Here is a 52,815-nt window from a genome sequence, read left to right on the forward strand (position 1 = left end):
GGAGCGGGCGCGGCGGCCGCCGGGGCCGGTGCGGCTGCTGCCGGCGTGGCGGCGGCCTGGCCGGCCGGTTCCAGCATGACCAGCACGGTGCCTTCGGCAACGTTGTCGCCGACCTTGATCTTGACTTCCTTGACGGTGCCGCCCTGCGGCGACGGCACGTCCATCGTGGCCTTGTCCGATTCCAGCGTCACCAGGGCGTCTTCCGCCTTGATGGTGTCGCCCGGTTTCACGTGCACTTCGATGACGGGAACGGCGTCGTAATCGCCGATATCCGGCACCTTGATTTCAATCGCTTGACTCATTCAGTGTCTCCTGGGCAGGACAACGGGCACGACAAGCACAAGCGGCGAGGTTACCCTCACCGCCCGAATCTGTCACGCCGCCACGCCGCAAGGCGCCGGATCGGGGTCCGGGCGCCGGCGGCGCGGTTGCCTTCCTGCGGGGGTTCGTGCGGTCAGCCGGCTTAGACCGACATCGGGTTCGGCTTGCTGGGGTCGAGGTTGTACTTCTTGATGGCTTCGGCCACCTTGTCGCGGCCGATCGCACCTTCGTCGGCCAGCGCCTTCAGTGCCGCCAGCGTCACCCAGTGACGGTCGACCTCGAAGAAGTGGCGCAGCTTTTCGCGGGTGTCCGAGCGGCCGAAGCCGTCGGTGCCCAGCACCACATAGCGGCGCTGCACGAACGGACGGATCTGTTCGGCGAACGCGCGGATGTAGTCGGTGGAGGCGATCACCGGGCCGCGCACGCCCTTGAGCTTCTGCGCGACGAACGACTCGCGCGGCGTCTCGGTCGGGTGCAGCAGGTTGAAGCGCTCGACGTCGTGGCCTTCGCGGGCCAGCTCGGTGAAGCTCGGGCAGCTCCACAGGTCCGATTCCACGCCCCAGTCCTTCTTGAGCAGATCGGCCGCGGCGATGACTTCGCGGAAGATCGTGCCCGAGCCCAGCAACTGCACGCGCGGCGCGTTGCTGTTTTCCACGCCCTTGCGGAACTGGTACATGCCCTTGACGATGTCCTTCTCCGAGCCGGCCGGCATTTCCGGGTGCTCGTAGTTCTCGTTCATCACCGTCAGGTAGTAGTACACGTCTTCCTGCTCGACGTACATGCGGCGCATGCCGTCCTGCATGACCACCGCCAGTTCGTACTGGAAGGTCGGGTCGTACGAGATGCAGTTCGGGATGACGGCGTGGAACACGTGCGAATGGCCGTCTTCGTGCTGCAGGCCTTCGCCGTTGAGCGTGGTGCGGCCCGAGGTGCCGCCCAGCAGGAAGCCGCGCGAGCGCATGTCCGCCGCCGCCCAGCACAGGTCGCCGATGCGCTGGATGCCGAACATCGAGTAGTAGATGTAGAACGGGATCATCTGCACGCCGTGCGTCGAGTACGACGTGGCGGCCGCGATCCAGTCGCACATGGCGCCGGCTTCGTTGATGCCTTCCTGCAGCACCTGGCCAGTCTGCGATTCCTTGTAGAACATCAGCTGGTCATGATCCTGCGGCACGTACTTCTGGCCTTCCTGGTTCCAGATGCCGACCTGGCGGAACAGCCCTTCCATGCCGAAGGTGCGCGACTCGTCGGGCACGATGGGCACCACGTGCTTGCCGATCTGCTTGTCCTTGAGCAGCGTGTTCAGGATCCGCACGAAGGCCATGGTGGTGGACACCTCGCGGCCCTCGCTGGTGGCCTTGAGCAGGGCATCGAAAGCCGACAGCTCGGGAATCTGCAAGGGCTCGGCCTTGAGGCGGCGGGCCGGCAGGTAGCCGCCGAGATCCATGCGGCGGGCGCGCATGTATTCCAGTTCCTTCGAGCCTTCTTCGAAGGTGAGGTAGGGCACGTCCTCGATCTTGTCGTCGGCGACCGGAATGTTGAACTGGTCGCGGAACGCGCGGATCGACTCCACCGGCATCTTCTTCTGCTGGTGAGCCACGTTCATGGCCTGGCCGGCATCGCCCATGCCATAGCCCTTGATGGTCTTGGCCAGGATCAGCGTCGGCTGGCCCTTGTGTTCGCTGGCTGCCTTGTAGGCGGCGTAGATCTTGTGCGGGTCATGGCCGCCGCGGTTCAGGCGCCAGATGTCGTCGTCGGACCAGTCGGCCACCATCGCCTTGAGTTCCGGCGTGTTGAAGAAGAACTCGCGCACGTAGGCGCCGTCCTTGGCCTTGAAGGTCTGGTACTCGCCGTCCACGCATTCCATCATGCGCTTCATCAGCAGGCCCTTGGTATCGCGCGCCAGCAGCGAATCCCAGCGGCTGCCCCACACCACCTTGATGACGTTCCAGCCCGAGCCGCGGAACTCGGATTCCAGTTCCTGGATGATCTTGCCGTTGCCGCGCACCGGGCCGTCCAGGCGCTGCAGGTTGCAGTTGATGACGAAGACCAGGTTGTCGAGCTTCTCGCGCCCGGCCATGCCGATCGCGCCGAGCGATTCCGGCTCGTCGGTCTCGCCGTCGCCCAGGAAGGCCCAGACCTTGCGGTCGCCGGCCTTGGCCAGGCCGCGGCTGTCCAGGTACTTCATGAATCGGGCCTGGTAGATGGCCATGATCGGGCCCAGACCCATCGACACGGTCGGGAACTGCCAGAAATCCGGCATCAGCCACGGGTGCGGGTAGGACGAGATGCCCTTGCCGTCGACTTCCTGGCGGAAATTATCGAGCTGGTCGGTGGTCAGGCGGCCGAGCAGGAAGGCGCGCGAATACACGCCCGGGGCCGAGTGGCCCTGCACGAAGACCAGGTCACCGCCGCTCTGCTCCGACGGCGCGCGCCAGAAATGGTTGTAGCCGACGTCATACAGCGTGGCCGCCGAGGCAAACGACGAGATGTGGCCGCCGACATTGGTGTGCTTGTTGGCGCGCAGCACCATCGCCATGGCGTTCCAGCGGGTGTACGAGCGGATGCGGTGCTCGACGTCCTGGTCGCCGGGAATGCGGGCCTGCTGCTCTACCGGGATGGTGTTGATGTACTGCGTTTCGGCGTGGAACGGCTGGGTAACGCCGTTCACGCGTGCGTATTCGATCTGCTTGTCGATCAGGAAGGCAGCGCGGTCGGTGCCTTCGGCGGCAATCACGCCTTGCAGGGCGTCGAGCCACTCATGGGTTTCCTGGGGGTCGGCGTCGTTGGCGCTGCTGGCGCCGAGGATCTGCTCTGGTACAGCTGACATGACTGTCTCCTGGTAAATGCGTGCCGCGGCGCTCCCGCATGGTTGTCGCGGAAACGCCGTCCTGACGGTATGACTACGGTACGGTGCCCGGGCTGCAAACACACCGCCTGGCGCTTTCGCCAGCGGCAGACACAGCCCCTCCGTCCGCACTTTTGGGTCGGTCCGATTTTATGGAAGCAGATTGGGCAAGACAAGCCAAATTTTCAAATTGCGATATTGTTTCTCATAATGCGGAATATTGCGGCGCCGCATCACAAATCGGCGCCGGCCCTTGCCGCTGAACGCTTCCGGCGCGGCTCCCCTTCGGCACCGATGACGCACTGCCGCATTGGCGCTTACCCCAAGCGACGCGGGGTAGCAATCCCGCTACACTGGCCGGTCAGTCGTCAATCCCGCCATGCCTTCCCTCAAAGATTTTCTGTCCCACCTGCGCGCCGCCGTCGTGCCGCCCTCCGCTTCCGGCACCGCCAAGCCAGGTGGCGGCGACCCGGCGCCGGCCGCCCCGCCGGCCCCGCTCACGCCCCTTGCACAGCTCGATTCGCTGGGCCACACGGACGAGTCGCCTGCCGTCAACGGGCCGCCGCGCGGCCTCTGGTGGCTGCGCTGGCGCAACCTGGTGGCAACCAGCTGGTTCATGTTCATTCCGCTGGTGGCCATCGTGCTGTTCACCGTGGCGATGGGCGTGATCCTGTGGTCGCTGCATGAAACCGAGCGCCAGCAACAGCGCGACGCGCTCTATCGCGATGCCGCCTGGGCCCAGCAGCGCGTGCGCCTGTCCTTGCTGAGCAACCAGGACCAGCTGGCGTCGCTGGCGCGCGACATTGCCGCCGCGCAGCTCGACCAGGGCGCCTATCGCACCGCCGCCCAGGAAATCCTGCGCGAGAACCCCGAGATCGTCTTCGTCAACTGGCTCGACGCCACCCACCGCGGACGCTGGTCGCTGCCCTCCACCTCGGAGTTCGCCAACCGGCTGCGCGAGACCCAGGACCAGCCGCTCGAACCCGAGGTGCTCGACACCTTCGACGCCGCCCGCGAAACCCAGCGCGTGGTGTACTCGCGCCCGCTGGTCAACGACCGCGGCGACAGCTTCATGTTGATGGAAGTGCCGATCGTGCGGGACAACGAGTTCCTCGGCACGCTGGGCGCGCTCTACTCGATCAACGGCATCCTGACCCACCTGCTGCCGCCGGAGTTGACCGAGCGCTACCGTTTTTCGCTGATCGACAAGAACAACCAGATCCGCGCCAGCACCTCGCTGCGGCCGGTGCCGGGCAATGCGCTGTCCTACGAGGTGCTGCTCGACCCGCCCGGGCATTCGCTGTCGCTGCGCGCCGACGCCTACCCGCCCGCCTCCAACCTGCCCAACAACATGCTGCTGTGGCTGGTGGTGGGACTGTCGTGCTTCCTGCTGTGGAGCCTGTGGAGCATGTGGCGGCACACCAGCCGCCGCTCCGAGGCGCAGCGTGCCCTGCTGGCCGAGACTTCGTTCCGGCGGGCGATGGAAAACTCCATGCTGATCGGGCTGCGCGCGCTCGACCTGAACGGCCGCATCACCTACGTCAACCCCGCCTTCTGCCGCATGACCGGCTGGCAGGATGCCGACCTGGTCGGCCGCGTGCCGCCCTTCCCCTACTGGCCGCCCAACGACCAGCCGGAGATGCAGAAGCAGATCGACCTGACACTGCAAGGCAAGTCGCCGGCGGGCGGCTACGAGATGCGTGTCATGCGCCGCGACGGCAGCAGCTTCTATGCGCGCATGTATGTCTCGCCGCTGGTGGACGGCCGCGGCCGCCATACCGGCTGGATGAGCTCGATGACGGATATCACCGAGCCCAAGCGCGCCCGCGAGGAACTCGCCGCCGCGCACGACCGTTTCACCACGGTGCTGGAAAGCCTGGATGCGGCCGTGTCGGTGCTGGCCACGGACAAGCCCGAGCTGCTGTTCGCCAACCGCTATTACCGCCAGCTGTTCGGCTGGGAAGCCGAAGGCCATCTCAAGCTGGCCGGCGGCGAGGTCGACAAGGAACAGGTGTCGAGCGACGCCACTGACTTCATCGACGCCTATGCCGGGCTGCCCGCGTCCGAGCTGATGCCCTACTCGTCGGACGCGCGCGAGGTCTTCGTGCCCGACATGCAGAAGTGGTTCGAGGTGCGCCGCCGCTATATCCAGTGGGTGGACGGCCACCTGGCGCAGATGCAGATCGCCACCGACATCACCGTGCGCAAGGCCGCCGAGGAAATGGCGCGCCAGCACGAAGAGCGGATCCAGTTCACCAGCCGCCTGACCACCATGGGCGAGATGGCGTCGTCGCTGGCGCACGAGCTCAACCAGCCGCTGGCGGCCATCAACAACTACTGCATGGGCGCCGTGGCCAGGCTGCGCTCGGGCCGCAGCACGCCCGAGGACCTCATCCCGATCCTGGAGAAGACCTCTGCGCAGGCAGTGCGCGCCGGTACCATCATCAGCCGCATCCGCGGCTTCGTGAAACGCAGCCAGCCCCAGCGGCGCGAGGCGGCCCTGCACGATATCGTGGCCGATGCGGTGGGCCTGGCCGACCTGGAAGCCACCCGGCGCCGCGTGACCATCCTCACGCGCCTGCCGGCGCCGCCGATGTTGCTGTTCGTCGATCCGGTGCTGATCGAGCAGGTGCTGGTCAACCTACTCAAGAACGCCGTCGAGGCCATGGCCGGCCTGCCCGCCATGCGCTCGACCGGCGTGGTGCGCCTGCATGCGCGCGTGGAACCCGGCGAGTTCGGCAACAATATGCGCATCGACGTGATCGACCAGGGCCCCGGCGTGGACGAGGCCACCAAGGAACGCCTGTTTGAACCATTCTTCAGCACCAAGTCCGACGGCATGGGCATGGGCCTGAATATCTGCCGCTCCATCATCGAATCCCACCAGGGAAGGCTATGGGTGGAGAACAATGTCGACGGCATCGGCTGCACCTTCAAGATCATGCTGCCGCTGCAACCGGCGCTGATCGACCAGTAGGCTGCGCGCGACACGACCCGAGCCAGGCGGCCCTCGCCGGGGGGTAACCCCCGCGGGCCCCTGTCGCTAGCCGGCCGGGGCGGTTACACTTGGCGACAAATGACTTTGTTGTCCCAGGAGACTTCATGAACGTGACGCCAAACCCTACCTCCCACCGCGGCGAGACCGTCTTTATCGTCGACGACGATGAAGCCATGCGCGACTCGCTGACCTGGCTGCTGGAGGGCAATGGCTACCAGGTTCGCAGCTTTACCAGCGCCGAGCAGTTTCTCTCCGCCTACGACGCCGGCCAGGTTTCGTGCCTGATCCTGGACGTGCGGATGCCGGGCATGAGCGGGCCCGAGCTGCAGGAGCGCATGATCGCGGAGAACATCAATATCCCGATCGTCTTCATCACCGGCCACGGCGACGTGCCGATGGCGGTCTCTACGATGAAGAAGGGCGCGATCGATTTCATCGAGAAGCCGTTCGACGAGTCCGAACTGCGCTCGCTGGTCGAACGCATGCTGCAGAAGGCGCGCACCGACCATTCCGCCGCGCGCGAGCAGCGCGCCGCCAAGGACCTGCTGGGCAAGCTCACCACGCGCGAGCAACAGGTGCTCGAGCGCATCGTCGCAGGCCGCCTGAACAAGCAGATCGCCGACGACCTGGGCATTTCCATCAAGACCGTGGAGGCGCACCGCGCCAACATCATGGAAAAGCTCAACGTCAACACCGTGGCCGACCTGCTGCGCCTGGCCCTGTCGAAGAACAGCTGAGCGCAAGCGGCATGCGCCCGTAGCGCGGTCCCGCCCGGGGGCCCGCTACATGGCCATATGGCCAGATGGCCATATGGCCATATGGCCATCTGGCCACCTTGCCTTCCCCGCGCGGGGAGGCGCACTGTGGCCCTGATACCCCTCCCGCTCACGCCTCCGGGTCCCGGAGATACTCCTCGTCGCGAAAGGTCACGACCCATTGCGGCTTGTAGACCACGAACACCGCGACCAGCATGCCGGTCAGGAAGGCCTCGCCAAACGCCAGGATCAGCACCGCCGTCAGCGTGTCCGACAGCGTCAGCACGCCGTCGCCCATGCTGAGGCTGCGCCATGCGGCCTGCGCCGCCCCGGCGCCCAGCGCGGCCAGCCCGGCCGCGAAGTAGCCATGACCGAGAATGAAGACAAAGGGGTGGCGTGGCAGCAGCTGGCGCATGGCGCCCTGCAGCGCCGCTGAAATCAGCGCCGGCAGCAAACCCATCCACGCATAGCGGGGCCACAAGGATGGCCAGTCGATGCCGCTCCAGGTCTCCCCTGCCAGGTAGCCGAGGCCCAGCAGCGATACCAGATCCGCCACCAACAGCGACAGCAGCGCCAGCGGCAGCCCGAACAGCGTCACCATCAGCGTGGCGCCAGACAGCTGGAATGCCAGCGCGCCCGGCAGCGCCACCCTGGCCGTCCACAGCAGCGTCACGAACAGCAGCGCACCCAGCCAGCCGTGCTGCAGTTCGTCGCGCCGGAGCAGTTGCCAGGGCCGGCGCCATAGCGCCCAGGCCAGCCCGGCAAGGCTGAGCGCCGCCAGCAAGGCTTGCGCGCCCTGCCCGCCGGGCGCGAGGAAATAGGTCAGTGCGTGCATGCAGGGATGCTACCAGTGCCCCTGGCGGCATCGCCCCCGGTTGCGTCAACCTTTATAATTCCGCTTTATCCCTTCTTCCCACCTTCCCCTCCGATCCCATGCCAGCCCAACTCATCGACGGCAACGCCCTTGCCAAGCAACTCCGCGCGGAAGCCGCCCAGCGCGCCGCCCGCCTTACCGAGCGCGGCCACCGGCCGGGCCTGGCCGTGGTCCTGGTCGGCGATGACCAGGCCAGCCAGGTCTACGTGCGCAACAAGGTGAAGGCCTGCGACGACAACGGCTTCCACTCCTCGCTGGACCGCTATCCGGCCGACCTGAGCGAAGCCGACCTGCTGGCGCGCATCGACGCCCTCAATCGCGACCCGAACATCCACGGCATCCTGGTGCAACTGCCCCTGCCCAAGCATATCGACAGCCACAAAGTGCTCGAAGCGATTGCCCCGGAGAAGGACGTGGATGGCTTCCACGTAGCCAATGCCGGCGCCCTGATGACGGGCGCCCCCCTGTTCCGCCCCTGCACGCCGTACGGCTGCATGAAGATGCTGGAATCGGTGCAGTTCCCGTTGCGCGGTGCCCGCGCCGTGGTGGTGGGCGCCTCCAATATCGTCGGCAAGCCGATGGCGATGCTGCTGCTCCAGGCCGGCGCCACGGTCACCATCTGCAACAGCAAGACGCGCGACCTGGCCGCCCATACCCGCGACGCCGACGTGATCGTGGCCGCGGTGGGACGCCGGAACATCATCACCGCCGACATGGTCAAGCCCGGCGCGGCCGTGATCGACGTGGGCATGAACCGCGACGACAATGGCAAGCTGTGCGGCGACGTGGACTTCGCCGGCGTCAAGGAAGTGGCCGGCTATATCACGCCGGTGCCCGGCGGCGTGGGCCCGATGACCATCACCATGCTGCTCATCAACACGCTGGAAGCCGCAGAGCGAGCCGCCGGCTGAGGCCGCCCGCCGCCATCGCGGCACTGGAAAACCTGCCACCCCGCCCCAATGTGCGGGGTATTGCCTTTATGGGCTCTGCCAAGAGAGACGTCATGGACCAAGCCGCCAACGCTAACGCCGCCAATCCGCTGCTGGATTTCACCGACCTGCCCCGTTTCTCCGATATCCGCCCCGAGCATATCGGGCCGGCGCTGGACGTGCTGCTGGCCACCGCGCAGGCCGCCGTCGAGCGTGCCGAGGCGCCCGCCACCGAAGCCACCTGGGCCAATGCCGTGGAAGCGCTCGAGACCGCCACCGAGCCGCTCGGCCGCGCGTGGGGCGTGGTCGGGCACCTGAGCGCGGTCGCGGACACGCCCGCGTTGCGCCAGGCGCACGCCGATAACCTGCCGCGCATGACCGAGTTCTGGTCCTCGCTGGGGCAGAGCCTGGCGCTGTACGAGAAATACAAGGCCCTCGCCGCCAGCCCCGAATTCGCCACCATGAGCGCGGCGCGCCGCCAGCTCATGGAGAATGAACTGCGCGGCTTCCGCCTGGGAGGCGCCGAACTGCCCGAAGACAAGAAACCGCGCTTCGCCGCCATCCAGGAACAGCAGGCCCAGCTGTCCAAGGCCTTCTCGGATCACGTGCTCGACGCGACCAACGGCTATGCGCTGGTGATCGAGGACGAAAGCCGGCTGGGCGGCCTGCCCGCGGACGCGCTGGAAGCCGCGCGCGGCGCGGCCGAGAAGGACGGCAAGGCGGGCTGGAAGTTCACCCTGCACTTCCCTTCCTATTTCCCGGTGCTGCAGTACGCCGACGACCGTACGCTGCGCCAGACCATGTACGAAGCCAGCGTCACGCGCGCGTCGGAGCTGGCCGGACAATACGGCCAGGGCAAGTCCGAATGGGACAACACCGCCAATATGCGCGAGCAGCTGGCGCTGCGCCGCGAGGAGGCCCTCCTGCTCGGCTATGGCTCCTACGGCGAAGTTTCGCTGGTGCCCAAGATGGCGGAATCGCCGGCGGAGGTGCTGCGCTTCCTGGACGAGCTGGCTGCCCGTGCCCGCCCGTTCGCCGAGCAGGACTGGGCCGAACTCAAGGCCTTTGCCGCCAGCGAGCTGGGCCTGGCCGAACTGGCGCCGTGGGACGTGGCCTACGCTTCGGAAAAGCTGCGCGAACAGCGCTACGCGTTCTCCGAGCAGGAGGTCAAGCAATACTTCCCGGAGCCCCAGGTGCTCAAGGGGCTGTTCGGCGTGGTGGAAAAGCTGTTCTCGGTCAGCATCGAAGCCGACCAGGCCCAGACCTGGCACCAGGACGTGCGCTTTTTCCGCGTGGTATCGCCCGGTGGCAACCTGCTGGCGCAGTTCTATATCGACCTCTATGCCCGCGAAGGCAAGCGCGGCGGCGCCTGGATGGACGACGCGCGCGGGCGCAAGCTGCTCGCTGACGGCCGCGTGCAGACGCCGGTGGCCTACCTGACCTGCAATTTCTCCGCGCCGGTGGGCGGCAAGCCCGCGCTGTTCACGCACGACGAAGTCATCACGCTGTTCCACGAGTTCGGCCACGGCCTGCACCACATGCTTACCCAGGTGGGCGAACTGGGCGTGTCGGGCATCAACGGCGTGGAATGGGATGCGGTGGAGCTGCCGTCGCAGTTCATGGAGAACTTCTGCTGGGAATACGAAGTGCTGGCCGGCATGACCGCGCATGCCGACAGCGGCGAGCCGCTGCCGCGCGCGCTGTTCGAGCGCATGCTGGCCGCCAAGAATTTCCAAAACGGCATGATGACGCTGCGCCAGATCGTGTTCTCCTCGTTCGACATGCATCTGCATACCGACTTCGACCCCGCCGGCGAGAAGTCCGTGCTGGCGCTGTCGCGCGAGATCAACGACCGCGCCCACGTGGTGCCGCAGCATCCGCTGTCGCGCTGGCCGAACACCTTCAGCCATATTTTCGCGGGCGGCTACGCGGCCGGCTACTACAGCTACAAGTGGGCGGAAGTGCTGTCGGCCGATGTGTACGCGGCCTTCGAGGATGCCGCCAAGCTGTCGGGCTCCGTGCTGGACGCCGAAACCGGCGAGCGCTACCGCCGCGAGATCCTGTCGGTGGGCGGCAGCCGCCCGGCGATGGAGTCCTTCACCGCGTTCCGCGGCCGCGCGCCGCAGATCGATGCGCTGCTGCGCCATGGCGGCATGGCACTGGCGTGAGCCCCGCGGCACTGGCCCGGGCCCGCGCATAGCGCAGCCGGCCAGGAACACGGGGGAGCGGACGGGCGGCTCGGTGCGCGCCGTCCCGCCGTTTCTCCTTGTCCGCCGTTTCTCCTTGCCCGGCGTCGCCCGCGCGCGGCTTTGCCGGCAGGGACCTTGTCCTCGCATGGAGAGGCATGTCCGGCACCCGCAATCAAAAAGCCGCAAGGTGACGGCCCAGACCACTCCGAATTGGCTAGACAGGCCCAGTCAAGTAAGATGCGGGCCATGAGCTACCTGCCGCCTGCCGCCGCCTACGCGCACATCAAGAACTACCTCAAGGAGGGCCTCAGCGCCGGACGCTGGCCGCCAGGCACCCTGATGCCGTCGGAGTCCGAGCTGGTGACCCAGTTCAGCGTCAGCCGCATGACCGCCAACCGCGCCGTGCGCGAGCTGCAGGCCGAGGGACTGGTCGAGCGCGTGCAGGGCGTCGGCACCTTTGCCACCCAGCCCTATCGCGCGTCCTCCACGCTGACGATCCGCGATCTCCATGACGAAATCACCGAGCGTGGCCACAAGCATCGCTCCGAGGTGCACCTGGCGCGGGCCGAAACGGTAAGCGACACCCTTGCCCCGCGCATGGGCCTGCCGGCCGGCAGCAAGGTCTTCCACACGCTCATCGTCCACAGCGAGAACGGCGTGCCGCTGCTGTGCGAAGACCGCTACGTCAACCCTGCCCGTGCGCCGGACTATCTCGGCGTGGACTTCACCAGGACCACGCCGACCAACTACCTGCTGACGGTGGCGCCGCTGTGGGAGGCGCAGTATTCCATCGAAGCGCAACTGCCCACCGCGGAAGAAGCGCAACTGCTCGGCATCAAGCCCGGCGAGCCCTGCCTGGTCGTGGTACGCCGCACCGAGAGCCAGGGCTCGCCGATCACGCTGGCGCGCCTGGTGCATCCGGGCTCGCGCTATACCATAGAGGGTTCGTTCAAGCCCTGAAGATGGCCACGCGCATTTGCCCTGGCCGCCTACGAACCTCCACCAAAGGGATACCCAGCTTTCATGAGAATCGCAACCTGCAATCTTCATTAGCGACTCCGGACGATTCTCAGTGGCTCAGCTTTCCGCCGAAAACTAGGGCTCATCAAGGGTTTTAGGCGCACACAGTCTCACTGCGCATCGTATTGGCGCGTCTTTTTTGGGTAGCTGGTTGGGTAGCTAGAATCGCTATAATGCGCTGGCTACCCAACGAGGATCCCATGCCCCGTATCACCTACGCCCTTGACGATATCCAACTCCGCCGCTGGGTCGCGGCCGGCGAACCCGTTGCCAAGGCGGATGGCGACGGGCTGACGTTCACCCTATCTGGCGCAGGGACTGCCGCCTGGGTTCTGCGGTACCGCATTCCCGGCGGCCGGCGCAAGGAACTCACCCTCGGCAACTACCCAGACCTATCGCTCGCGGCGGCGCGCAAAGCTGCTCGCGCGCACCGCGTTGCCATCGACAACGGGATGGACCCAGCAGCCGAGAAACGCCAGGAAAAGGCCAAGACCGCCGCCGCCTGGTCGGTCCGCACCCTCGTGCAGGACTTCCGAGAAAAGCGCCTCTCCCAGGATGTTGGGCACCCACTTGCGGAGGGCACCGTCTACTACCGGAACTGGGATCTCGACAACGTGGTGCTGCCAAAACTGGGCAGCATGGAGGTGCGGAAAGTAACCCCGACCGACATCGTCGCGGCCATTGAGGGTGCCAACCGATCTTGGACCGTCAGCAAGCGGATCTTGACCACACTGTCGCAGGTATTCGACCACGCTTGCGGGCGCCGCATCATCGTCGCGAACCCGTGTGCTGGCGTCAAGCTGACCGCCTTGATGGGTCCGCGGCCCCCGGTGCGCAAGCGGCTAATGCTCACGGCGGAGGAGCTGACGTCTATCCTGCCGGGGATCGACGAGACCATCGGGCGGGAGAATGGGCTGTCGCTGCGAATCCTGCTGGCCACCTGCGTGCGCACGAACGAACTGGTGAAGACGCTGAAGGACGATGTCGACCTGGACCGCCGCGCCTGGTTCGTGCGGGATGAAACGGTCAAGACGCGCCGCGGCTTCCTCGTCCCGCTGACACCCATCGTCACCGAATGGTTTGAAGAGCTGATCGCCCTCTCCGGTGGCTCGCAGTGGCTGCTGCCGGCACGCCGGGCCGACCGTGTCGCGCGGCATGGCGACACGCACATCGGCAATAGCACGCTATGGGCGGCCATCGACCGCGCGTTCGAGCGCGGGGGGCTGAAGATCCGCCGGTTCACGCCCCACGACACCCGCAGCACGGCCAAGGGCCACATGATGAACATGGGGATCGCGAAGGAGATCACCGAGCTGGCGCTCAACCACGCGCTGAAGGGGATGGAGGCCATCTACGACGTTCGCGAGGAGATCCCGGAGCGACGCGCAGCGCTGGAGAGGTGGTCGGAATTCATCGCGGCATGCGCGGAAGGGACAGTGGCAGACGTCGTGCAACTGCCCTCGGCACGAACGCGCGCGGCCTGATTCGGGCGCTGCGGGCCGGCCGCACCATACTGTATATCCATACAGTTAACTCAACTATCCGCGCTTGGCTTCGGACGACTTTTACACTGTATATCCATAAGGGGTATCCACTTAGCTCCAGCAACGCCAAGACAACTGGATGGATATACAGTGCCAGTATGCTACACCTACTGCCCGTTGCGCACTACTTCCTTGTAAGTCACAGGCCCGGTGGCGACGGCCTGTTGGAGCAATCGATAGAACAGCAAGCCGCGCGAGCCCGAAGTGCGCCGATTGAAACGGAACACGAATTCATCCAGGTAAGCATCAAGGTGTTCCGGCTGGACCGAGCCGTGGTGCGTGCCCAAGATCCACCGCTTGACCAATGAGGCAACCCGGTGCACGCCGGCCATCGAGAGATGGGCCGGCACTTCGGAGCCGAGCATGACATGGCGCTGGTGGTCATAGCCCAACTTGCTCAAGGAGCGGTAGGCCGCCGATCCATCGGTTCGGACTTGGGTGCCAGGTTCAATCGACGCCTGCACAAACGGCACGACACATTCTTCTGCGTCGTTGTGGACCCGCTGCAAGCGAATCCGACCGAATCCCTTGGGCTGGAGCACCTCCACCGCGAGCATCACCAGCACTTTACTGGTGCGGTTCTTGCGGCTTACCGACAAAATCGGCGCCTCACGATCCGTGATGGCCAGGTAGGTTTCGTCAACCTCAACGCACCCCCTCAAGCGCTCGCGATCAGGCCGCACCATCGCCCGGCGAAACCGGTGCAGCATAGTCCAGGCGGTCTGGTAGCTACCCAGGCCCAGCACGCGTTGCAATCCGAGGGCGCTGACACCTTGCTTTTGATTGGTTAGGTACCAGGCTCCGGCCAGCCACACACGCAGCGACGTGCGGGTTTTATCGAAGATCGTGCCTGCGGTCACCGTGCTTTGATAACCGCAACTCCGGCACATCAGGCGGGTGCGGCTCGATCGATAGGGTTCCTCTGCAGCACCACAGTCAGGACAAACAAATCCCTGCGGCCACCGCAGCCCCTCCAAGTACGACAGGCAGGATTCCTCAGTCGCGAAACGGTCCAGAAACTCGTTCCAATTGCGCGGGTAGTCCTTGCCTGCCTCTGGAGGTAACATCTGTATATCCATCCAGTGATTCTGGCACGACTGGAGCTAAGTGGATACCCCTTATATCCATACAGTGTTTTCGGAGTGCGCCCATGTTCACCTGCGATCCCGGTACCGTCTACCTATACAGCCACTCCCACGGAGCGGCGCGTTTGGCCGTTCGCTGCCTCCACCTGGCCATCGAGGATCCGCTGCTCACCGCTGACACCTGGAATCCTGAGGTTGAGGCCGCTGCCCAGGCCGCGAGCGCGACGATCACCCTGACGGGAGTCGATACCGCGGCGATCGTGACGCTGCCCTGGAGCCTTGACCGCCTGGCGGTCAACTACCAGGGCGCTTCACTGAGCTTCCAGCTCGCCAACAGCATCCAGTTCACCGGCCCCCGCTCGATCCGCCTGCGCACCCGCGGCGAGCGCCACTATGCCACCCCGCAGGAGATGGCATGTTCCCTGTGACCTACGACGCGGCATCGATCTTCCTGGAAACCCACTTCCTGCCCGGCGATACGGCCGAGTTGCGCCTCGACTGCGAAGGCGTCACCGTAACGGCCAGCGCGGTGACCGTGCACGGCATCGAAACGCGCCACATTGAGAAGATGTGGTGGACGGCCGACTACCTGTCGTTCGAGCAGGACGGCCAGCAACACCGGATCAAGGTGGGCCGGCCGGCAGTGAAGCCGCCGCTGCGCGCGTACTTTCCACGCACCTGAGGCTCGTCATGGGTAACAGCAAACTCTCCGCTGGCTGCCAGATCCACGAGCCCGACAGTGCCGAGCCTGCCGGGCCGTCGGAAAATGGCATCCTCGCCCGGGTTCCGGGCAACTACATCTCCGATGCTGGCAAGCAGCTGCCACCACCCAGCTATGACGGTCCCACCGAGGGCGAGACGGTAATCCTCGGCGGACAGGCGGGCCTCGTGCGCATCTTCTTCAGGCGCATGATCGCGCGCCGCGGCAAGCACTCGCACTGCTTCTGGGCTGCCTACCGGGCCGAGCCAGTCGACGGCGCCGAGTGAGATACTAGGAGCCCAAGCCCACGGGAGCCCACCCATGTGCAACAACTACGCCCCGGTGCAGCGCCAGCTGCTGCGTGACGTGTATGGCGTCGAGCCGCTTGCGCTCGACTATCCCGCGGAGACCTGGCCGGACTATGCCGCGCCGATCATCGTGGGCAACAGCGACGGCGCGCGCCAGGCGCTGATGGGCACGTTCGGCATGGTGCCAAAGTCGCGGATACCATCGGGCGTGGCCAAGTTCGACACAACCAATGCGCGATCGGAGACGGTCGGCGAGAAGCGCTCGTTCTCGGGGCCGTGGAAGAAAGGACAGGTCTGCCTGGTGCCGGCCACCAGCTTCTTCGAGCCGAACTACGAGTCAGGGCCCAAGTCCGTGCGCTGGCGCATCTGGCTGAAAGGCGAGCCCGAGTTTGCGATCGCCGGCCTGTGGCGCGACTGGGTCGAAGAAGGCGGCAGCCAGCTGTTCAGCTTCACCATGCTGACCATCAATTCGGAAAAGCACCCACTGATGAACCGCTTCCACGCCCCGGGCAAGGAAAAACGAATGATCGTGATCGTGCCGCGGGCGGAGTGGGATGACTGGCTGACCTGTCGGGATCCCGAACGCGCGCGCAGATTCATGCGCCCCTACCCGCCGGAGTTGATGGCAGCCGAGCCGGCGCCGCGCGAACCGCGGGCGAAAACCATCGCGTAGAGCGCCCCAAGTGTCACCACGGCGCGCATGTGCAGCGCGCGTTTTCGTCACCTCCCCGTATCCAGGCGGCTCTCAGCATCCTCCCCCTTTCGCGAAAGCGCCCCCGAGCATCCATTTGCTAACGCAATCCGCGAAGGTAGGCCGGTGCCCGACATCGGAGTCCGCATAGCACAACTAGAACGAACGCATGACCAAGGGCATGAGGTGACCAAATGTCAATCGCGACTGTCAGCGTAGTGCTAACCGAAGAGTCACATTGGGCGGTAGAGTCCAGTGATAACGATGGGGTCCGCATCAAATACGCCTCTCGCGGAGAGGCGATCTCCGCCGGCTTGCAGATGGCAATAGACAAGCGGGCCGTCCTGAAGATCCACGCGAGGAGGATTAGTCCTGAATCGGCTCTATGACAAAGCCCTCGCGCTCAAGCTGGGGGGCAAGCGCGCGGGCAGTGGTCAGCGTGTCCGTGTGATGGCTTCAAGGACAGCGCCGCCCTTGGGCGTGATGCAGGGTCGGCGCCCTGAAGCGATTTCCCCCAGGTAGATAAGCTGGTGCTCGCGGAGCGCTTCCAAATCCGCGCGATCCAGTCCAGTGTGATCCAGGGCGCCTTGGACTAGCATGAGTGTCGCTACTTCATGGGGGCTCAGCATGCTTGCCTCTTATATTTTTGAACGGCAGCGGGGAACGTAGATTGCAACCATTGATCGAGACCGGTCTCCCGCTCTGCCGCCTAGGTTGCAACTTATGAGATCGTTGACCGCCAGGCGCCAATGCATTCAACACACTCCATTCCGGATCTTCAAGCTCTTTCCTGCTTATTAAGGGAAACCCCTCGGCTTGACCGGTGGGCGCGGGCATTTTTTCGTATTGTCATGTAGTGGGACTACGCAGCTCCTCGTCATGACGGGCAGCGGTGTGCCGACTAACCCATTTGCCTGATGGACGCAATCCAATACTTCTGCCACAGTGCTTTCCCGACTCCCTTGAGGGCACCATCCATGACCGTTGACTGGTTCCTGATTGACGCGCCTCGCGTCGTGCCGGACGAATTTTCCGCCTGGGAGGTGGCCGAGAGCCATTGGACAGAGCTGTTTTACCGGCTGCTCGACGCGAAGGCGGGCAGCCTCGCAGAACGTGAGCTAGAACACCAGGTAATGGCGGCCAAGCGGGAAGCCGATCGCCTTGAGCGGGTCGCCCGCGCGATTTGGGCGCGCGAGCAATGTCAAGGGCGGATGAGTGGGAGCGCCTAGGAGGCGATCTCCATCCAGCAGGAATATGCTTGCGAGAGTTGAAAGTACGCGTCTTCAGGGCCATTTACGCTACAGGCTTATTTCCCCCAGCGCGCCGCTGGCGCCCGGAATCACTATGATCGAAGTTCTTGCAGCCCCCCAACCGCCTGCCAAGGCCGTCTTCCAGCGGCTATGCGGGGTGGTAGACCAAGCCTGTCAGCAGCACTGCGCCCGATCTGCCGTCCTCGCCGCGCAGGCGCAGGGATTGAGCGGTGGTCGGCTGCCCGATGCAGGGGCGGAGCAGTACGCGTACACCGATGCAGACGGCAACCGTGTTCGTCTCCAGCTCCACCCTATGGACAGGCCCGGAGGGGCCGGCCTGTTGACACAATTGATCCTGACCCTCACCCCCGCCGACGGACTCACTCGCACCCATCTCCGACAATGCGAAGATCAGCCGACGGCATGATGCCCCGGCCTTAAGGCGCGCGCAGACACGGAGCGGAGGCATTCAACCAAACGGCCAATAGCAACGCTTCGTACGCTCCACTACCCTCCTATCTGCATTACTTTGATGGACGGCCCCGCCGCTGCCATTCCCGCTCTTCCCGATTCAAGCAGCGGCGGTTTTTTTGTTCGAGTGAATCACCAACCACTTCATCGACGCTGAGCCCTCACCTCGTTCCCCCAGGTCTGTCAGCCGCGTCCGTGGACTTACGATGCCTGGCAGCCCATGCTCCCGGCGCCCACCAAGTCCCGCATAACCCCGTCCTGCCACGCGTCATAATCGGCCGTGGCCGGCGCGTGAGGCACCACACAAAACGCAGCCAGCGCACTATCAAGCGCAGGCAGCTTGCTTGGCTGCGTCGAAGGTGTCGGCGAGCTTTCGCACCCGGAATCATCAGGGCGGCAATCCTCAGGCAAAGGCTTCGCATTCTTCAGTACCTTCTGGATGGCGTCGGGCCGCCTGCGCTCCACTATCCCGCGGAGACCTGGCCGGACTATGCCGGGGACGCGCCTGCGCGGTAGGACGATTCCCGACGGCGCGTTCGGCCGCCCTGGCCTAGGATTAAGAAGTCTCTTCAGGAGAAACTGAGATGCATAAGGACTTTGTAGTCTGTGCCAACCGTGCCGGTTGGGTGCTAAAGGTATGTGGCGCAGTCACCGCCATCCTCGAATTTGAAAGTCGAGACGAAGCGATGAGCTTCGGAAACGCCATAGCAGTCAGGAAGGGGGTCGACTTAGTGCTCGAGGAACAGAGTTCGTCACTGCCGTTGGCGGCATAGCCGGAGTCCCATCCTGGGAGGTCGTCGTGACACATAGGGGAAATTTCCACGTCATCCCTCATGGCAAAGGTTGGGACGTTAGGCAGGAGGGTGCCGTGCGGGCACGATTCCACTATGAGACCCTGGAAGATGCGATCAAGGCTGGGAGCGCACTTGCCGAGCGCGAAAAGGTCGAGTTGCTGGTGCACGACAGTGAAGGCCAAATTCGCTCTCGTAGTGATCTTGGCAACTGATCACCCCCGTCGCTAGGCCACCAGGATTAAGTGCGGAGACAGACATCCGCAGTGCTGGTACCGCTCGTATGCTGAAATCCCCAAGGGCCAGTTCCTTTAACCCGCCCATCCCCGTCGATCCACCGGCATCGACAGGGCGCTTTTCTTTTCAAAGCTGATCAGGAGCCTGCGCCGATTTCCCGACCCTGCCGCCGGGGTTGAAAGTCCCTTCAATGCGGGTATAGAGTCCCTTCAACTCAAAGGCTACTACCAACCCTACGGGACCTCTCCTATGCTTGAGGCACGCGTGTGGCGAGGGGGCATCATCCCCCGATCACACGCAGTGCCGCGACTTTCCTCCCCTCGGTCGCGGCACTTTCTATTTATCGCGAAACGCAAGGTGGCACTGCAGAAACTGGTGACCGGGGGAGGCTCTATCACGACAATGGGCCTGTCACCTTGGCCGTAGCCTGTGGGCCGTCGTCGTATGGCGCCCGCCGCGCCGCAGGCCTACAACGAAGGCATGCGCCCACCGGGAGACCACCATGCAGTCGCGCCAGCCTGCCCCTACCCTAGCAGACCTATCACCGATGCTGCTCACCGACCGGCAGGCGGTACCGAGCACTGGCGAATGGCACTGGGAGATCAAGTACGAAGGCTACCGTCTTCTGGCCACCACCGGCACGCCGACGCTGCAGACGCGCGGTGGCTCGGACGCGACACGCTGGTTTCCGGAGATCGCCGAGGCGCTGTGCAAGTTGCCACCCGGCAACGTCGTGGACGGTGAGGTGTGCGTCCTGAACGACCTTGGCATCAGCGACTTCGACCGCCTGCACCGGCGCGCGGCACGCCGCCGCTGGCACGTGGGCGCCGACCTGGTGGCCTACTGCGTCTTCGATCTGCTCGTGGCCGGCGACCGGGACTTCCGCGCGCAGCCGATCGAGAAGCGTAAGATCGCGCTGCACCGACTTCTCGGCGACAAAGGGCGCCCTTAGGCGCCCCCGGCGGCGGTCAATGACTGTTCCGTCCGGGCCTTCACCCCAGCCACCTCCAGCGCGCGCTTACAGTGTATCAAGGGCGCCTCAGCGCGCCTTCCCTCATAGGCAGGGATTAATGCGTCGTCAGCGAGTCGTAGGCCCGCTCGCAGGCTTGGCCGGCAATGCCGGCGACGTCAGCGTACCCAGCCAGGATTCCCGCGCGCTGGTCAGCCCGGCTGAGCACGTCGGCAAGCGTTCCGATAGGGCCACCTAGCGCAGCTTCATGCGACCCGCCCGAGCTCATGGATGCCGATCCGGCGCCACGCGAGCTACGGGCGAAGGCTGCCGAGTAGAGGTCCCGCACGGAACCCGATGGCCGCCTAGCACCGTGCTATGGTTGCGCCATCACAATGACCAACAACGGAATGCGGATGAAGCGAATCCTCGCTGTAGCGCTGATGGCCATGTCCGGTATGGCCTGGGCCACCCTGCAGATGGCGGAGGTCGTGATTATCGACGGCGAGCCGACCGCGCTGCTCGCCGAGCCACTCGCTCCACTGCTCGATCGACCGGAGGTCGCGAGCGGCCTACGCAGTCAGGTGGGTACCAGCCTATGCACCGCTAGCTGGCGCGGCTATCAGGGAACCTGGGAGATCCGGGACGATGCCTTGTATCTGGTTAAGCTCAACACTTCGCCCTGTCACGACCCCAGGGAGGTGCCGATCGGCACCGTCATTCCTGATGCAGCGGCACCTTTGAAGGCTACCTGGTTCTCTGGCGACCTCACGATTCCCATGACCACGAGGCGCAGGAATTGGCATCTGGAAGAAGGGTTCCTGCTTGAGCGCTACGAATTGCTCACGATTGCCGAGGGTGTGGTGAAGGAACGCAGGACCATTGAGCGGACAAGAGGAGTGCAGGGCAGCGCTCAAAAAGCTGTTGACCGATCCGCCGGAAAGCCTGCTGTACCTATTCAGCGGTGAGGATTGGAAGTGGCTCTATGACAACGCCCTCGCGCTCAAGCTGGAGGGCATCGTAGGGAAGCGCGCGGGCAGCGGCTACGCCTGCGGCAAGCGGAACCCGGACCGGATCCAATGTAAAGCGGTCGGACCGGCACGGTACTGTACCGACAGACTGTAGGCGCCGCCTTATAGTTGCGGCAGACGTGGTCCCCCAGTTCGAAGGATGTGCCTTCCAAGCGAAGGCCGGCCGCACCGCATCCACTACCGAACTGCTGAGGGACCCGTCGCAAACAGCCTGTTTGGAGGGCGTATGCAAGCCCAGAATCAGAGTGTGGTCCTCTATTCCGACGCGGCGGATGGTTGGTACTTCGCAGAGATTGACGGGATAGCCGTCTATCGCTTCGGCCCCTTCGAGTCACGCAAGATTGTCGAAGACCTCGTGCCGGTTCTTTTCCCCGAAGCTCCGGTGTTGGCATTGCTGGATCCACTGACCTCAGCCGATGACAACGCCATAATGATCCTTGCCAATGGTGGTCGGGTATCAGAAATCTCCAGCGAACACGCCACGTTGGCGGCGCTCCGGGAATCCCTGGCCCGCGTGCTCTCAAAGGTCGGTGAACTCGTCAAGCCCGGGCTTCGAGCACCGTGGAACGTGGATCGCCGAGCGCGAACGACGTCCGGCGTTGCTGAAACAGGAGAGTATCGACAGCCATAGCATCGAGACTACCGGCAGGCCGCCACCGCCGCCTCCAGCCTGATCTCGTACGCCGAGCGCTGCTGCCTCGCCACCAGCGCCGTCCGCCCCTTCGTGGAGGTACGCAGCCGGGGACCTGCTAGCGCCTTCACTTTGCACGGCAAGGCCAGCGGAACGGTCGTCCTGCATCGTGCCCCTCCCCGGCGCCGGCCTTCGCTTGTGATTCAGTACGCCACTGCTAGACTTATTTTCGCCCGGGCTAGAAGGCAAATCATGACAACGTTCCAGCGCGGCAACCTATTTATAGTCACGTCCGTAGAGGAGTTGCCTTCGGGGCGATACCGGGGATTCTTGACCCTATCCGGAGGTGATGAAGCCGATACACGGCACACCTGCGCAAAGTGCCGAGACAACCCGCTTGATGCCCGTAACGATGCGGATGCTGACGTTGAATACGCCTATAGGCAATACCTTTCCGCTCGCATTGGCGGCAGTCCAAGGCCGCACTGAACACTGGCCCCATGCTACGATTTTTCCTCGTTGAAACGGGGGCGCAATGGAGAGCCAGAAACGCGTGGGGTATCACGATCTGACAGCCTATACGCAGCTCCTGTCCTCCGGGAAGCATCAGAGGTTCGTCCTGGTGAAGCACCACACACTCGCTGGCATTGTTCAGACGGTCTTTCGAGCGGGAAGATCGACCACGGAGGAAGCTGAGGCGTTTGCACAAGCGGAAGCCAGAATGGAGCGTCTGATAGGACTTCTCAATGACTAGGCAATCGCCACCAACATCGACTCGCCCCGCCTTTTCGGCTGGTCGTTTCGTTCAGTGCATTAGTCAGGCCACGCTTCCACCGTTTTCCGGTGCCGCACCGCACATTCCCCCAACGCCCCCAGCAAGTCCCCCATAACCCATTCCTGCCAAGCGTCATAGGCGGCCGCCGCCGGCGCGTCCGGTACGACGCAGGGTGCAGCGAGCGCACTATCGAGCGGCGGCGGCTTGTTGGGTCGCGGCAACGGCTTCGGCGAGCTTGCGCACGCGGAAATCATCAGGGCGACAGCCAGCAGGCAAAGGCGATGCATTCTTGAAGTCCTTGCGGATGGCGTCCAGCTTGGCGCCCAGGATGGATTGGATGCCGGCAAACTCGCCGGCCTTTTGATGGATGAGTGCGCCGGCCTCGCGCAGGTCCTGCAGCGCCAGGTTGGCGCTGCCCAGGTCGGCCTGCGCGCGGGCGGCTGTCAGCTCGGCGAGCTGCGCATCCTTGCGCCAGCCGTTGACAACCCAGCCGGCGCCGAAGACCGCCACCAGCACGACGCCGGCAGCAATGGCCCGTCTCACATCAGGCATAGCTCTTTCTCCGTTTGACGCCGGGTCACCAGCCCCGGCAGCACGCGCCCCTTGGCCATGACCCAGCGCGACAGCTCAGCGCAGGCCCCGGCCACGTCGCCGGCATTGAGCTTGCGCAGCAGCGTGCTGCTACGAAACGCGGCCGGCCCGACGTTGTAGACGAACGAGGCCAGCGCCGCGCGCCGTGTGGGCGGCAGGGGCACTGTCACCGCCCCGTCGACCACGGCCAGCGCCTTGCCCAGCTCGCCGCGCATTAGCGCCTCACACTCGGCGTCGCTCTTGCGCTGGCCGAGCTTCACGCCGGCCGTGATGCCGCTGCAGATGGTCGGGATCCCGACGGGATCCAGATAAGCCACGTTGCTGCGGCCCTCATAGAAGCCCACCACCACCGTCGCGATGGCCACCGCGCCGCCGGCGAGCGCCGCCGCAATCCTCTGCTGGATGCCCATCTCAGCCCCTCCGCGTGCGTGCGCGCCACCACGGCCGAATGGCCCTGGCCCACAGCGAATGCGCGATCAACCCCAGTACGTAAAGCAGCGTGGCCGCGCTCGCCCAATCGGCCACCCCATACCCCATGAACGACATCACCGTCACCGGCGCCGCCGGAGCGACCTTCACCACCTCTGATGCCATTTCGGCTTGAATCACTTCTGTTCCCCGGAAAAGAAAAAGCCCGCACGCGGCGGGCTGAACAATGCTTTTTTTGTGAAGGTGGAGCGAACCGCCGAGGCTTACACCTCAGGCAGCAGCGCGGTTGGGTCATGCGCCGCGTACACGGCCTGCACCCCCACCTTTACCGCCTCGGGCGTGTCGTCGAAGAACTCGATGTTGCCGAGCGGCGTCCACGAAAAATGCTCGCCAATCAGCCCGCCATAGGCTTTCAGCTCATCAAAAAAGGTCGGGCCGATCGGCTTCTTTTCGTTGCTTTGGTTTTCAGGCATGACCCCTCCTTAGCCGTGAATCATCACGGTGTTGTTGGCACCACCGAGCAGGGTGGCTTGCGATGTCGACGAGGTGGAGCCGTACAGCGTCGAAGTGTGATTCCCCTCCGCCATCCCGTTCACCAGAGAGCCGCTGATGAACTGCTGACGCAGGAATGTGGTCCCCGAAATGCTGATCTCGGAGGCCGCCCCGGCCAGCGCACCATCGATATACGTGGCCGCCGTGGTGAGCCCGCCCGACGTGTTATTTGACAGGCGCCCCATCGCCTGAAACGTCCCGCCATCGCTGCCACTGAGCAGCTCATTCCAGACCAGGAACTCGACGCGCAGCGCGCTCGTCACCTCGGCCAGCGCGGTGTTCGTGAAAGCGACATCGGTCAGCAGCGTCGCAATGCCTCGCTTAAGCCGCCGGTTGAACCAATTCAGGCAAAACATCTGCAGCGCCGAGTCAACAAAGTTCTTGGCCGCCGTGGTGCGGATCAGGCCGACGAGCGTCCGCGAGGGATCCCCATTCTTGATCTGCACACCATTCGTATCCGTGGCGCGCACCGTCGTCGACGGTTCCAGCGCCATCACACCACCCGCCGTCATGTACGCATACACGTAGTAGTTGGTGCTTGCCGCCAGCCCGGTGTTGTCAATCGATACCCCGGCCGCCGGGATCTGTTGCGGCGCCCCGGCAATGATCAGGCCATTGCCATCGAACGCCGACAGCTTGAGCTGCGTGCCACTCACCACCGATAGGCGACACTGACCATGCCCACCACGCGGCAGCAGCGCCATGATCGCCTGCACCAGCTGGTTGCGCTTCGTTTCATCCGGCGCGATCCCGGCCTGCGCACAGACTGCCAACACCTCGTCGGTGATCGCGTTGCCCCAGCTCGCCGGGATCAGCGAGCCGATCCGGCCAATCGTGGCGTCCTCGTCGACAAACTTGCCGTCGACCAACCCGACGCCCGGGACACTTTTCGGGTAATCCATATCACTCCTCGTAGTTGAACAGGACGATCGTGTGGGCCGGCGCGTAGCGCTTCAGCAGACACTCAATGCCCTCGTTTTGGTTCATACCGAACCGCTCACCCCATTGCGTGACACCCCAGCGCCGCCCGCCCTCAATGCGGCGCCCGAGATTCACTGTCCAGAAAAACTGCTTTCCCCAGGTGCCAAAGCGGTCCCGCCCGAAGCGCGACCGCCCGAAGCGGGGCGCGCGATGCTCGGTGATCGTGGCGTCGAGATAGCCCTGCCCCCACGCGATCGACAGGAAATAGGGAATGCTTTGGCCACCCACCGCGACATGCCGGGCCCGAACCGCCTTGCGCCGATCCTCGAATGAGGGCGTCGCCCCCATGCACGGATCCGGCAGCGCCATGACGCGCTCCCAATCCGGCACCAGCTCGCGCACGGTGAGCGGATCCGCCTCCTCGATCATGTCGCCGGCCCGCGCATCGACGCGCGCAAACTCGGGCGCGAGGCCGGCGAGCAGCGCGTGAATCGCCGCCGCCTGCTCGACTTCCCATGCCGGCCCCGGTGGCAGCAGCGCGCTCAACTGCTGCGCGTATTCCGCGTCGGTCCTTACGGCAGCCATGCAATGCCTCCGAAGGTCGGGATCTCATTGACCGCCAGCACCACGCTGGCCGCCGGCGCGACCAGTTGGTGATCGTTCTCGCCGGGCGACTGACTGATCGCCTCACCCAGGTGCGTGCGGATCACCGTGACCCCGAGATCGCCCTCGCGCTTGAGCAGATCGCGCAGCGACTGCTCGATGGCCGCACGAGTCTGCGTGGTGTCGGGAATCGCCTTGATCTGGAAGGCGATCACCTTGGCCGCCGGCGCGAGCACATACAGCTCGGCCGTGACCGGGCGCGTCGCCTCGATGTGCGCCTTGACCTGGTCGAGCACGGCCTGCACCGGGATCGGGCTCGCATCGTTGTCGCGCACCACGAACAGCCCCACGGTGCCCGGCCCCATGTAGTTGCGAATGCACCAGGCGCGCGTGATGCCGGTGACCTCCAGCGCCCATGTCACGTAGTCGTCCGCTGCGCCGCCTTGCGGCACGATCTGGTAGGAGCGGATCACGCGCGAGCGCAGCGATTCGATCGTTTCCTGATCGGTGCCGCCCACGATCCCGCCCACCCCCACCACACCAGCAGCCGCGACGCCAAGCACGGGCGACACCAGCTCCATCGCCGCCCCCTCGGCCACGTCCCCGCCGCGGCCGGGATCCACCGCCGTCACCGTGACCGTGGCCTGCGCGCCGGCAAATTCGACGGGCGTGACCACCGCGTAGCGCCGGCCGTCCGGCGTCTGCAGGATCGTTCCCGCATCGATGACGGCCGGCGCCTGCCCATTCATGGCGACCGGGCCGGTGGAGGCGATCGCCTCGCCGCGCGGCGTTTTGAGGCGCAGCCTGGCGATGCGCAGCAGCATCTCCTCGTCACAGGTATCCGGCAGGATCTGGTCGGCCGCCCACTTGATATGACCATGCAGGCCGGACGTGGCGCCGGCATGCACGCGGCTGATCACGACCTGGTCGGAGCGGCGCAGCGCATCGACCGCCTTGGCGGTCAGATCCGCATCGGCGCGCTGCACGAGTTGCGGGAGTGTCGGAGTGCTAAACGCCATGCTGTACCTGCCAAATGTCATCGAAGTTGAACGGCGGCAGCGGACCGCCGTCGTCGGATAGCGTCACCACCAGGTTGACGCGCGTGCGGTCGGGCGTGGTCACCTGCACGTCCACCGTGCGCACCAGCTCGTCGTCGATCATCCACTGCAGCGCTTCGCGCGCGTACGCCTCGGCCGCGCGCAGCACCTCGGGCACAACCGTCTTGCGGCGCAGAAGCCAGAGGCGCGAGCCGATCCGGTCGCCGGCCACGGCCGGGAAGGTGTCGCCCCACCAGCCCATACGCTGGTCGTCGTCGAGCTGGTCGTCGGCCCCTGCGCGCCGCCAGGTGAACAGGCTGATCTCGGCCGCGCGATAGAGCAGCGCCTGCTGCGCGGTCGTCGTCATAGCTGCATCTCCCCGGTGATCGCGCCGGTTTCGGGATGCTTGTGGTGCAGCACCGGCTTGCCCGCGATTTCCACGTCAACCGCCGCCTTGACCTTTCCGCCGGCCTCGAAGTCCTTTTGCGTTGTCACCTTGGGCGCATTCAGCTCGATGGCCACCTCGGCGTTGACGCGAAAGGTGCCCGTGGTCAGCTCGGCGATCTTGCCGTTCTTGAGCACCAGCGCCTGCCCCTCGCCGGTGAAGATCGCCACCTCACCGGGCTGCAGGCCCTGCAAGCGCGCCCGGCGATCGGTGACCATGAGGGCGACACCGTGCGAGCGATCGCCGCCCAGGAACGCCACCAGCGCCTCGGCACCCTCTGTCGGGCAACTGGTGAACCCATACGGCTCAAAGTGCTCCACGTTGTCCTTCACCTCGCGCGCGGTGAGGCGCAGCTGCAGCGTCTGCAGCTTGCGGCCGGCGTTGGCCAGCACCACCCCGCCACGCGCGAGCATGCCTGTCACAAACTGGTTCATTTCCTTTTTTCCCAATCGGCCGGCAGCAGGTACTCGAAGTCATCCTTCCCCTTGCCGGTCTTGTCCCGTTTTCGGCGCTTGCTTGGATCCGGCGGCTCAGCCTCGAAACCATCCGGCGGCGCCACCGTGAGCTTTGCCTTAGTGCCGCCCTGGTTGCTCAGGCTGTACTCGATCTCGGTGATCAGGAGATCCCGGTCGAAGCCCACCAGCGGATCGACGACGCGCACGATCTGGTTGTGCCGCCATAGCGCCCCGTTGGACTGCCGCCAGCCTCGCACCTCATAAGTGGCCTGCAGCGCCTTGCTGATCCGGTTCTCGCGCTCCCACGCCACGCGCTGGCGTGCCAGCTCGGGCGTCATCTGCCCACGCTCGTGGAGCACCAGCACGCGCTTGCGCGGGATTCGCGCGTCTGTCGCTCGCGCCTCGACCTCGCTGGCCGCCAGGCCATAGACCTCATCCGTCCCGGCCCGCTGCCCCTTGCTGACGTACTCGGAAAACACATTCGCGAAGTCCAGCGGCGCGTCACCACTGAGCAGATTGACGCCGCGCTCAAGGCGATCGACCGCCCGGCCAGCACTACCCGGCCGGGCGATCACAAGCCGCCCCTGCGCGTCATCGGTGGACAACAGCCGAGACAGGCGCAGCAGCCGATCAATGGACTCGAACGCCGTCTCGCCAGGCTGGATCGTGTGGTCGGCGAGCGCCGCGTTGTCCTGCAGCTCACTGCGCACCGTGATGCCAAACGGTTGCGCGAGCGCCTGCACGATGCGCAGCACGCCCTGATTGCGCCACTGGCCGGGCGCGTTGTCAGCGCCACAGTCCACCAGATCGCCCGTCAGCGACCGGCCAGTCACCGAGGTGGAGATCTCCCGGCTATCCCACCGCACGGGCGTCGCATCGACCCAGCCGGTCAGCATCAGCTCGCCACCGATGCGGACCTCGCAGCGATCGCCCTGCCGGATCATGCGCGGCCGGTCACCGCCGCCCGGCCACTTCCACGTAATGCCGACCGAGAAGTCCCGCGCCTGGCGCTCGATGCCCGCCCCGATCCGCACGTCTTTCCAGCCGCCGTAGTCCATGCCGTTGACGGTCAGCGTTACCTCGCTCGCATCGCTCATTTCATGGCCACCTGCAGAGGCGCCGGCGGCAGAAAGCCGGGATGCGACGCACGGTTACGCACCACGATCTCGTCGGCCCGCGTGGCGTCGCCAAAGCGCGCATACGCGAGAACCAGCGCCGGCACCGGCTGGCCAGGCGTGACGGTCGTCAGCCTCACCGCCGGCCGCGCCACGGCCGCCAGGTGCCGCGACACCTGAATCCGCGCATCGGTCAGCAGCTGGTAGTGCCACTGCGGTGCGGCCTGCGCCTGCCCCCAAATCGCCTCTGTGACCTCTTCGCGCACGTCGAGCACGTCGTCAGCCACCGGGATCTCCGGCCGCTCGATCGGCTGCTGCACCTGCACGTCCACAGACGGGGCTGTCGGCAATGGCGCCGGCGCGGTGGCCACCGGCATCTCGCCCACCTCCTTGACGGTGTCGGCGATCAGCAGATCCTGCGTGAGCTTCACCGTGGCATCGTGGACCGCCGCCGCTGCCTCACCCTGCGGCGGCACGATTGCCGCGAGCGACGATACCGCCGAGGCCTTGCCGAACAGGCTACCCAGCCCACTGCCGAAGCCATCGAACGCATGGAAGGCGCCCGGCAGGTTGGCCATCACGCCGCGAATCGTGCCGGTCAGCTCGCCCGGCGCGTTGAGCACCAGGCTGGCGAGGTTCTGCGCGGTCCCGATCGCCGCGGCCAGCGGCGCGGCGTACTGCTGCAGCGCGCCGAACGTGCCGGCGGCGGCCTTGGACAGTTGCGCGACATTGACCTGCGCCGTGTTGACCGCGGCCATGGCCTGCTCGAAGCGTGTCAGCCCGCCCTCGGCCAGCGCCGCGCCGGCAGCGGAGGCCGCCTTGCCGGTGTTGACCTTGGCGGTCGGGTTGAGCAGCTCGCTCGACTCGGTGAAGGTCAGATCGAAGCGGGCCATGCCGCCCTCGGCGTAAGCGTGGGACATTTCGCCCTCACCCGCCGCGACCTGCATCGTGCCCAGCCACGGATGCACCAGCTCGCCAGGCCCCTCCTGCTCAAGCGCCTTGAGCAGGGCATCGCGCTTGTCCATATAGTCCGCGCCGATGACGAAGGCGGTGACCTTGTACGCCCGCGTTGCCCGCCCCATGTCCTCGACATAGGGCACGTTCTTGCCCGGGTATTCGTGCGTGACCGTGCGTCGCCCCACGGGCACCTTGTCCCCATCCACCTGGAACGGGACGCCGCGGAATGACGCCGGGCGCAACTTGTCGCGCCAGCTGGCCATGCTTTCTCCTTTAGGATGCCCCGGACAGCGACCGGAAGCCGACGCGCGGGGTCATGGTGAGCCCCGGCTGATTGGTATTGCCTGGATCGACACGGGTGCCCGGCGGCGCGTTCTCGAACCGCACCACCATGTCGCCGCGCAGCTGCTGCGCCTGGGCCGTCTGCCCAGACAGGGATGCCGTCCAGTCCCGCAAGCCCTGCGTGCCGGAGCGCACCCCGTTGCCGAGTGCCTCGGTGGCGGCCGGGCGCGAGTCCTGGAACAGCGCGCCGACCTTCTGACCGACCCACTGCGCGCCGCTCATCAGCGGCTCGATGTACGGCCGGACCCGGTCCCACAGGCCGCGGAACCACGCGACGATGGGCTCCCAGTTGGAAATGATCAGACCGAGGGGCGTGAAGTTGTAGAACAGGGCTTTGATGCCCTGCCACGCGACGCCAGTGACCGCTACCACCGCGCCCCAAAGCGCGCCGAAGAACTCCTTGATCGGCTCCCAGTTGCGGATGATCGGCGCCAGCACGGTCCAGTCCAGCGCGACCTTGATCCAGCCCCATGCGACCTCGGCGTAACCCTTGATCGCCGACCAGATGCCCGCGAAGAACGGCGCCACCGTCGACCAGTTGGCGATCAACAGGCCAGCCGCCAGCGCGATGCCGCGCACCACCAGGCCGACCGGAGACAGACTCAGGATGCCGTTAAGCAGCGCCATGGCGCCCGACACCCCCACCACCGCCAGCTTGAGCACCAAGAGGCCCGCAGCAGCGCCCAGGACGCCCTGAATCACGCCCGGGCTGGCATTGGCGAATGCAGCCACGCCATCGACCAGCGGGCCAGCCACCGCGAGGAAGTTATTGAGTGGCGGCAGCAGGATGTTGCCGACCGCGATGCCGACACCGGCGACCCGGTTCTGCATCAACTGCATGTTGTTCGCCGTGGTGTCCGCGCGGGCCGCGTATTCGGCCTGCATCGAGCCGGCGTACTTCGAGGCGTCACCCACCTTCTCGAAGTTGGCCTTGAGCAGATCCATGTTGGTGAGCAGCGGCGCGATCGCCCCGATGGATTCCTTGCCGAACAGCCCGTCGAGCACCGATGCCTGCTTCGACTTGTCCACCTTGCCGATGGCCGTCAGCACGCGCAGCATCGTGCCCTGCGCGTCCTTCTGCATATCTACGGCGAGCCGCTTGGCATCGAGTCGCAGCGCCTTGAACGTCTGCTGCTGCTCTTTCGTCGCACTGGTGCCCGAGGTGAGCGTGAGCATCATGTTCTTGATGCCAGTCGCGGCGATCTCCTCCTGCACCCCCATGCCCGCCAGCGTTGCACCCATGGCGGCGATCTGGCTGGCCGCGAAGCCGGCCACCTCGCCCAGGGGGCCGATCCGCGTCACGATCTCGGAGATCTTGTTCGCCTTGGCCGGCCCCGTGTTGCCGAGGTAGTTGATCTGGTCGGCCAGCGTGACCACCTCGGTCTGCCCCAGCTTGAACGACGTGCGCCAGGTGGCCATCATCTCGCCGGCCGTCGCAGCGCTCTGGTCGAACGCCACGCCCATCTTGACGGCGTCCTCGGAGAACTGCAGCAGCTCCTCGTGAGACTTGGCGAATCCGGCCTGGCCGCCGGCGGCGGTGATGGCCGCGATGTCCTTGGCGGCCATCGGCAGGCGCTTGGACATGTTGACGATGTCCTGCCCCATTTCCTTGAATTCGCCCGGCGTCTCGAAGTTGACCACCTTGCGCACGTCGGCCATCGCCGATTCGAAGTCGATCGCCGCCCTGGTCGCGGCGATCACCGGCGCCGCCAGGGCGCCACCCGCCAGCACGTCGCCGAACGAAAGGCTGCCCATGCCATCGGCCTTGAGCCCCTTCCGGAAACCAGCGAGGTTCTTGCGGATGCCTGCCAGCGTGGGCGACAGCTTGTCGACGCCGGTGATCAGCGCCTTGAGTTGAAACTTATCGGCCATCCCCTACTCCGTGTCCGGCACGCTTTGCCGGTTGATGCGCATGGCGTGGTCGTACTGCTCCGCGATGATGCTGACCGGCCGGTCGAGCACCACCTCGGGATCCACCTTCCAGAAGCTGGCAAGGTCGTACGCGACGCGGATCAGGTCGTCGGCGTCGGTGACTTGCCCTTGAAGAAAAAACCGGCGACCGCCCAGCACAGCGCATTGAAATCGGACAGATCGAGTTCGTCGACAGCCGACATCGGAATGCCGCCGCACTTGACCAGGTACTGCGCCGCGGCGGTCGGGTTGAGCTGCACGTTCTCGTCTTTGTCGATCCAGTACGGCATGGCCTTGATGACCCGGGCGTCGGCCGGCTTGGGCTCGCGCAGCACGATCTCGTCGATCGCCTCACCGTGCGCGTTGACGGGCTTGGTGAGCTTGATGGTGGTTGTCGTCATTGCCACTTGCCCTCCACGCCATTGAACTCGAGCGACACCTTGCCGTCATCGCCAGCAGCGGACGGCTCGCCGACCACGTAAGCGCCGGTGAGCACGTAAGTCTTTCCGTTCTTGAACTCGATCGTGACCACCATGTCGATCGCGTCCTGCAGCTTGGTGAGCGGGAAGTCCTTGGTGAACGACATGTCCGCCTTGATGTAGGGGACCAGATCCTCCTCTTTGATCATCCCGGGGCGGATGCTTTCGCGCTTGTACTTCGTGATGGGCGCCTCGCCCGCGCCCTGGCAATCGAACTGCGTACCGTCCGCCTTGACGTAGACGGTACCGGCAATTTTTTGACCCATATCGGTCTCCTAAAATGCAAACGGCCCGCACGATGGCGGGCCGCGAGGTTGAGACAGCCGGTGCTTACGCGGCGGCCTGGTCGGGGTACTGCAGGCGGAACTGGTTGAGCAGCGCGAAGACACGCAGCTGGTTCACATAGTCCGGCGGGAACAGCACGTTGACCCGGTTCGAATTGTTCGCGTCACGTTCCACCACCAGGTACTGCGCGAAGAGATCGGCGTTCTCCACGATGCCGTCACGCTCCAGCCGCATGTACGCGGCGATCAGCTCGTTGCGGATGATGGACGGGGTGACGATGGCCTGCCCTTCCCCGAACCGCGTGCCATCGTTGGCCAGCTTGTGACGCCCGAACTTGCTGGTGACGATTGAGCGCAGGTAGCGCACCACGTAGGCCGTGGTGTGCATCGTCTCGCTGTCGAGATACGAGTCGTCGGCCTGCCCGTAGGCGTTCTTCTGGTACGTCGTGATGGCGCGCTCGATGCGCAGGGTGCCATCGCCCGAGGCAAAGGTGGCGATGCCATTGTTGAGCAGCGCCTGACGCTCCTGCAACAGGAACCGCTCGCCGGCCGGCGCCGCGTCGATGCCAAGCAGCTGGCCGGTTTGCGTGGGGCGAGCCACGTCCGCCGAGATAAACACCGCCTGGCGCGCGACGAACGCCGCCGCCACTTCCCATACGGGCGAGGCCACATTGGCCTCGATGCCGCCCATGGTCATGTGCTGATCATTGCGCACCGAACCGGCCGCAACCAGCGCGCCGACCGCGCCACGAATCGCCGTGTAGACGTGGCCGTAGAGTTGCGCCATCCATGCCCAGCGCCCGGAGATGTCGCTCATCCAGTCCGCGCAGGCATTCAGTGTGGTGGAGTCGGTCCACGGTTGGCAGACGAACTCGAACTCTTCGTCACCCGCCCCCGCCAGCACCGCGTCCATGTCCGGATTGCCGGCACCTGACGCCATCGCCGTCACCGTGACGGTCAGGCCCGCCGGCGTGCGCTCGCCATTGGTCAGGCCGGCGCGGTTCATCTCCAGACGGATGTCGTTGCCGGTGGCACCCTTCCACTTACAGGTGACTGTCACGTCGGCGGTCGCCGCCACTGCCTTGGCGGGCATGTTGAGCGCCGCGTTGATGGCGTTGGCCAGCGCAGTGGCGACGGCCGCTGCTGCCATGCCACTGGCCACCGTCACCTGCAGCCGGCGGCCCGCGACATACACCGACAGGATGCCCGCCTCGGTGGCAGTGCCGGCGATCGCGAACTTGCCCGTCGCGGCCACGCCGGACGCCAGCTTGACCGGGAGCATCCAGATCTGCCCCATCGGATCGCCGAGGCGGAATTTGCGGTACATGGCGGAGAGCATGGAGCCCTCGCCCGTGATCGCATCGACGTCCGCCTGGCGCGTCGCCAGATACAGCTTGCCGGCCACCCCCGTCGCGTCGTCGCTGGCCTGCCCGATCAGCAGGCGCTTCATTGTGGCGGAGCCGCCGCCGGCCTGCGAGTTGTCGACCTCGGCGAAGAACAGCGGGACGCGGAGGTCGTTCGGAATGTTGCTGAATGGCACGGACATTACTTGCCCCCCTTACCCGTCTTGCCGGCCGGGGCCACTTCGGCCTCACTGGCTTGGCCCTGGACTTCGGCCACGCTTTCGACGGCGGCCCCCGGCTCGCCCTCGATCGTCACGTCGCCATCGTTGATGCGACGCACCCAGTAAGGAGTGCGGACCACGGCGCGCCCCTCGGGCGGCAGGTTGTCGCGGTATTGCGGATCCGGCACCACGCGCCCCTCAGCCGGGGTCACGTGGACCGTCTTGCGGTCAGCGTTCATGGTCATCCTTCGTCTAGCTCCACGCGGAGCACGGTTTCGATCCGGCCATCGGGGCCGGGCTTGTTCAGGTTGGGATCCGCCATCGGGTCGATGGCGTCGAGATTGATCGTGATGCCCTCAATAGGAGGCAGGCCCGCCAACTCCAGCTCCTCGAAGGTTTCCGGCGCACTCCCATGGCCCAGGGTCCACTCGCACCGAAACGTGAAGCGGTACAACACCCGGCCACGGTCGATCAGCAGCAGCTGGCCGCCGTCGTACATGACGCGTTCGTAGTCGTCGGACGGCTTCCAGCCGGCCAGCGCGCGCAGCAGCTCGGCGCGGATGTCATGCAGTGGATCGGCGACGGACTGACCACGCTCGTCGCCCGTCTTGAGCGCCACCACCACGTCGAACTCGTCGACGATGGCCTGGCGGATGCCGGTCTGCTCGGCGTTGTCACCGGGATCGTCGGCCGTCATCACGACATAGGCGGCCGGCATCGACAGCAGCGCGCTGTCGCGCACCACTTCGAACTCCAAGCCACCGGCCACGCGGCCGCCAAACGTCGGCGCGTAACGGCGTAGCTGGTCGATTACCGGGGAGAGTTTCATGGCAAGAAAAAGCCCCGCGCGCGGCGGGGCTGGTGAGAGGTTGTGGCGTTGTCACTTCACCCGCAGACCAGCCGCGAGCGCAGCACTCAAGAGATTCCGCACCGGCCCCGCCTGGGCTTCCAAGGCATCCGCCATGTAGTTGGCACGGGGCTGGACGCGGTACGGGCCGCTGGACTGGGCCTTGTGGTCCTTTCGCCTGGTCGCACCCCTGCGGACGCCGTAATACAGATAGGCGAAGTAGGGATCGCTCGCCGGCACGTCCTTGCCGGTCTTTGGCTCGATGCGCACCAGAAAGCCGGATCGGCTGACCTTGGCCCGGATGGACTTGGCCAGGCGCCCCGTCCGCCTGGACGGGTAGCCGCCCCCTTTGGATGCGCCCTGCTTCGTCACGCGGCCACGGGCATCTTTCACGACCAGGGCGCCCGCTTGGCGCATGGCGCGCCGAATCTGCTTCTTGTCGAAGTCGATCGAGCGATCAAATCCCTCGAAGCCTTCGACGTGCACATAAAAGCCGGACTTAGCCATGGCGCAGCTCCTCCACCTCGATCATGGTGAAGCGCTTGGCGCCGTTCATATGGGCCGCGCGCTTGACCCGGTAGACCGCGTCACCGTGTACGACTTCGTGCGCGTCGGTGAGCCCATCGAGGTAGCGGACGATCACGCGATGCGTGACGGCCGAGTCGGTGGCGGCGCTTTCCATGTACGTCGCCGCGCTGACGGGCACGACCTTGGCCCAGCGCGGCATCGTGGCCGGAAAGGTCTGCTCCACGTCGACGACGCCGACCGGCAGATCCAGCCGCCGGCGGATCTGCACCCGCCGATCCAGCTCCCCTGCGCCGGGCTCCCGCAAAATGGTGACTTCACTGAGCATCGCCCCTCCTAGAGCCCAATGCCGCAGCGGTAATCCGCCAGCAGCCAGTCGTACATGTTGAAATCGGACTCGGACAAGGTGGTGGCCGACACCTCGCGCTTGGCATACAGCTCGGCGAACAGCATGAGGATCGCCAGGCAGATGTCCTCGGGCACGGTCGCGAAGCCCACATCGAACTCGATCTGGAAGCCGGATCCCGCCGGCCACGCCTTGACGGGCCGCACCAGCAGCCCGCGCGCGACCTCCTCGGTGCGGTACGCCAGCAGCGGCACGGTCTGCCGCGCGCCGCTGGCGTCGAGATACGAGACCGACGTGACCGTCGCGGGCCCGTAGCCGCGCACCAGGATCTCGCCGAGCTGCTCGTCATCGTCGAGCAGCGCCCGATATTGCTGTGCACGCAGCGGCCGACGCAGGTAGGTTTCGGTCGCCCGCCGAACACCCGCGAGCCGAGCCTGCAGGTTGGGATCAGCGTCGATGCCGTCGATCCTCGCCTGCTCCATGGCCTGCGCCAGCGAGACCGGCTCGTCGGCAGGCTCCGTCACGGTCTCGTAACGCATGGTCAGCCCTGGGCGATCGACTCGGCGTAGGCGACCGCCTCTTTCGCGGTGTCGACCACGCCGGCCTTCTCTGCCGCGAGAGCGACGGCCTTGGGCAGCGTCACCACCTGATTGGGCGCACCGTGCTCGCAGTCCACCAGCACGCGTGCCTTGACGGGCACCGCAGCCCTGTCCGCCTTCTTGGCTGCAGCCTCCGCTGCAGCAGCCTGCTCCGCGGCGATGCGCGCCGCCTCGGCGCCGTTATCCTCGACACCGCCCACGGTACCGCCGTTGTCTTCGTTGGTTAGATCGCTCATTGCGACTCCTAAAGCTGGGTTGGTAGGGACGGCCCAGCCGGGCCATCCAGCGCGATCGCCTCGGCTTAGGTGGCCGAGTTCTGGTAGGCCTTGACGGCCAACAGGTCCATCAGGTTGCCGCCGCTGCGCGCCCAGGCCAGGAAGCCAACTTGACCTTTCGACGCATAGGCAGAATCGGCAAAGCGGAACAGCGTCACCTCGAGCGCGTCGCGGATCATGTACTTGTCGTGCTGGCCGTACGAGATCGATTTCGCGTTCGCCGCCATCGCGGGTACGTGGCTATTGAGGGTCACAGGCTTGCCGAGCAGCTCGTCGGGCGCGCCCTTGGTGATGCCGCCCTCGTAACCGGGCGTCCAGATCGGGCGACCGTTGGCGTCCTTGAGCTTGCGCACCACCTTGCGGGTGCTCTGCGCGAACATCCAGCGGGCGCCGGCCTGGTACGCCTCGTCGACCGACTCCTGCAGGTCAACCAGGTCATCGAAGCCCACCGAGGTGGTGCTGCCCGTGGCGCCGGTCTTGCCCACCGCGGCCGCCGTGATCAGGCCCGTCGGCTCGCCGGTGCCGGTACCCACCGTGAACTTGCGGTTGGCCGCGCGCGAGATGCGGGTGGCCATGCGATTGAACGCCAGCGACTCGATATTCAGCGTGCTGTCCTGCAGCAGCTGGATCGGCACCGTGATGATCTTGGAGCCGAACATGTACACGTTGAGCGGTCGCGTGCCGAAGGAAATGTCGGCCGTGCCCGCCTGGGTGTTCTCGGGGACGATTTCGCCTTCCTCGGTGGTGCCGTCCGTGGTCGGAAAGCCCATCGGGTTGCCGGTAGCCGTGCGGATGGTCTCCGCCACATCGCGCATGCCACCATAAGCCGACATCGCATCGATGAAGCGGGTTGCCACGTCGGTTTGCACGGTGTAGCCACCTTCGGCGGGCGTGGTGGTGGACATGGTGTTGCGCACCAGCTGCCATTCGTCAGACGTCAGCGCGGTCGGACCATTGCGCAGCCACTTGTCGAAGAGCGCACGTGCCTTGGCGGTTTGCGGGTCGACCGCCGCTGCCGGCGGCGCAGCACCGCCACGGCCGGGCTCTTGGCCGGTGATCTCGTTAAAGGCGTTGTCGGCCTCGATGTCCAGCAGCCGCTGGTGGTTCTCGATCTCGGCATTCACGGCCTCGATCTGCGCCAGCAGGTCATCGTATTTCTTCTGGTCATCGGTGGACCATTTGGCGTCGCCCTTGCTGGCCAGGATGTTGCGAGCGTCGCGGGCCAGTGCCGCTTTCTTCTCGCGCAGTGCTTGGATCATGTGTTCTCCAGAGATGGAAATGAAAAAGCCCGCCGTGGTTTCCCAGGGCGGGCGGTTTGGCAACGCGAGAGGCGTTACGCGGCTTCGAGCAACCGAAGTCGCCGCGCGTTGCTGGCGGCGATCTCGGCAAGGTCCGGCTCGTTGGCCGGCGGCGCAGTGAGCGCTGCCGGTGCGTTCTGGTAGGCGGCGAGGTTCCATGCCTTGGCGTCGCCGCCCGACTTCGCCGCGGGCACGACGCGGTCGACGAAGCCATGTTCTTTGGCCTCATCGGCGGTGAACCACGTTTCGGCGGCCATCCACGCGACGATCTGGGCCTCGTCTTTGCCCGTCTTGCGCTTGTAGTCGGCCACGATGGTGCCGTCGACCTTATCGAGCAGCGCAGCCATTTCCGTCATGGACGCCTTGTTGCCGATGGCCACCGCCCAGGCGTTGTGGATCATGAAGAACGCGCCCTCGCTGATCTCGACCTCGCTGGCGGCCAGGGCAACGTAGGTGGCCGCGCTGGCGGCGATCCCGTCGATGTGCGCGATGACCTTGCCCGGATAGTTGGCGATCGCGGTGGCCATGGCGCGCCCGTCCATCACATCGCCGCCGGGCGAATTGATGCGCAGATGCACCACGTCGGCCGTCATGGCAGCCAGCGCCTTGGCGAACCCATCAGCGGGCACGCCCCAGTCGCCGATCACGTCGTACAGATACAGCGTGTCGCCCTCGGCGCGAATGCCTGGGCCGGCTTTGGCTTCGTTACGCAGCAGCTGACTAAGCCGGTTCTTGAGTGCCTTCATTTGGCTTATCTCCGTTGGGTTTCGCCACAGGGGCAAAGAGCTTGTCGCCACCCACGATGGGCGGCATGTTCTCGATCGCGCGGACTTCGTTCGGCACCATCCAGCCTGGTGATTGCGTACCACCGAGCGCGGTCTTAAAGAATTCGGCACGGCTTTTCTGATCGCCACGGCGCAGGCCATCGACATTGAATTCACCGAAGTACTTGCTGGTGCGGAAGAGCTTGCGATTGACTTCCTGCTCGTTCCGATTGGTGTAGGGCTGCAGGGTGTACATGACGAAGCCGATCCCCTGCTGCTCGATCCCACTGCCCCAGTTGGTGGCCCCTTCCGGATCGCCGACCATAAAGGGCGGCACGCCGAACGAGCGGCAGATGTCGGCGTTGGACATCTTCAGCTGCTCGATGAGCTGCGCGTCGGCCATCGACATCTGGATGGTCTTGAGCGTCACGCCCTCGGTGAGCACCATGGGCGCCCCGACGTTCTGGTAGCCGCGATACTTGCGCTCAAACTCGCTGCGCATCATTTCGCGCTTGTCCGGATCCATCTTCTTGTCGGTCTGAAAGAAGAATGGCGTGTGCAGCCCCTGACTCATGAACCGCCCACGGAATTCGTCCGTGGTCAGGTTGAAACCGATTTGCTGCTTGGCCGCGTACTGGATCACCGAGAGACTTCGGCGCCCGTCAAAGCCGAAGCCGGGGAAATGCAGCACGTCGTCCTGGTCGTAGCCGCGGCGCACGCCCAGATCCTGCACGTAGTACGCGAGCCGGTCTCCCTTGCGCTCGACCAGCACATCAGCCGGATGATGCGGCACGACCTGAACCGGCGTGCCGGCGCTGTTGCGCCGCAGGGTGGCGAAGCCGTCCCCGTGGAACAGAATCGACTTGATGATGTACTCCCAGAACGTCGCGGCCGAGAAGCGCGGCGTGGGCTGCTCGTTGAAGAGCCACCACAGCGGCGTCTCCCATCGCTGCCGCCCGCCGCCGGCGGTGCGCTCGTAAAAATGCAGAGGCAGGGACGCCATGGCGCCGGCAATGAGCCGCGTGCAGGCGAACACCATCGCCACGCGCGCGGCCGTGTCTTCGGTCACGGCCTTACCCGCCGCCGAGGGTTGCCCGCCGCCGCCAAAGTACTCCATGAGCGTCGGGTCCGACGATTGAACGATGACCGACTGATTGTGAAAGGTCGGCTCCACCCGCCCCGCCGGCGGCTCGTCGGCCGGCGGGGAATCTGACGCCACGCTGGCGCCGCGCAAAAAGTCAAAGAAGCCCATATCAGTCCAAGGTGGCGTAGCCGCTCTCAATTTCGTTGGATTCCGTCACACCGACGAGTCGGCCGACAGCCATCACGCCGGCCACGATGCCGTCGATGCGCCCGGTCGCGCGCTGCTTTGACAACTTCCGGTTGCCCGCCGGGTCTTCCTCGGTGACCGCATTCGCGGCGTTCCATGTCATCACCGGATTCCCGTCGTGCGCCAGCAGCTGGTCGAGCAGAAGCCGCTCGAACTCGTCGACAGCCGGCCCCATGTCTTTGAAGCCCTGCCCGAACTTGTAGAACGGCGGCAGGCTCAGCCCCTCCTGCTCGATGAGCGCCTCGTAATCCTCGACACGCCACCGATCCGCCGCGATCTCGCGCAGATCGAACATCGCACTGACCTCGGCGAGCCGGCGCAGCACAAACAGCTTGTTGATGGCGCGGCCCGGCACCGCCTCTAGATACCCAGCATCCCGCCAGGCCAGATACGGCACGCGATCGCGCTCGGCCTTTTCGTGGAGACCATCACCCGGAAGCCAGAAGTACGGGATGATCCGCGCGATCGGGTCATCGTCGGTCGGGTCCAGCGCCACGACGAGCGAGGTCAAATCCTGCGTGCTGGAGAGGTCCAGTCCGGCGACGCCGGAGCGACCGTAGAGCGACGCAAGCGTCGGCGGCGGCTTGGGCTGGCAGGCAAACCACAGATCGGCACCAATCCACGGCGAAGCGGCCTCCGTCCATTCACAGAAGCAAAGGCGCCGCACGGTCGCCTCTTTGGACGGCATGCCGCGCGCCTGCGTCACCTGTTCGCGCAGGTACTTCATGCCCGGGATGCCATACGCGAGGCTGGGATTGGCTTTGCCCCAGCACGCCTCATCCTTGAACGGATCGTCGCCCTCATCGAGCGCACAGATGAACGCGAAGAAGCTGTCGTCGGACAACGAGCCGGCACTGACCTTGGCGCCGTAGTCGTGGTAATCCCAGCACACCGTGCGCTTGTCGGTGCCGCTATTGGTGATCATGAAGATCAGCGCCTGGCGCCGACTCTTCGTGCCGGCCCGCAGCATTTCGACGACGTGCGGACCCTTGTGTTCGTGCACCTCGTCGAGCAGCGCGATATGCGGGCGCGGCCCCGACTGGCCATCGTCGGCGCTGACCGGCCGGAAGAATGACGACGTGGGCAGATACGAGAGGTTGAATTCCCGCATGGCGCCGCCGGACTTTTCGATCCGACTGGCCAGGAGCGGCGACTGGTCGACCATGGCCACCGCATCGCGGAACAGGATCTGCGCCTGGTCCTTTTTCGTCGCCGCCGCGTAGATCTCGGCGCGCGATTCACCATCGGAGGTCAGCCCATAGAGCCCGATGCCAGCGGCCAGCGGTGACTTGCCGCTGCCCTTTGCCGTTTCGACGTAGGCGACGCGGAAACGCCGGTAACCATCGGACCCCTTCCAGCCAAACAGCGAGCCGATGATGAACGCTTGCCACGGCTGTACGTCGAACGGCTTGCCTTCGTAATCGCCACCGTTCAGGCAGAGTACATCCTCGAAGAAGCCGATGGCGCGCTGGGCCGCGGCGAGATCCCACACCAGCCCGCGAGCCGGCCCCTCCACCAGGTCGCGCAAATGCCGCGAGCACGCGGCGCGCACATGCGGCCCAGCCAGGATCTCACCGGCCACGACCGCATGCGCGTATGCGGTCGTGCGGTCATCATCCACCGAAGTACTTGCTGGCTTTTTCCCTTTCGTCACCACGGAACAACTCCCCTTGGCCGCCCGCCGGCAGCTGCACGCGCGCACGCGCCGAAGGGTTGAGGCCGAACAACGCGCCGGAGGAGCGCATGCGCTCTTCCGCTCGGTTGGCGATCTGCATCCAGACGCTGATTTGCTTGTAGCCGCTCGGCGTGGACTCGATGTAGCCCGCGTCCCGCTTCGCCGACTTGCCGCGCGCGCTGTTCTTCACCTCTTGGATCATGCCGCGGGCGTGCTTCCAGTCGGCATACGCCTGGCAGTACACGGCCAGCTCGCCCTGGTCGAGCTTGTTGATGAGGCCGAGCATGTAGAGGTCCGGCGCCAGCTCGTCCCACACTTCGCGCGCCGCATCGTCGAGCACCTCGGGACATTCGGGCGCATCCGCCACCAGTTCCCACTGCACGCCGGACTGCGTGATTTCGCTCAGCGGTTTTTTGCTTCGGTTGCCCTGGATCAGATGCACCGTCGCGGGCAACGCCTTGCGCCCGGAGTTTGAATTTCCAGCCATCGCTACCTCCCCTGTTTGCTATACCCCCCTCCCATATTTCCCGGTCGTACAAAGAAAGGGAGGCACGCGGTGTGGAAGGGGCGGCGCCAAAAGTTTTTTACCCCCCCACCCCCTCGGGAGGCACCAAAACGGGGCCTAGCCCCCTCGGTTCCAGTGGTGATTGCCGTCCAGCGGCAGGCCGTCGACACCGCAGCCCCGCAGCGTCCCGCTCTTCTCCAGCTGCTGCTTCGCGCCGTCATGACAGGGCTTGCACAGCGACTGCAGGTTCCGCTCGTCGTAGAACAACTGTTCGTCGCCACGATGCGGCGTCTTGTGGTCGACGATGGTGGCCAACGATCGGCGCCCAACCTGCGCGCAGAACGCACACCACGGGTGATCTTTCAATTGGTGGTGCCGGAGCCGAAACCATTGCTTGGTGCCGTACATGCGGCGCCAGTCTTTACGCTCCATGAACACCCCAAAAAGATTGGGCCGGTCGCAACCATGCACGACCGGCCCAACGAAAAGGCCCGCTTTCGGCGGGCCAAGGAGACACCACGACAACAGTGCGCCTGCGTGCTTACCGTTCGGAGCCCCCACTCGCCCGGAAAGCAAAAAGCCCGACCAGGTAAGAACCGGATCGGGCTTGTTTCGCTGCACGCACTGAAACCACAGCGTAGCCGAAATCTACCTAAGGAATCTCACGATTTCAAGAGCAGGTGCAAGGGTGGGTCCTTAACCCTCGGATTCTTAATGAAAAATTCGAGCGCTTTGAAAACCAGCAAATGCACGCGAAATGCCTTGGCGCGGCTCATGCCGAGTTCTTCCGCAGCGAGCCGCACGGGCATGCGCTCAATGTAGACCTTGCCGGCCAACTGGAACCACTCCAGCGGCATCTTGCGCAGCGCCTCGTGCGTGAGGTCGCACACCGGCTCCGACACCGGCACGTAGGCGCGCACCGGCATGGAACGGATCTCCTCAAGGGTGAGACAGCTTGCGCCATAGCCGTTGCGCTGGCCACCGCTCGACGCCCACTCGCCCCACGACTCCAGCCGCTCCACCACCCATGCCGGTGGCTCGTTGCCCGTACCCGATTCTGCGCGCTTTACCATCATGCCCTGCTCCAGTTTGCTCGCTTGCTCGGCGGCGGCGCGACGAGCGTTGCCAGCCTCCCGCGAGGCAGCGGCAGCGGCGGCACGCTCGCCACCTTGGCCGCGTGCACCGCCTCGTTTGCAGCGTGATTCAACCGCGCCAACTCACGCCTCCTTGCCACCTCCGCTGCGTGGACCGGCTCCCAGCCGTCCAGCTGCGCCTGCGTGATCAGCCAGCTGAGATAGCGCCACGGCGCGCGGATGCCGCCGGTCGCACACTCGCCCCGCCACTCGTCCAAAACAAGCTGGCCGAGCTTCGCGCCTAGCGGGCGCAGCCTTCGTGCAAGGTAGGCCCGCTGCTGGCCCGTCATGTCCACCGGCCACGCCAGATGCGCCTGCCACCGAACGAGGGACCTAGCCCCCTTCTCTGATTTCGGGGCCGCAGGCCCTTTCCCACCGCGCTTTGCCGGCTCGTGGCGTTCCTCTGAGAGCCGCTGCGCTTCTGACCCGGCCTGTGTTTCGCCGCCTTGGGTTTTATCGTCCTCTCGCACCGTAGGTGCGTGAGGGTCGATGGCCTTTCCATCCCTTTCGCGCCGTAGGCGAGAAGGGGTAGGGGAAGAGGCTTTTAATCCGGACTCCGGATGTGGGGCGGCTTTCGCGGTTCGGGCTGTTTTCCCGACAGCCTGTTTTCCCTTGTCCTGACTGGCTTGGCTGGCACCTGCCGGGTATGGCGAACCCTTGGCGGCTTTTTTTTGCGCGCAATTATCCGTGTCAGCGAGGAGGCAACGCAGGACCAGCTCACGATGGCCGCCCTCCTTTCGCACCAGGCCAAGGTTCACCAGCTGGTCCACGAGACGGCGAATCTGATCCCGGCTATACGCGAAGAAACGCACGCCAGGCCGCGCAAGGCGCTCGGTCCATTCCTTGATTGCCTGGTAGGAGATCGCGACAGTACGGCCCACCACACCCGTGCGGTAGTCCATGCGCGGGCGAATCCCCATGACGTAGACATTGACGGCATCCGCGCCGGCGCCGGCGAGAGCCTGCAACTCGGCGATAGTGAGCTTGATTGAAGTAGCAGACATGATGAGGTCTTACTGGCGGACTTGCGCCGCCATGGCATTGTTTGCCGCGGCTAGCGGCTTGTCGAAATCGCACAGGTCGTCCCACACGAGCGCAAGATCTGCGCTGCCGTCGTAGGTGGCGACCCAATGCTGCATGGCCTTGTCGACGCGCAACTGCGCCTCGTAGTCGGCATGCCGGATGCTGATGAGACGAAAGACGCGGCCACGACCATGCTTGATCGCAAAGACGCCGAAAGGCTCGCCACCCTTGAGGATGCGCTTTCTGATGCGCGCAAAGACAGAGAGCAACTCGCGCCGCGTGAGAGGCTTGCGCTTGCGCAACAGCGCACGCTGGCGCCCGGCCTGCGCCGAGGACAGCGAGGCCGGCAACAGATCAACCCGGGTCATTCGTCGCGCGCCCCCGGCTGCTGGACCTGCGCGGCCTCGACAGCCGTTGTCAGTTGCACCACCGCTTGCATGACGTCAAACGCCTCTTTCTTGATGCGCTCGCACTCCTTCGCATCAATGACGCCATCGCTCGCGTCTTCCATGACCACGGCCACCAACTCCGCGAATTCTTTCGAGAGGACGCCGACTTTTCGGATGATGTCCTGCGTTGCCGTAGGCCCTGCGGGAATGTCAACCGCCACCATGCCGTGCCGCAGATTCATCGCTTGCAACGGGGCGAACGGCCGCAGTACGTTGGCCTCCTGGCACAACTCCATGATGAGGCTGAATTCCTCGGCAGTGAGGAAATGAGAATAGATGTTCGGCCGCAGCTTGTTGCGCAGGACCGAAGGAACCACGTGCTTGTCCATGCGCCGACCCAGCGCCACCGCCAATCCCTCGACGCTGCCGGGGTAGCGGCGCGCCAAGTTGTACATCGACTCCAATGGATCGATGTCGGAATACTCGTAAGTCACGGTAACCCCCCGCAAAATTGATCGTGTCGCTTAAGCAGCACAATCGGATACTCTTCGTCAAAGCGCGGCGCTACGACCGCGCGCTCAGGAAGAAAACGTGTTCCAACCCAAGCCCAAATTTCTTCGCCGTTTGAATACCGTCGAGAGGCGGCGGAGTACCCCTCGACGTCATTCGGCGCGCTTCCGCGTCGCGCATGGTGCGGCCCTTAGCTTGCCAATAGCCTCAGCCATTCCTCGACAGGAATGAGCCAGAGCCGCGGCTCGACATAGAAAAGCTCTGGCCAGGCTCGCGGCCAATCGGCCCGTAAATCCTTGCGCGTGACCCGCCCCTCCGCGTGTCGCTCAATCAACACACACAGTTCGCACTTGAATCTCCCGCCCGCGCTAATCGCTTTGCGCAGGTAGCCCTCAGAGGTTCCCAGCGCGTTACAGAAGGCAGCGCGCTGCGCCCTATCGAGGCTGTTCAGGTAGGCCAGTAGCTTGTCCATGACGCCGGATATTACCATATTGTAATTTCCGAACAACACTCTTTGGTGTTTTACCTTAAAGTAATTGGTAGGGATAATTGTGGCCTATGACCATCGTTGACATCCGGCGCCAGCGCCTTCAACTCCTGATCTCGCAGAAGTACGGCACCCAGGCTGAATTCATCCGGCAGACCGGCATGAATCAGGGGGAAATTTCCGGCCTTTCGCGCGGCAGCAAGAGCTTTGGCGAGAAGAAGGCGCGACGTATTGAGGAGTTGGCGCACATCCCTCCCGGCTGGCTCGATCAGGCAACCGGGAGCGGAGACTTGCCGCTTTTTGGAAGTGCGGACTCTCCGGCAGACGCTTACAATTTCCCTTCTCTCGGGAACAACTTCGAAACCGGACCTGACATGAGGTCCCGGGCATACCCCGAGATATCATGGGTACAAGCGGGGATGTGGACAGAAATCGCGGATAACTTTGAACCTGCTACTGCGCAGGCCTATCACTACTGCCATAAGGATCTCGGGCCGCAAGGCTTCGTTTTGAGAGTCAAGGGCTACTCAATGACAGCGCCGGCGGGTCAGTCGCCGTCGTTCCCGGAAGGCATGCTGCTCTTCGTCAATCCGGACGTCGAAGCACAGCCTGGCAAGTTCGTCATCGTGCGCCGGAACGGCAACGAGGCAACGTTCAAAAAGCTGACCCTGGTCGACGGGGAGCTCTTTCTCGAGGCCCTCAATCCGGAGTGGCCCAACCGCTTTTTGCGCCTGCAAAAGGACGATCACATTTGTGGCGTCATCATGACCGCCACACTTGAGCTGTAACTCGCAGGGCACACCGTCCCTTAAGCGGCCCGCATTAGCCGCCCAGTAGAGCCGGCCGCGGAGCACCGCTTTTCACCTCAAAACGGACCTGACCAAGGGAGCTGGCCAATACCGTCTGCGCTTGGAGAATGCCTCCAGGACGTCGCACGGGCGAAAATATTACCAAACGGTGTTGACCTGTAATATTACTACTTGGTAATCTCGCCATCGACGGCACCGGCAGGTGCCCCTCGATGGAGAGTTCATGACCCGAAGGAATCGCCTCAAGACCGTGACCGCCCGCCGCGGCTTTCATGGTGGCCTACATTGGCTTACCCACGCCGCCCTGGCGGTGGCCGTCTACGCAGTCCATGCCTGCGCTCTTGAACACGACGAGCGCGCACCCACAGCCGTCAAGAGCGCTCCCAGCGCGGCTTAGGCACATGCCGCCGCTGCCTTTCTCAAAAGTCGCCCTGCTGAAGGAGTTTCGCCGCCTCAAGTGGAGCGGCGTCCCCGAGGAGGCGCTCGAACACACCCCTACCCGCCTCGCCCTGATCGCGTCTGTGAAGACGCGCCTGCGGGCCGAGGCCACGAAGCGCAGCGCCGCTCGCCGGCGCACGCGACCCGCCGACGACTTCAAGCGCCGCCAGGCCAACGACCTCGATTGAAGGACCCACCATGCTGATCGGACTCACCGGCCGCGGTGCCGGCCGGGCTTTCGCCGCCGACTATCTGGCGCGCACGCACGCCTTTGTCGCCGCCCCCTCTGTAACTGACGCTCTCGTCGACGAACTCAGCGCCCACCACGTCCTGGTGTTGGATCTCGCCGGCCCCGAAGACGCCCAAGAGTTGCGCGTGCGCGGCGGCATCGTCGTGCACCTGGTCGACCCGGCTCTGCCGAACTTCGGCCCTGACAACGGCATTGAGCTGCGACCCATCGACCGCGAAATCAACGCCGCGCTCGACATCTGCCGGGCTTGCGATGCGCTCGACGCGCTGGTCGGCGACGCTGAATTCATGGAGGGCTGAACCATGCGCAAATCCCGCAACAAGCCCTATCGACCTCGCCAGCTCCGCGTGCCGATGACAGCGGAGAACACGGCCAAGCTCGAACTGCAGTGGTACGTCCACCTGGACGGCTTTCTGCGCACGCCAACAGCCGATGGTTACAACACCGTGGTGACCATGGTTGCCACCACGGAACGCGCTGTTCACGCCCAGGGAATCGCCGAGTTTGATCCCTACATCCGCTCAGTCAAGCGCGCGCTTTGCAGCATCGTGGATCGCTGCGCCGATGGGACGGACGTCAACATCACCCAGCAGGAACGCGCCACGCTCGCTGCGGGCGCGTCATTCATCGAGGCAGCCATCAAACGCTGCCGCTACGACACGTTTGTCATGGCCCGCGCCGAGACCGCCGCAGAGCGCAGACGCCTCGGCGTGCATCTCACCACCGCCTGACCCCGCCGCCGCAAGAGGATTCCATGTCCACACACCTTCGCAATATCACCCTGCTGTCGACATTCGGCGCTGCTATTTCCGAGCGCCTTGCCAAGTCCATCGTGCCGCTGCACGACCTGCCCGATCACGAACTGGCGCGCCGCCTGGTGGAGAGCATTGGCCACAGCGACGCCGTCGATGTTGGCTTGTTCGCCATGCTCCTGCACAGCCGCGGGATGGATCGCAAAGCGCTAGCCACGCACGCGGTAGCGCCGCTGCTCAATGTCATCCGAAGCGAGATCGCCCAGCTCGAGCGCGCCGAGCTGGAGGAGCGCATTGCGCAGCCTTACGGCTACTGGCTCGACGGCGAGTGGTACGGCTACCAGCCCGACGAGAAGGAACCGTTGCGCCCCGGAGAAACGCGCACGCTTACCCCGGTCTGGACGCACAACGAAGCCGTAACCTTTGTGGGCGTCCCCGTCGACGGCCGCGATGACGTGGAACCGATGCCAGCCACCACCGAAGATGCCGCCCTGCTTCGCCCCTACCTCAAGGCAGGAGACGCGCAATGAACGCGAAGGCACGCCGCAACGCCGAGAGGTTCGGCACCAGCATTGGCGAGCGCCTTCCGGCCGATCACGGCCTGCGCCTCGCCGCCCCCTCACGCGGCGCTATCCGCTCGATCCGCCCACACACGGATGACCTTGCCGTGGACCAGCTCGCCACCGCCATGAAGGCGAAGCTCGCCGCATGCCGTAGCAAAGGCCGGGCGGGCTGGGACAACCCGCTGGAGTGCTCGGTGGAGCGACTCGCCCAGATGATGGCCGAAGCCGTATGCAAGGGCGACCCCATCGACGTGGCCAACTTCGCCGCGATGCTGCATGCCCGCGCCGCGGCGCACCAGGTCGTTGCCGAGCACGCCGCGCGTGCGCTGCTGCGGGGCAACCGCGAGGCCTGCGCCGAGGATCGCGTCAACGCTTGCCGCTATCAGGCCATCCGCGACCTCGATCACAGCGCCGAGCTGCAGGCCGCACTCCGCATTGGCGGCTCCGCCCTGGACTCCGCCACCGACCAGACCATTACCAACGAAGAGAGCGCACACGCATGACCACGTTTCTGTTTCCCGACGAAGAAGAGAGCCACGCCTACTGGTCGACGCGCGAATTCAAGGCATGGGCCGTGACGCTCACGACCGGCCCGGAGAAGAAGCCCACCGCTCGGCACGTCATGTATGTACGGGCTCGCACAGCTGAGTCAGCCAAGTCCTGCGCGCTCGAAAACAACTTCGCCGTGAAAGGCCGGATTCGCGCGCACGCGCGGCTGGCCACCTGGCGCGAGCTTGGCTGCATGAGGGCCGTCGCATGAACCAAAGGACGCCAAGAGACAGCGGGTGGCGGCATGACCGACCGCTACCAAGCGGATATCCACCCGTATCCGCGATTTACCAATGAAGTGAGTATGGAAGTAACAGCACAACGAATCATCGAATTGACCCCGCCAGGCTTGGCGAATTGGAGCGAAAAGTGAACGTCGTCACCAACATTGAACAAAAGGCAGGCACGGCGCCGGCAGTGGCGCCCAAAACGCAGCGCCTTTACCGCGTCCGCGAGGTGATGGGCCAGCTTAGCATCTCCAAGGCAACGGTCTACCGCATGGTGGCCGCTGGTACACTCCGCCTCGTAAAGATCGGCCCACGCTCGAGCGGCATCACGGCAGAGAGCATCGAGGCGCTCCTGCAGGGGTCGAAAGGCTAGCAGAATGAAGTTGGGTAGCTAGATGGGTAGCCAGAAGACATTTTTCAGAATAATCAACCCGGAAAGCCTTACCCATCATAGAACAAGATAAACCATGAGAATCGCAACCTGGAACGTCAATTCGCTCAAGGTCCGGCTGCCGCAGGTGCTGGACTGGCTGATCGAGCAGGAAAAAGCGGATACCCCCATCGACGCCCTGTGCCTGCAGGAGCTGAAGATGCCGGACGACAAGTATCCGCTGGCCGAACTGGAGAGCGCGGGTTTTCACAGCGTCTTCACCGGCCAGAAGACCTATAACGGCGTGGCGATCCTGGCGCGCAACGTGACCATGGCCACGCCCGCCGACGTGGTGCGCAATATCCCCGGCTTCGAGGACGCCCAGCAGCGCGTGGTGGCCGCGACCTATGGCGACGTGCGCCTGGTGTGCGCGTATTTCCCCAACGGCCAGGCCCCCGACTCCGACAAGTTCACCTACAAGCTGAACTGGCTGCAGGCCATGACCGCATGGCTGCGCGGGGAGATGGCGAAGTACCCGAAGCTTGCGCTGCTGGGCGACTTCAACATCGCGCCCGAGGACCGCGACGTGCACGACCCGGCGAAGTGGGAAGGCCAGAACCTGGTCTCCCCGCCCGAGCGGGAAGCCTTCCGGGCGCTGGAAGCACTCGGCCTGACCGATGCCTTCCGCATGTTCGAGCAGCCGGAAAAGAGCTTTTCCTGGTGGGATTACCGCATGTTCGCCTTCCGCCGCAACGCCGGCTTGCGCATCGACCACATCCTGCTGTCGCCGGCCTTGCGCGAATCGTGCAGCGCCTGCGTGATCGACCGGGTGCCGCGCACCTGGGAGCAGCCGTCCGACCACACGCCGGTGGTGGCCACGCTGGGCTGAGGGGGCAACCCCGGGGCGCCTTTCCGGATAGCGGGGCCGGCGGAAGGATTCAGGCTATCGGGGAAGCCACCGGCTCGCGTGAAGGCGCCCGCGCGGCTACACTTGCGACCATGAAACCGGCCACCTTCCGCCACCGCAATCTTCCCCACCTGCTGCTGCAGGCCCGTGAAACGCTGATGGCGGGCTTCCGGCCCATCCTGCGCCAGCACGGCCTGACCGAGCAGCAATGGCGCGTGGTGCGCACGCTCAACGAGCAAGGCGAGATGGAGCCGAACCAGCTCGCCGATGCCTGCCTCATCCTCAGCCCGAGCCTGACGCGGATGCTGTCGAGCATGGAGGAAGCGGGCCTGATCCTGCGCTCGCGCTCCACCACGGACCAGCGCCGCCAGCAGATCTCGCTGACGGACAAGTGCCGCGCCCTGATCGCCGAGATGGAGCCACTGATCGACCGCCGCTACGAGGAACTCGAACGCATGATCGGCGCCGAGCGGCTGGGCAAGGTCTACGGTGCGATCGACGAACTGCTGGAGAGCTTCAGCGACCAGGACCCGCGCGCATGAGCATCGCGGCCCCGGAGGGAAGGCTGGCACGCCTGCTGCCGGCGTGGCGCCACCGCGTAAGCACCGCCTCCCTGCGCGCCGACCTGGTGGCCGGCCTGCTGGGCGCCGTGCTGGTGCTGCCGCAGGGCGTGGCCTTCGCCACGCTGGCCGGCCTGCCACCGCAGTACGGCATCTACGCGGCGGTCATCCCCTGCATCGTCGCGGCCCTGTTCGGCTCGAGCTGGCACGTGATGTCCGGCCCGACCAACGCCAATTCGCTGGCGCTGTTCGCCATGCTGAGCCCGGTGGCATTTGCCGGCAGCCCGGCGTATATCAATCTCGCCCTGGCCGTGACCATCATGGTTGGCGTCCTGCAGCTGGCCGTGGGCACGCTGCGGCTGGGCACGCTGGCCAACTTCATCTCACCTTCGGTGCTGCTCGGCTTTACCTGCGGCGCGGCGACGCTGATCGGCCTCTATGCACTCAAGGACCTGTTCGGCCTGGCCGTGCCCACGGGCACCAGCGCCTTCGGCGTGGTGCGCTTCCTGTTCGACAACGCCGCCACCATCAACTGGAGCGCGTTCACCGTGGCCATGGTGACGCTGGCCGTCACGGTCGCCGTGAAGCGGGTCTGGCGCCGCCTGCCCTTCATGCTGCTAGGCCTGCTGGCGGGCTACGCGGTCGCGCTGCTGCTCAACATGCCGGACTGGAGCCAGGGCGCGCGCCATGTCAATGTGGTGGGGCCGATCCCGTCGGCAATCCCGTCCTTCCATCTTCCCGGCATCGACTGGCATGCCATCCCCGACCTGCTGGGCATTGCCGCCGCGCTGACCATCGTCGCGCTCGGGCAGTCGATCTCGATCGCCAAGGCGGTGGCACTGCGCTCCGGCCAGCATATCGACGCCAACCGCGAATTCATCGGCCAGGGCTTGTCGAATATCGCCGGCGGCCTGTTCTCCGCCTATATCTCCTGCGGCTCGCTCAACCGCTCGATGCCCAACTACGAGGCCGGCGCCCAAACCCCGCTGGCAGGCGTGTTCTCGGCCTTGCTGCTGGTGGTGCTGGTGAGCGCCAGCGCGCCGCTGCTCGCGCAGATTCCGCTGGCGGCGATCTCCGCCATGCTGCTGCTGGTCGCATGGGGCCTGTTCGATTTCGCCCGCCTGCGGCGCATTGCCAGCCTGAGCCGCGCCGAGTTCGCCATCGCCATCAGTACCTTTGCCGCCACGCTCGCCATCCGCCTGGAAATGGCGGTCCTGCTCGGCACCATCCTGTCGCTGGTGGCCTACCTGTACCGCACCTCGCGGCCCGCCGTGCGCAGCCTGGTGCCTGACGCGGATGATCCCGACCGCCGCTTCACCCCGCTCGACGAACTGCGTCGCCCGCAGCCGGAGTGCCCGCAGCTCAAGCTGCTGCGCATGGAAGGCGCGATCTACTTCGGCGCCGTCCAGTACGTCACCGACAGGTTGCACCATGCGCGCACCGCGCATCCCGGCCAGGTCCACCTGCTGGCCATGACCAAGAGCATGAACTTCATCGACCTTGCTGGCGCCGAGATGTGGGAGAGCGAGCTCACCGAGCGGCGGGCCGCCGGCGGCGACCTGTATTTCCACCGTCCGCGCACGCAGGTGCTACAGACCTGGG

Annotated in this window: 67 protein-coding genes (1 of these 67 only partly in view); 29 read left to right on the forward strand and 38 right to left on the reverse strand. The window is 65.2% G+C overall.

Annotation, left to right across the window (positions count from 1 at the left end):
* Both AC1DKV_RS05880 and aceE read right to left on the reverse strand, forming a co-directional pair.
* Positions 1-302 (reverse strand): biotin/lipoyl-containing protein (locus AC1DKV_RS05880; protein ID WP_477137508.1); only part of this gene is annotated, 302 nt, incomplete at its 3' end.
* Positions 303-463: 161 nt separating this feature from the next.
* Complete coding sequence (gene aceE / locus AC1DKV_RS05885; protein WP_441616125.1) at positions 464-3,151, reverse strand: pyruvate dehydrogenase (acetyl-transferring), homodimeric type; 2,688 nt, start codon at positions 3,149-3,151, stop codon at positions 464-466.
* A gap of 397 nt (positions 3,152-3,548) precedes the next feature.
* Here aceE and AC1DKV_RS05890 point away from each other — a divergent pair, with 397 nt between their 5' ends.
* Together AC1DKV_RS05890 and AC1DKV_RS05895 are read left to right on the forward strand one after the other, a co-directional pair.
* A complete protein-coding gene (locus tag AC1DKV_RS05890) occupies positions 3,549-6,146 on the forward strand; it encodes a PAS domain S-box protein (RefSeq protein WP_441616127.1) in 2,598 nt (865 codons plus the stop codon).
* A gap of 125 nt (positions 6,147-6,271) precedes the next feature.
* Entirely contained in the window at positions 6,272-6,904 is a 633-nt protein-coding gene (locus AC1DKV_RS05895) for a response regulator transcription factor (RefSeq protein ID WP_441616129.1), read from the forward strand.
* A 148-nt stretch (positions 6,905-7,052) separates the two neighbouring features.
* Here the strand turns inward: AC1DKV_RS05895 and AC1DKV_RS05900 are convergent, their stop codons facing one another.
* Positions 7,053-7,757, reverse strand: a complete 705-nt coding sequence (locus AC1DKV_RS05900) for a hypothetical protein (protein ID WP_441616131.1) — start codon at positions 7,755-7,757, stop codon at positions 7,053-7,055.
* Positions 7,758-7,855: 98 nt separating this feature from the next.
* Here AC1DKV_RS05900 and folD point away from each other — a divergent pair, with 98 nt between their 5' ends.
* The 4 genes from folD to AC1DKV_RS05920 all read left to right on the forward strand — a co-directional run bounded on the left by folD (position 7,856) and on the right by AC1DKV_RS05920 (position 13,418).
* Entirely contained in the window at positions 7,856-8,707 is an 852-nt protein-coding gene (folD, locus tag AC1DKV_RS05905; RefSeq protein ID WP_441616133.1) for a bifunctional methylenetetrahydrofolate dehydrogenase/methenyltetrahydrofolate cyclohydrolase FolD, read from the forward strand.
* A gap of 92 nt (positions 8,708-8,799) precedes the next feature.
* On the forward strand, positions 8,800-10,893 hold the full coding sequence (locus AC1DKV_RS05910) for a M3 family metallopeptidase (RefSeq protein WP_441616135.1): 2,094 nt from the start codon (positions 8,800-8,802) through the stop codon (positions 10,891-10,893).
* 267 nt (positions 10,894-11,160) lie between these two features.
* Positions 11,161-11,874, forward strand: coding sequence for a histidine utilization repressor (gene hutC, locus AC1DKV_RS05915; RefSeq protein WP_441616136.1), 714 nt, complete (start codon positions 11,161-11,163; stop codon positions 11,872-11,874).
* Between the two features lie 260 nt (positions 11,875-12,134).
* On the forward strand, positions 12,135-13,418 hold the full coding sequence (locus AC1DKV_RS05920) for a tyrosine-type recombinase/integrase (RefSeq protein ID WP_441616138.1): 1,284 nt from the start codon (positions 12,135-12,137) through the stop codon (positions 13,416-13,418).
* A 167-nt stretch (positions 13,419-13,585) separates the two neighbouring features.
* Here the strand turns inward: AC1DKV_RS05920 and AC1DKV_RS05925 are convergent, their stop codons facing one another.
* Positions 13,586-14,557, reverse strand: a complete 972-nt coding sequence (locus AC1DKV_RS05925; RefSeq protein WP_477137509.1) for an IS1595-like element ISBba1 family transposase — start codon at positions 14,555-14,557, stop codon at positions 13,586-13,588.
* Positions 14,558-14,628: 71 nt separating this feature from the next.
* On the opposite strand from AC1DKV_RS05925, the gene AC1DKV_RS05930 reads away from it, so the two are divergent.
* From AC1DKV_RS05930 to AC1DKV_RS05950, 5 genes are all read left to right on the forward strand, one after another.
* A complete protein-coding gene (locus AC1DKV_RS05930; protein WP_441616140.1) occupies positions 14,629-14,991 on the forward strand; it encodes a hypothetical protein in 363 nt (120 codons plus the stop codon).
* Positions 14,979-15,245, forward strand: a complete 267-nt coding sequence (locus AC1DKV_RS05935; protein WP_441616142.1) for a hypothetical protein — start codon at positions 14,979-14,981, stop codon at positions 15,243-15,245. The genes AC1DKV_RS05930 and AC1DKV_RS05935 overlap by 13 nt, the downstream gene beginning before the upstream one ends.
* A gap of 8 nt (positions 15,246-15,253) precedes the next feature.
* Positions 15,254-15,550, forward strand: a complete 297-nt coding sequence (locus AC1DKV_RS05940) for a hypothetical protein (protein ID WP_441616144.1) — start codon at positions 15,254-15,256, stop codon at positions 15,548-15,550.
* Between the two features lie 34 nt (positions 15,551-15,584).
* On the forward strand, positions 15,585-16,244 hold the full coding sequence (locus AC1DKV_RS05945) for an SOS response-associated peptidase (protein WP_441616146.1): 660 nt from the start codon (positions 15,585-15,587) through the stop codon (positions 16,242-16,244).
* A gap of 212 nt (positions 16,245-16,456) precedes the next feature.
* A complete protein-coding gene (locus tag AC1DKV_RS05950) occupies positions 16,457-16,651 on the forward strand; it encodes a DUF2188 domain-containing protein (RefSeq protein WP_441616148.1) in 195 nt (64 codons plus the stop codon).
* 45 nt (positions 16,652-16,696) lie between these two features.
* On the opposite strand, the gene AC1DKV_RS05955 is transcribed toward AC1DKV_RS05950, so the two are convergent.
* Positions 16,697-16,891, reverse strand: coding sequence for a hypothetical protein (locus tag AC1DKV_RS05955; protein ID WP_441616150.1), 195 nt, complete (start codon positions 16,889-16,891; stop codon positions 16,697-16,699).
* 348 nt (positions 16,892-17,239) lie between these two features.
* On the opposite strand from AC1DKV_RS05955, the gene AC1DKV_RS05960 reads away from it, so the two are divergent.
* The 4 genes from AC1DKV_RS05960 (at position 17,240) to AC1DKV_RS05975 (ending at position 19,963) form a co-directional block, all read left to right on the forward strand.
* Entirely contained in the window at positions 17,240-17,491 is a 252-nt protein-coding gene (locus AC1DKV_RS05960; protein ID WP_441616152.1) for a hypothetical protein, read from the forward strand.
* Positions 17,492-18,567: 1,076 nt separating this feature from the next.
* A complete protein-coding gene (locus AC1DKV_RS05965) occupies positions 18,568-18,756 on the forward strand; it encodes a DUF2188 domain-containing protein (RefSeq protein ID WP_441616154.1) in 189 nt (62 codons plus the stop codon).
* 26 nt (positions 18,757-18,782) lie between these two features.
* A complete protein-coding gene (locus AC1DKV_RS05970; RefSeq protein WP_441616156.1) occupies positions 18,783-18,989 on the forward strand; it encodes a DUF2188 domain-containing protein in 207 nt (68 codons plus the stop codon).
* A 569-nt stretch (positions 18,990-19,558) separates the two neighbouring features.
* Positions 19,559-19,963 (forward strand): ATP-dependent DNA ligase, encoded by a 405-nt coding sequence (locus AC1DKV_RS05975; protein WP_441616158.1) that lies wholly within the window; start codon positions 19,559-19,561, stop codon positions 19,961-19,963.
* A gap of 115 nt (positions 19,964-20,078) precedes the next feature.
* Here AC1DKV_RS05975 and AC1DKV_RS05980 read toward each other — a convergent pair whose 3' ends face one another.
* Positions 20,079-20,249, reverse strand: a complete 171-nt coding sequence (locus tag AC1DKV_RS05980; RefSeq protein WP_441616160.1) for a DUF2514 family protein — start codon at positions 20,247-20,249, stop codon at positions 20,079-20,081.
* A gap of 127 nt (positions 20,250-20,376) precedes the next feature.
* Here AC1DKV_RS05980 and AC1DKV_RS05985 point away from each other — a divergent pair, with 127 nt between their 5' ends.
* The gene (locus AC1DKV_RS05985; protein WP_441616162.1) at positions 20,377-20,928 is read left to right on the forward strand and encodes a hypothetical protein; all 552 of its coding nucleotides are present in this window, start codon (positions 20,377-20,379) and stop codon (positions 20,926-20,928) included.
* Between the two features lie 289 nt (positions 20,929-21,217).
* Positions 21,218-21,622, forward strand: coding sequence for a hypothetical protein (locus AC1DKV_RS05990; RefSeq protein ID WP_441616164.1), 405 nt, complete (start codon positions 21,218-21,220; stop codon positions 21,620-21,622).
* Positions 21,623-22,583: 961 nt separating this feature from the next.
* Here AC1DKV_RS05990 and AC1DKV_RS05995 read toward each other — a convergent pair.
* From AC1DKV_RS05995 to AC1DKV_RS06150, 32 genes are all read right to left on the reverse strand, one after another.
* Positions 22,584-22,913, reverse strand: coding sequence for a hypothetical protein (locus tag AC1DKV_RS05995; RefSeq protein WP_441616166.1), 330 nt, complete (start codon positions 22,911-22,913; stop codon positions 22,584-22,586).
* Between the two features lie 23 nt (positions 22,914-22,936).
* Entirely contained in the window at positions 22,937-23,398 is a 462-nt protein-coding gene (locus AC1DKV_RS06000) for a lysozyme (RefSeq protein ID WP_441616168.1), read from the reverse strand.
* 1 nt (position 23,399) lies between these two features.
* On the reverse strand, positions 23,400-23,597 hold the full coding sequence (locus AC1DKV_RS06005; protein WP_441616170.1) for a hypothetical protein: 198 nt from the start codon (positions 23,595-23,597) through the stop codon (positions 23,400-23,402).
* A gap of 83 nt (positions 23,598-23,680) precedes the next feature.
* Positions 23,681-23,890: a hypothetical protein gene (locus AC1DKV_RS06010; protein WP_441616172.1), complete on the reverse strand. Its 210-nt coding sequence runs from the start codon at positions 23,888-23,890 to the stop codon at positions 23,681-23,683.
* A gap of 9 nt (positions 23,891-23,899) precedes the next feature.
* On the reverse strand, positions 23,900-24,871 hold the full coding sequence (locus tag AC1DKV_RS06015) for a hypothetical protein (RefSeq protein WP_441616173.1): 972 nt from the start codon (positions 24,869-24,871) through the stop codon (positions 23,900-23,902).
* A 1-nt stretch (position 24,872) separates the two neighbouring features.
* The gene (locus AC1DKV_RS06020; protein ID WP_441616175.1) at positions 24,873-25,475 is read right to left on the reverse strand and encodes a YmfQ family protein; all 603 of its coding nucleotides are present in this window, start codon (positions 25,473-25,475) and stop codon (positions 24,873-24,875) included.
* Positions 25,463-26,512: a baseplate J/gp47 family protein gene (locus tag AC1DKV_RS06025; protein ID WP_441616177.1), complete on the reverse strand. Its 1,050-nt coding sequence runs from the start codon at positions 26,510-26,512 to the stop codon at positions 25,463-25,465. The genes AC1DKV_RS06020 and AC1DKV_RS06025 overlap by 13 nt, the downstream gene beginning before the upstream one ends.
* Positions 26,502-26,897, reverse strand: coding sequence for a phage GP46 family protein (locus AC1DKV_RS06030; protein WP_441616179.1), 396 nt, complete (start codon positions 26,895-26,897; stop codon positions 26,502-26,504). Before AC1DKV_RS06030 ends, AC1DKV_RS06025 begins: the two co-directional genes overlap by 11 nt.
* On the reverse strand, positions 26,894-27,409 hold the full coding sequence (locus AC1DKV_RS06035) for a phage baseplate assembly protein V (RefSeq protein ID WP_441616181.1): 516 nt from the start codon (positions 27,407-27,409) through the stop codon (positions 26,894-26,896). The genes AC1DKV_RS06030 and AC1DKV_RS06035 overlap by 4 nt, the downstream gene beginning before the upstream one ends.
* On the reverse strand, positions 27,406-28,527 hold the full coding sequence (locus AC1DKV_RS06040) for a phage baseplate assembly protein (RefSeq protein WP_441616183.1): 1,122 nt from the start codon (positions 28,525-28,527) through the stop codon (positions 27,406-27,408). The genes AC1DKV_RS06035 and AC1DKV_RS06040 overlap by 4 nt, the downstream gene beginning before the upstream one ends.
* Positions 28,524-29,765 (reverse strand): DNA circularization protein, encoded by a 1,242-nt coding sequence (locus AC1DKV_RS06045; RefSeq protein WP_441616185.1) that lies wholly within the window; start codon positions 29,763-29,765, stop codon positions 28,524-28,526. Before AC1DKV_RS06045 ends, AC1DKV_RS06040 begins: the two co-directional genes overlap by 4 nt.
* A 10-nt stretch (positions 29,766-29,775) precedes the next feature.
* Positions 29,776-31,716: a phage tail tape measure protein gene (locus AC1DKV_RS06050; RefSeq protein ID WP_441616187.1), complete on the reverse strand. Its 1,941-nt coding sequence runs from the start codon at positions 31,714-31,716 to the stop codon at positions 29,776-29,778.
* A 140-nt stretch (positions 31,717-31,856) separates the two neighbouring features.
* Positions 31,857-32,156: a phage tail assembly protein gene (locus AC1DKV_RS06055; protein ID WP_441616189.1), complete on the reverse strand. Its 300-nt coding sequence runs from the start codon at positions 32,154-32,156 to the stop codon at positions 31,857-31,859.
* Positions 32,153-32,500 (reverse strand): phage tail tube protein, encoded by a 348-nt coding sequence (locus AC1DKV_RS06060; protein WP_441616191.1) that lies wholly within the window; start codon positions 32,498-32,500, stop codon positions 32,153-32,155. Before AC1DKV_RS06060 ends, AC1DKV_RS06055 begins: the two co-directional genes overlap by 4 nt.
* A gap of 64 nt (positions 32,501-32,564) precedes the next feature.
* The gene (locus AC1DKV_RS06065) at positions 32,565-34,064 is read right to left on the reverse strand and encodes a phage tail sheath subtilisin-like domain-containing protein (RefSeq protein ID WP_441616193.1); all 1,500 of its coding nucleotides are present in this window, start codon (positions 34,062-34,064) and stop codon (positions 32,565-32,567) included.
* Positions 34,064-34,321: a DUF2635 domain-containing protein gene (locus AC1DKV_RS06070; protein ID WP_441616195.1), complete on the reverse strand. Its 258-nt coding sequence runs from the start codon at positions 34,319-34,321 to the stop codon at positions 34,064-34,066. The genes AC1DKV_RS06065 and AC1DKV_RS06070 overlap by 1 nt, the downstream gene beginning before the upstream one ends.
* Positions 34,322-34,323: 2 nt before the next feature.
* Entirely contained in the window at positions 34,324-34,911 is a 588-nt protein-coding gene (locus tag AC1DKV_RS06075) for a phage tail terminator protein (RefSeq protein WP_441616196.1), read from the reverse strand.
* 51 nt (positions 34,912-34,962) lie between these two features.
* Complete coding sequence (locus tag AC1DKV_RS06080; protein ID WP_441616198.1) at positions 34,963-35,436, reverse strand: HK97 gp10 family phage protein; 474 nt, start codon at positions 35,434-35,436, stop codon at positions 34,963-34,965.
* Complete coding sequence (locus AC1DKV_RS06085; RefSeq protein WP_441616200.1) at positions 35,429-35,782, reverse strand: phage head closure protein; 354 nt, start codon at positions 35,780-35,782, stop codon at positions 35,429-35,431. Before AC1DKV_RS06085 ends, AC1DKV_RS06080 begins: the two co-directional genes overlap by 8 nt.
* An 8-nt stretch (positions 35,783-35,790) precedes the next feature.
* Positions 35,791-36,339: a head-tail connector protein gene (locus AC1DKV_RS06090; protein WP_441616202.1), complete on the reverse strand. Its 549-nt coding sequence runs from the start codon at positions 36,337-36,339 to the stop codon at positions 35,791-35,793.
* A 2-nt stretch (positions 36,340-36,341) separates the two neighbouring features.
* Entirely contained in the window at positions 36,342-36,635 is a 294-nt protein-coding gene (locus AC1DKV_RS06095) for a hypothetical protein (protein WP_441616204.1), read from the reverse strand.
* A gap of 65 nt (positions 36,636-36,700) precedes the next feature.
* Positions 36,701-37,933: a phage major capsid protein gene (locus AC1DKV_RS06100; RefSeq protein ID WP_441616206.1), complete on the reverse strand. Its 1,233-nt coding sequence runs from the start codon at positions 37,931-37,933 to the stop codon at positions 36,701-36,703.
* A 74-nt stretch (positions 37,934-38,007) separates the two neighbouring features.
* Positions 38,008-38,718: a head maturation protease, ClpP-related gene (locus AC1DKV_RS06105; protein ID WP_441616208.1), complete on the reverse strand. Its 711-nt coding sequence runs from the start codon at positions 38,716-38,718 to the stop codon at positions 38,008-38,010.
* The gene (locus AC1DKV_RS06110; RefSeq protein WP_441616210.1) at positions 38,693-39,988 is read right to left on the reverse strand and encodes a phage portal protein; all 1,296 of its coding nucleotides are present in this window, start codon (positions 39,986-39,988) and stop codon (positions 38,693-38,695) included. The genes AC1DKV_RS06105 and AC1DKV_RS06110 overlap by 26 nt, the downstream gene beginning before the upstream one ends.
* A gap of 1 nt (position 39,989) precedes the next feature.
* Positions 39,990-41,723 carry a terminase large subunit gene (locus AC1DKV_RS06115; RefSeq protein WP_441616212.1) on the reverse strand — a complete coding sequence of 578 codons (1,734 nt, stop codon included), beginning with the start codon at positions 41,721-41,723 and terminating at the stop codon, positions 39,990-39,992.
* A complete protein-coding gene (locus AC1DKV_RS06120; RefSeq protein WP_441616214.1) occupies positions 41,680-42,228 on the reverse strand; it encodes a P27 family phage terminase small subunit in 549 nt (182 codons plus the stop codon). The genes AC1DKV_RS06115 and AC1DKV_RS06120 overlap by 44 nt, the downstream gene beginning before the upstream one ends.
* Positions 42,229-42,363: 135 nt before the next feature.
* Positions 42,364-42,678, reverse strand: coding sequence for an HNH endonuclease (locus tag AC1DKV_RS06125; RefSeq protein ID WP_441616216.1), 315 nt, complete (start codon positions 42,676-42,678; stop codon positions 42,364-42,366).
* Positions 42,679-42,908: 230 nt separating this feature from the next.
* On the reverse strand, positions 42,909-43,322 hold the full coding sequence (locus AC1DKV_RS06130) for a hypothetical protein (RefSeq protein ID WP_441616218.1): 414 nt from the start codon (positions 43,320-43,322) through the stop codon (positions 42,909-42,911).
* Positions 43,319-44,383: a hypothetical protein gene (locus tag AC1DKV_RS06135; RefSeq protein ID WP_441616220.1), complete on the reverse strand. Its 1,065-nt coding sequence runs from the start codon at positions 44,381-44,383 to the stop codon at positions 43,319-43,321. The genes AC1DKV_RS06130 and AC1DKV_RS06135 overlap by 4 nt, the downstream gene beginning before the upstream one ends.
* 9 nt (positions 44,384-44,392) lie before the next feature.
* The gene (locus AC1DKV_RS06140; protein WP_441616222.1) at positions 44,393-44,770 is read right to left on the reverse strand and encodes a hypothetical protein; all 378 of its coding nucleotides are present in this window, start codon (positions 44,768-44,770) and stop codon (positions 44,393-44,395) included.
* Positions 44,767-45,285 (reverse strand): phage regulatory CII family protein, encoded by a 519-nt coding sequence (locus tag AC1DKV_RS06145; RefSeq protein ID WP_441616224.1) that lies wholly within the window; start codon positions 45,283-45,285, stop codon positions 44,767-44,769. The genes AC1DKV_RS06140 and AC1DKV_RS06145 overlap by 4 nt, the downstream gene beginning before the upstream one ends.
* 206 nt (positions 45,286-45,491) lie before the next feature.
* A complete protein-coding gene (locus AC1DKV_RS06150) occupies positions 45,492-45,773 on the reverse strand; it encodes a Cro/Cl family transcriptional regulator (protein ID WP_441616226.1) in 282 nt (93 codons plus the stop codon).
* 86 nt (positions 45,774-45,859) lie between these two features.
* Between AC1DKV_RS06150 and AC1DKV_RS06155 the strand changes: the two genes are divergently transcribed.
* The 12 genes from AC1DKV_RS06155 to AC1DKV_RS06210 all read left to right on the forward strand — a co-directional run.
* A complete protein-coding gene (locus tag AC1DKV_RS06155; RefSeq protein ID WP_441616228.1) occupies positions 45,860-46,576 on the forward strand; it encodes a LexA family protein in 717 nt (238 codons plus the stop codon).
* 422 nt (positions 46,577-46,998) lie between these two features.
* Positions 46,999-47,223: a hypothetical protein gene (locus AC1DKV_RS06160; RefSeq protein WP_441616230.1), complete on the forward strand. Its 225-nt coding sequence runs from the start codon at positions 46,999-47,001 to the stop codon at positions 47,221-47,223.
* A 10-nt stretch (positions 47,224-47,233) separates the two neighbouring features.
* Positions 47,234-47,584, forward strand: a complete 351-nt coding sequence (locus tag AC1DKV_RS06165) for a hypothetical protein (protein WP_441616232.1) — start codon at positions 47,234-47,236, stop codon at positions 47,582-47,584.
* Between the two features lie 3 nt (positions 47,585-47,587).
* Complete coding sequence (locus AC1DKV_RS06170; RefSeq protein WP_441616234.1) at positions 47,588-48,016, forward strand: hypothetical protein; 429 nt, start codon at positions 47,588-47,590, stop codon at positions 48,014-48,016.
* Between the two features lie 23 nt (positions 48,017-48,039).
* A complete protein-coding gene (locus AC1DKV_RS06175) occupies positions 48,040-48,567 on the forward strand; it encodes a hypothetical protein (RefSeq protein WP_441616236.1) in 528 nt (175 codons plus the stop codon).
* A complete protein-coding gene (locus AC1DKV_RS06180; protein ID WP_441616238.1) occupies positions 48,564-49,103 on the forward strand; it encodes a hypothetical protein in 540 nt (179 codons plus the stop codon). Before AC1DKV_RS06175 ends, AC1DKV_RS06180 begins: the two co-directional genes overlap by 4 nt.
* A complete protein-coding gene (locus AC1DKV_RS06185; protein WP_441616240.1) occupies positions 49,100-49,360 on the forward strand; it encodes a hypothetical protein in 261 nt (86 codons plus the stop codon). The genes AC1DKV_RS06180 and AC1DKV_RS06185 overlap by 4 nt, the downstream gene beginning before the upstream one ends.
* A gap of 33 nt (positions 49,361-49,393) precedes the next feature.
* The gene (locus AC1DKV_RS06190; protein WP_441616242.1) at positions 49,394-49,522 is read left to right on the forward strand and encodes a hypothetical protein; all 129 of its coding nucleotides are present in this window, start codon (positions 49,394-49,396) and stop codon (positions 49,520-49,522) included.
* Complete coding sequence (locus AC1DKV_RS06195; RefSeq protein WP_441616244.1) at positions 49,519-49,749, forward strand: helix-turn-helix transcriptional regulator; 231 nt, start codon at positions 49,519-49,521, stop codon at positions 49,747-49,749. Before AC1DKV_RS06190 ends, AC1DKV_RS06195 begins: the two co-directional genes overlap by 4 nt.
* Before the next feature lie 94 nt (positions 49,750-49,843).
* Positions 49,844-50,635: an exodeoxyribonuclease III gene (xth, locus tag AC1DKV_RS06200; RefSeq protein ID WP_441616246.1), complete on the forward strand. Its 792-nt coding sequence runs from the start codon at positions 49,844-49,846 to the stop codon at positions 50,633-50,635.
* Between the two features lie 110 nt (positions 50,636-50,745).
* Positions 50,746-51,195 (forward strand): homoprotocatechuate degradation operon regulator HpaR, encoded by a 450-nt coding sequence (gene hpaR / locus AC1DKV_RS06205; RefSeq protein ID WP_441616248.1) that lies wholly within the window; start codon positions 50,746-50,748, stop codon positions 51,193-51,195.
* Positions 51,192-52,815, forward strand: partial view of a SulP family inorganic anion transporter gene (locus tag AC1DKV_RS06210; RefSeq protein WP_441616250.1) — the 5' portion only. 224 nt of this gene lie beyond the right edge of the window; 1,624 of the gene's 1,848 nt are visible here — the first part of the coding sequence; it begins with the start codon at positions 51,192-51,194; the stop codon falls past the right edge of the window. The genes hpaR and AC1DKV_RS06210 overlap by 4 nt, the downstream gene beginning before the upstream one ends.

The sequence above is a fragment of the Cupriavidus sp. 05T41 genome (genome assembly GCF_056396525.1).

Excerpts from the sequence above, each read along its gene's own strand:
- aceE (WP_441616125.1), bottom strand. The coding sequence starts at position 3,151 with ATGTCAGCTGTACCAGAGCAGATCCTCGGCGCCAGCAGCGCCAACGAC.
- AC1DKV_RS05890 (WP_441616127.1), top strand. The coding sequence starts at position 3,549 with ATGCCTTCCCTCAAAGATTTTCTGTCCCACCTGCGCGCCGCCGTCGTG.
- AC1DKV_RS05895 (WP_441616129.1), top strand. The coding sequence starts at position 6,272 with ATGAACGTGACGCCAAACCCTACCTCCCACCGCGGCGAGACCGTCTTT.
- AC1DKV_RS05900 (WP_441616131.1), bottom strand. The coding sequence starts at position 7,757 with ATGCACGCACTGACCTATTTCCTCGCGCCCGGCGGGCAGGGCGCGCAA.
- folD (WP_441616133.1), top strand. The coding sequence starts at position 7,856 with ATGCCAGCCCAACTCATCGACGGCAACGCCCTTGCCAAGCAACTCCGC.
- AC1DKV_RS05910 (WP_441616135.1), top strand. The coding sequence starts at position 8,800 with ATGGACCAAGCCGCCAACGCTAACGCCGCCAATCCGCTGCTGGATTTC.
- hutC (WP_441616136.1), top strand. The coding sequence starts at position 11,161 with ATGAGCTACCTGCCGCCTGCCGCCGCCTACGCGCACATCAAGAACTAC.
- AC1DKV_RS05920 (WP_441616138.1), top strand. The coding sequence starts at position 12,135 with ATGCCCCGTATCACCTACGCCCTTGACGATATCCAACTCCGCCGCTGG.
- AC1DKV_RS05925 (WP_477137509.1), bottom strand. The coding sequence starts at position 14,557 with ATGGATATACAGATGTTACCTCCAGAGGCAGGCAAGGACTACCCGCGC.
- AC1DKV_RS05930 (WP_441616140.1), top strand. The coding sequence starts at position 14,629 with ATGTTCACCTGCGATCCCGGTACCGTCTACCTATACAGCCACTCCCAC.
- AC1DKV_RS05935 (WP_441616142.1), top strand. The coding sequence starts at position 14,979 with ATGTTCCCTGTGACCTACGACGCGGCATCGATCTTCCTGGAAACCCAC.
- AC1DKV_RS05940 (WP_441616144.1), top strand. The coding sequence starts at position 15,254 with ATGGGTAACAGCAAACTCTCCGCTGGCTGCCAGATCCACGAGCCCGAC.
- AC1DKV_RS05945 (WP_441616146.1), top strand. The coding sequence starts at position 15,585 with ATGTGCAACAACTACGCCCCGGTGCAGCGCCAGCTGCTGCGTGACGTG.
- AC1DKV_RS05950 (WP_441616148.1), top strand. The coding sequence starts at position 16,457 with ATGTCAATCGCGACTGTCAGCGTAGTGCTAACCGAAGAGTCACATTGG.
- AC1DKV_RS05955 (WP_441616150.1), bottom strand. The coding sequence starts at position 16,891 with ATGCTGAGCCCCCATGAAGTAGCGACACTCATGCTAGTCCAAGGCGCC.
- AC1DKV_RS05960 (WP_441616152.1), top strand. The coding sequence starts at position 17,240 with ATGACCGTTGACTGGTTCCTGATTGACGCGCCTCGCGTCGTGCCGGAC.
- AC1DKV_RS05965 (WP_441616154.1), top strand. The coding sequence starts at position 18,568 with ATGCATAAGGACTTTGTAGTCTGTGCCAACCGTGCCGGTTGGGTGCTA.
- AC1DKV_RS05975 (WP_441616158.1), top strand. The coding sequence starts at position 19,559 with ATGCTGCTCACCGACCGGCAGGCGGTACCGAGCACTGGCGAATGGCAC.
- AC1DKV_RS05980 (WP_441616160.1), bottom strand. The coding sequence starts at position 20,249 with ATGAGCTCGGGCGGGTCGCATGAAGCTGCGCTAGGTGGCCCTATCGGA.
- AC1DKV_RS05985 (WP_441616162.1), top strand. The coding sequence starts at position 20,377 with ATGAAGCGAATCCTCGCTGTAGCGCTGATGGCCATGTCCGGTATGGCC.
- AC1DKV_RS05990 (WP_441616164.1), top strand. The coding sequence starts at position 21,218 with ATGCAAGCCCAGAATCAGAGTGTGGTCCTCTATTCCGACGCGGCGGAT.
- AC1DKV_RS06000 (WP_441616168.1), bottom strand. The coding sequence starts at position 23,398 with ATGGGCATCCAGCAGAGGATTGCGGCGGCGCTCGCCGGCGGCGCGGTG.
- AC1DKV_RS06010 (WP_441616172.1), bottom strand. The coding sequence starts at position 23,890 with ATGCCTGAAAACCAAAGCAACGAAAAGAAGCCGATCGGCCCGACCTTT.
- AC1DKV_RS06015 (WP_441616173.1), bottom strand. The coding sequence starts at position 24,871 with ATGGATTACCCGAAAAGTGTCCCGGGCGTCGGGTTGGTCGACGGCAAG.
- AC1DKV_RS06020 (WP_441616175.1), bottom strand. The coding sequence starts at position 25,475 with ATGGCTGCCGTAAGGACCGACGCGGAATACGCGCAGCAGTTGAGCGCG.
- AC1DKV_RS06025 (WP_441616177.1), bottom strand. The coding sequence starts at position 26,512 with ATGGCGTTTAGCACTCCGACACTCCCGCAACTCGTGCAGCGCGCCGAT.
- AC1DKV_RS06030 (WP_441616179.1), bottom strand. The coding sequence starts at position 26,897 with ATGACGACGACCGCGCAGCAGGCGCTGCTCTATCGCGCGGCCGAGATC.
- AC1DKV_RS06035 (WP_441616181.1), bottom strand. The coding sequence starts at position 27,409 with ATGAACCAGTTTGTGACAGGCATGCTCGCGCGTGGCGGGGTGGTGCTG.
- AC1DKV_RS06040 (WP_441616183.1), bottom strand. The coding sequence starts at position 28,527 with ATGAGCGATGCGAGCGAGGTAACGCTGACCGTCAACGGCATGGACTAC.
- AC1DKV_RS06045 (WP_441616185.1), bottom strand. The coding sequence starts at position 29,765 with ATGGCCAGCTGGCGCGACAAGTTGCGCCCGGCGTCATTCCGCGGCGTC.
- AC1DKV_RS06050 (WP_441616187.1), bottom strand. The coding sequence starts at position 31,716 with ATGGCCGATAAGTTTCAACTCAAGGCGCTGATCACCGGCGTCGACAAG.
- AC1DKV_RS06055 (WP_441616189.1), bottom strand. The coding sequence starts at position 32,156 with ATGACGACAACCACCATCAAGCTCACCAAGCCCGTCAACGCGCACGGT.
- AC1DKV_RS06060 (WP_441616191.1), bottom strand. The coding sequence starts at position 32,500 with ATGGGTCAAAAAATTGCCGGTACCGTCTACGTCAAGGCGGACGGTACG.
- AC1DKV_RS06065 (WP_441616193.1), bottom strand. The coding sequence starts at position 34,064 with ATGTCCGTGCCATTCAGCAACATTCCGAACGACCTCCGCGTCCCGCTG.
- AC1DKV_RS06070 (WP_441616195.1), bottom strand. The coding sequence starts at position 34,321 with ATGAACGCTGACCGCAAGACGGTCCACGTGACCCCGGCTGAGGGGCGC.
- AC1DKV_RS06075 (WP_441616196.1), bottom strand. The coding sequence starts at position 34,911 with ATGAAACTCTCCCCGGTAATCGACCAGCTACGCCGTTACGCGCCGACG.
- AC1DKV_RS06080 (WP_441616198.1), bottom strand. The coding sequence starts at position 35,436 with ATGGCTAAGTCCGGCTTTTATGTGCACGTCGAAGGCTTCGAGGGATTT.
- AC1DKV_RS06085 (WP_441616200.1), bottom strand. The coding sequence starts at position 35,782 with ATGCTCAGTGAAGTCACCATTTTGCGGGAGCCCGGCGCAGGGGAGCTG.
- AC1DKV_RS06090 (WP_441616202.1), bottom strand. The coding sequence starts at position 36,339 with ATGCGTTACGAGACCGTGACGGAGCCTGCCGACGAGCCGGTCTCGCTG.
- AC1DKV_RS06095 (WP_441616204.1), bottom strand. The coding sequence starts at position 36,635 with ATGAGCGATCTAACCAACGAAGACAACGGCGGTACCGTGGGCGGTGTC.
- AC1DKV_RS06100 (WP_441616206.1), bottom strand. The coding sequence starts at position 37,933 with ATGATCCAAGCACTGCGCGAGAAGAAAGCGGCACTGGCCCGCGACGCT.
- AC1DKV_RS06105 (WP_441616208.1), bottom strand. The coding sequence starts at position 38,718 with ATGAAGGCACTCAAGAACCGGCTTAGTCAGCTGCTGCGTAACGAAGCC.
- AC1DKV_RS06110 (WP_441616210.1), bottom strand. The coding sequence starts at position 39,988 with ATGGGCTTCTTTGACTTTTTGCGCGGCGCCAGCGTGGCGTCAGATTCC.
- AC1DKV_RS06120 (WP_441616214.1), bottom strand. The coding sequence starts at position 42,228 with ATGGCTGGAAATTCAAACTCCGGGCGCAAGGCGTTGCCCGCGACGGTG.
- AC1DKV_RS06125 (WP_441616216.1), bottom strand. The coding sequence starts at position 42,678 with ATGGAGCGTAAAGACTGGCGCCGCATGTACGGCACCAAGCAATGGTTT.
- AC1DKV_RS06130 (WP_441616218.1), bottom strand. The coding sequence starts at position 43,322 with ATGATGGTAAAGCGCGCAGAATCGGGTACGGGCAACGAGCCACCGGCA.
- AC1DKV_RS06135 (WP_441616220.1), bottom strand. The coding sequence starts at position 44,383 with ATGTCTGCTACTTCAATCAAGCTCACTATCGCCGAGTTGCAGGCTCTC.
- AC1DKV_RS06140 (WP_441616222.1), bottom strand. The coding sequence starts at position 44,770 with ATGACCCGGGTTGATCTGTTGCCGGCCTCGCTGTCCTCGGCGCAGGCC.
- AC1DKV_RS06150 (WP_441616226.1), bottom strand. The coding sequence starts at position 45,773 with ATGGACAAGCTACTGGCCTACCTGAACAGCCTCGATAGGGCGCAGCGC.
- AC1DKV_RS06155 (WP_441616228.1), top strand. The coding sequence starts at position 45,860 with ATGACCATCGTTGACATCCGGCGCCAGCGCCTTCAACTCCTGATCTCG.
- AC1DKV_RS06160 (WP_441616230.1), top strand. The coding sequence starts at position 46,999 with ATGCCGCCGCTGCCTTTCTCAAAAGTCGCCCTGCTGAAGGAGTTTCGC.
- AC1DKV_RS06165 (WP_441616232.1), top strand. The coding sequence starts at position 47,234 with ATGCTGATCGGACTCACCGGCCGCGGTGCCGGCCGGGCTTTCGCCGCC.
- AC1DKV_RS06170 (WP_441616234.1), top strand. The coding sequence starts at position 47,588 with ATGCGCAAATCCCGCAACAAGCCCTATCGACCTCGCCAGCTCCGCGTG.
- AC1DKV_RS06175 (WP_441616236.1), top strand. The coding sequence starts at position 48,040 with ATGTCCACACACCTTCGCAATATCACCCTGCTGTCGACATTCGGCGCT.
- AC1DKV_RS06180 (WP_441616238.1), top strand. The coding sequence starts at position 48,564 with ATGAACGCGAAGGCACGCCGCAACGCCGAGAGGTTCGGCACCAGCATT.
- AC1DKV_RS06185 (WP_441616240.1), top strand. The coding sequence starts at position 49,100 with ATGACCACGTTTCTGTTTCCCGACGAAGAAGAGAGCCACGCCTACTGG.
- AC1DKV_RS06190 (WP_441616242.1), top strand. The coding sequence starts at position 49,394 with ATGACCGACCGCTACCAAGCGGATATCCACCCGTATCCGCGATTTACC.
- xth (WP_441616246.1), top strand. The coding sequence starts at position 49,844 with ATGAGAATCGCAACCTGGAACGTCAATTCGCTCAAGGTCCGGCTGCCG.
- hpaR (WP_441616248.1), top strand. The coding sequence starts at position 50,746 with ATGAAACCGGCCACCTTCCGCCACCGCAATCTTCCCCACCTGCTGCTG.